42 protein-coding genes (2 of these 42 running past the window's edge) are annotated in these 57,671 nt (G+C 37.9%); 8 read left to right on the plus strand and 34 right to left on the minus strand.

The genetic code is table 11. The features are described 5' to 3' along the window. A protein-coding gene (locus ACSSV9_RS00790; protein WP_437345332.1) for a putative Ig domain-containing protein crosses the window boundary here: on the minus strand, positions 1 to 187 show its start. It extends 1,421 nt beyond the left edge of the window; 187 of the gene's 1,608 nt are visible here — the first part of the coding sequence; the start codon lies at positions 185 to 187; its stop codon lies off the left edge, out of view. Positions 188 to 385: 198 nt separating this feature from the next. On the opposite strand from ACSSV9_RS00790, the gene ACSSV9_RS00795 reads away from it, so the two are divergent. Then, positions 386 to 526: a hypothetical protein gene (locus ACSSV9_RS00795; protein WP_437345333.1), complete on the plus strand. Its 141-nt coding sequence runs from the start codon at positions 386 to 388 to the stop codon at positions 524 to 526. Positions 527 to 1,144: 618 nt separating this feature from the next. Here ACSSV9_RS00795 and ACSSV9_RS00800 read toward each other — a convergent pair. From ACSSV9_RS00800 to ACSSV9_RS00870, 15 genes are all read right to left on the minus strand, one after another. Continuing rightward, positions 1,145 to 3,421, minus strand: a complete 2,277-nt coding sequence (locus ACSSV9_RS00800) for a cohesin domain-containing protein (protein ID WP_437345334.1) — start codon at positions 3,419 to 3,421, stop codon at positions 1,145 to 1,147. Between the two features lie 1,000 nt (positions 3,422 to 4,421). Then, complete coding sequence (locus tag ACSSV9_RS00805; protein ID WP_437345335.1) at positions 4,422 to 6,134, minus strand: putative Ig domain-containing protein; 1,713 nt, start codon at positions 6,132 to 6,134, stop codon at positions 4,422 to 4,424. Positions 6,135 to 6,237: 103 nt separating this feature from the next. Continuing rightward, positions 6,238 to 12,417 carry a FlgD immunoglobulin-like domain containing protein gene (locus tag ACSSV9_RS00810; RefSeq protein ID WP_437345336.1) on the minus strand — a complete coding sequence of 2,060 codons (6,180 nt, stop codon included), beginning with the start codon at positions 12,415 to 12,417 and terminating at the stop codon, positions 6,238 to 6,240. A gap of 1,210 nt (positions 12,418 to 13,627) precedes the next feature. Next, positions 13,628 to 14,413, minus strand: coding sequence for a ribose 5-phosphate isomerase A (gene rpiA, locus ACSSV9_RS00815; RefSeq protein WP_437345337.1), 786 nt, complete (start codon positions 14,411 to 14,413; stop codon positions 13,628 to 13,630). 312 nt (positions 14,414 to 14,725) lie between these two features. Then, entirely contained in the window at positions 14,726 to 15,103 is a 378-nt protein-coding gene (locus ACSSV9_RS00820) for a GxxExxY protein (RefSeq protein ID WP_437345785.1), read from the minus strand. A 148-nt stretch (positions 15,104 to 15,251) separates the two neighbouring features. Further along, on the minus strand, positions 15,252 to 16,289 hold the full coding sequence (locus tag ACSSV9_RS00825) for an MlaD family protein (RefSeq protein WP_437345338.1): 1,038 nt from the start codon (positions 16,287 to 16,289) through the stop codon (positions 15,252 to 15,254). Positions 16,290 to 16,299: 10 nt separating this feature from the next. Next, positions 16,300 to 17,037 carry an ABC transporter ATP-binding protein gene (locus ACSSV9_RS00830; protein ID WP_437345339.1) on the minus strand — a complete coding sequence of 246 codons (738 nt, stop codon included), beginning with the start codon at positions 17,035 to 17,037 and terminating at the stop codon, positions 16,300 to 16,302. Beyond that, on the minus strand, positions 17,034 to 17,843 hold the full coding sequence (locus ACSSV9_RS00835) for an MlaE family ABC transporter permease (protein ID WP_437345340.1): 810 nt from the start codon (positions 17,841 to 17,843) through the stop codon (positions 17,034 to 17,036). Before ACSSV9_RS00835 ends, ACSSV9_RS00830 begins: the two co-directional genes overlap by 4 nt. Before the next feature lie 566 nt (positions 17,844 to 18,409). Next, positions 18,410 to 18,697 carry a GIY-YIG nuclease family protein gene (locus ACSSV9_RS00840; RefSeq protein WP_437345341.1) on the minus strand — a complete coding sequence of 96 codons (288 nt, stop codon included), beginning with the start codon at positions 18,695 to 18,697 and terminating at the stop codon, positions 18,410 to 18,412. 290 nt (positions 18,698 to 18,987) lie between these two features. After that, entirely contained in the window at positions 18,988 to 19,608 is a 621-nt protein-coding gene (gene rnhB, locus ACSSV9_RS00845; protein WP_437345342.1) for a ribonuclease HII, read from the minus strand. Beyond that, positions 19,598 to 21,295 (minus strand): BamA/OMP85 family outer membrane protein, encoded by a 1,698-nt coding sequence (locus ACSSV9_RS00850; RefSeq protein ID WP_437345343.1) that lies wholly within the window; start codon positions 21,293 to 21,295, stop codon positions 19,598 to 19,600. The genes rnhB and ACSSV9_RS00850 overlap by 11 nt, the downstream gene beginning before the upstream one ends. Continuing rightward, complete coding sequence (locus tag ACSSV9_RS00855) at positions 21,276 to 22,244, minus strand: 1-phosphofructokinase family hexose kinase (RefSeq protein WP_437345344.1); 969 nt, start codon at positions 22,242 to 22,244, stop codon at positions 21,276 to 21,278. The genes ACSSV9_RS00850 and ACSSV9_RS00855 overlap by 20 nt, the downstream gene beginning before the upstream one ends. A 447-nt stretch (positions 22,245 to 22,691) precedes the next feature. Beyond that, entirely contained in the window at positions 22,692 to 22,829 is a 138-nt protein-coding gene (locus ACSSV9_RS00860; protein WP_437345345.1) for a hypothetical protein, read from the minus strand. Positions 22,830 to 23,608: 779 nt separating this feature from the next. Next, positions 23,609 to 24,919: a TrpB-like pyridoxal phosphate-dependent enzyme gene (locus tag ACSSV9_RS00865; protein ID WP_437345346.1), complete on the minus strand. Its 1,311-nt coding sequence runs from the start codon at positions 24,917 to 24,919 to the stop codon at positions 23,609 to 23,611. A gap of 244 nt (positions 24,920 to 25,163) precedes the next feature. After that, positions 25,164 to 27,104, minus strand: coding sequence for a chemotaxis protein CheW (locus ACSSV9_RS00870; protein ID WP_437345347.1), 1,941 nt, complete (start codon positions 27,102 to 27,104; stop codon positions 25,164 to 25,166). A 225-nt stretch (positions 27,105 to 27,329) separates the two neighbouring features. Here ACSSV9_RS00870 and ACSSV9_RS00875 point away from each other — a divergent pair, with 225 nt between their 5' ends. Together ACSSV9_RS00875 and ACSSV9_RS00880 are read left to right on the plus strand one after the other, a co-directional pair. Further along, entirely contained in the window at positions 27,330 to 29,618 is a 2,289-nt protein-coding gene (locus tag ACSSV9_RS00875) for a glycosyltransferase family 4 protein (RefSeq protein WP_437345348.1), read from the plus strand. A gap of 15 nt (positions 29,619 to 29,633) precedes the next feature. Beyond that, entirely contained in the window at positions 29,634 to 30,602 is a 969-nt protein-coding gene (locus ACSSV9_RS00880; RefSeq protein ID WP_437345349.1) for a glycoside hydrolase family 130 protein, read from the plus strand. Between the two features lie 107 nt (positions 30,603 to 30,709). On the opposite strand, the gene ACSSV9_RS00885 is transcribed toward ACSSV9_RS00880, so the two are convergent. Together ACSSV9_RS00885 and ACSSV9_RS00890 are read right to left on the minus strand one after the other, a co-directional pair. Next, the gene (locus ACSSV9_RS00885; protein WP_437345350.1) at positions 30,710 to 31,129 is read right to left on the minus strand and encodes an archease; all 420 of its coding nucleotides are present in this window, start codon (positions 31,127 to 31,129) and stop codon (positions 30,710 to 30,712) included. A gap of 1 nt (position 31,130) precedes the next feature. Further along, positions 31,131 to 31,586, minus strand: a complete 456-nt coding sequence (locus ACSSV9_RS00890; protein WP_437345351.1) for a hypothetical protein — start codon at positions 31,584 to 31,586, stop codon at positions 31,131 to 31,133. A 122-nt stretch (positions 31,587 to 31,708) separates the two neighbouring features. On the opposite strand from ACSSV9_RS00890, the gene ACSSV9_RS00895 reads away from it, so the two are divergent. Continuing rightward, positions 31,709 to 33,217 (plus strand): NTP transferase domain-containing protein, encoded by a 1,509-nt coding sequence (locus ACSSV9_RS00895; RefSeq protein WP_437345352.1) that lies wholly within the window; start codon positions 31,709 to 31,711, stop codon positions 33,215 to 33,217. Positions 33,218 to 33,256: 39 nt separating this feature from the next. Here the strand turns inward: ACSSV9_RS00895 and rpsT are convergent, their stop codons facing one another. Then, the gene (gene rpsT, locus ACSSV9_RS00900; protein ID WP_437345353.1) at positions 33,257 to 33,523 is read right to left on the minus strand and encodes a 30S ribosomal protein S20; all 267 of its coding nucleotides are present in this window, start codon (positions 33,521 to 33,523) and stop codon (positions 33,257 to 33,259) included. A 133-nt stretch (positions 33,524 to 33,656) separates the two neighbouring features. Between rpsT and queE the strand changes: the two genes are divergently transcribed. Together queE and ACSSV9_RS00910 are read left to right on the plus strand one after the other, a co-directional pair. Then, positions 33,657 to 34,295, plus strand: a complete 639-nt coding sequence (gene queE / locus ACSSV9_RS00905) for a 7-carboxy-7-deazaguanine synthase QueE (RefSeq protein WP_437345354.1) — start codon at positions 33,657 to 33,659, stop codon at positions 34,293 to 34,295. Further along, positions 34,295 to 34,711: a 6-pyruvoyl trahydropterin synthase family protein gene (locus ACSSV9_RS00910; RefSeq protein WP_437345355.1), complete on the plus strand. Its 417-nt coding sequence runs from the start codon at positions 34,295 to 34,297 to the stop codon at positions 34,709 to 34,711. Before queE ends, ACSSV9_RS00910 begins: the two co-directional genes overlap by 1 nt. Here the strand turns inward: ACSSV9_RS00910 and ACSSV9_RS00915 are convergent. The 5 genes from ACSSV9_RS00915 to ACSSV9_RS00935 are packed head-to-tail and all read right to left on the minus strand — an operon-like array spanning position 34,697 to position 39,262. Continuing rightward, on the minus strand, positions 34,697 to 35,440 hold the full coding sequence (locus tag ACSSV9_RS00915; RefSeq protein ID WP_437345786.1) for an SIR2 family NAD-dependent protein deacylase: 744 nt from the start codon (positions 35,438 to 35,440) through the stop codon (positions 34,697 to 34,699). The two genes, ACSSV9_RS00910 and ACSSV9_RS00915, sit on opposite strands and share 15 nt — an antisense overlap. 16 nt (positions 35,441 to 35,456) lie before the next feature. Continuing rightward, positions 35,457 to 36,230: a tetratricopeptide repeat protein gene (locus tag ACSSV9_RS00920; RefSeq protein ID WP_437345356.1), complete on the minus strand. Its 774-nt coding sequence runs from the start codon at positions 36,228 to 36,230 to the stop codon at positions 35,457 to 35,459. A 15-nt stretch (positions 36,231 to 36,245) separates the two neighbouring features. Continuing rightward, the gene (locus ACSSV9_RS00925; RefSeq protein ID WP_437345357.1) at positions 36,246 to 37,250 is read right to left on the minus strand and encodes a 3'-5' exoribonuclease YhaM family protein; all 1,005 of its coding nucleotides are present in this window, start codon (positions 37,248 to 37,250) and stop codon (positions 36,246 to 36,248) included. A 5-nt stretch (positions 37,251 to 37,255) separates the two neighbouring features. Beyond that, on the minus strand, positions 37,256 to 37,768 hold the full coding sequence (locus ACSSV9_RS00930) for a UpxY family transcription antiterminator (RefSeq protein ID WP_437345358.1): 513 nt from the start codon (positions 37,766 to 37,768) through the stop codon (positions 37,256 to 37,258). A gap of 9 nt (positions 37,769 to 37,777) precedes the next feature. After that, positions 37,778 to 39,262, minus strand: a complete 1,485-nt coding sequence (locus tag ACSSV9_RS00935; protein WP_437345359.1) for a hybrid sensor histidine kinase/response regulator — start codon at positions 39,260 to 39,262, stop codon at positions 37,778 to 37,780. A gap of 81 nt (positions 39,263 to 39,343) precedes the next feature. Between ACSSV9_RS00935 and ACSSV9_RS00940 the strand changes: the two genes are divergently transcribed. Both ACSSV9_RS00940 and ACSSV9_RS00945 read left to right on the plus strand, forming a co-directional pair. Next, entirely contained in the window at positions 39,344 to 41,641 is a 2,298-nt protein-coding gene (locus ACSSV9_RS00940; protein ID WP_437345360.1) for a TonB-dependent receptor, read from the plus strand. A 61-nt stretch (positions 41,642 to 41,702) separates the two neighbouring features. After that, on the plus strand, positions 41,703 to 43,574 hold the full coding sequence (locus tag ACSSV9_RS00945) for a pectate lyase family protein (protein WP_437345361.1): 1,872 nt from the start codon (positions 41,703 to 41,705) through the stop codon (positions 43,572 to 43,574). Between the two features lie 25 nt (positions 43,575 to 43,599). Here ACSSV9_RS00945 and ACSSV9_RS00950 read toward each other — a convergent pair whose 3' ends face one another. The 10 genes from ACSSV9_RS00950 to ACSSV9_RS00995 all read right to left on the minus strand — a co-directional run. Next, positions 43,600 to 44,253 (minus strand): hypothetical protein, encoded by a 654-nt coding sequence (locus tag ACSSV9_RS00950; protein ID WP_437345362.1) that lies wholly within the window; start codon positions 44,251 to 44,253, stop codon positions 43,600 to 43,602. A gap of 89 nt (positions 44,254 to 44,342) precedes the next feature. Beyond that, the gene (locus tag ACSSV9_RS00955) at positions 44,343 to 45,458 is read right to left on the minus strand and encodes a DUF6544 family protein (RefSeq protein ID WP_437345363.1); all 1,116 of its coding nucleotides are present in this window, start codon (positions 45,456 to 45,458) and stop codon (positions 44,343 to 44,345) included. 157 nt (positions 45,459 to 45,615) lie between these two features. Then, positions 45,616 to 47,454 carry a glycoside hydrolase family 2 protein gene (locus ACSSV9_RS00960; RefSeq protein ID WP_437345364.1) on the minus strand — a complete coding sequence of 613 codons (1,839 nt, stop codon included), beginning with the start codon at positions 47,452 to 47,454 and terminating at the stop codon, positions 45,616 to 45,618. A 255-nt stretch (positions 47,455 to 47,709) separates the two neighbouring features. Further along, positions 47,710 to 50,487: a DUF8487 domain-containing protein gene (locus ACSSV9_RS00965; RefSeq protein ID WP_437345365.1), complete on the minus strand. Its 2,778-nt coding sequence runs from the start codon at positions 50,485 to 50,487 to the stop codon at positions 47,710 to 47,712. 40 nt (positions 50,488 to 50,527) lie between these two features. Further along, positions 50,528 to 51,751, minus strand: coding sequence for a dicarboxylate/amino acid:cation symporter (locus ACSSV9_RS00970; RefSeq protein ID WP_437345366.1), 1,224 nt, complete (start codon positions 51,749 to 51,751; stop codon positions 50,528 to 50,530). Between the two features lie 551 nt (positions 51,752 to 52,302). Next, positions 52,303 to 52,593: a GIY-YIG nuclease family protein gene (locus ACSSV9_RS00975; protein ID WP_437345367.1), complete on the minus strand. Its 291-nt coding sequence runs from the start codon at positions 52,591 to 52,593 to the stop codon at positions 52,303 to 52,305. Between the two features lie 353 nt (positions 52,594 to 52,946). Further along, positions 52,947 to 53,687, minus strand: a complete 741-nt coding sequence (locus ACSSV9_RS00980) for a DUF5131 family protein (RefSeq protein ID WP_437345368.1) — start codon at positions 53,685 to 53,687, stop codon at positions 52,947 to 52,949. Positions 53,688 to 53,798: 111 nt separating this feature from the next. Beyond that, on the minus strand, positions 53,799 to 54,581 hold the full coding sequence (gene tcmP, locus ACSSV9_RS00985) for a three-Cys-motif partner protein TcmP (RefSeq protein WP_437345369.1): 783 nt from the start codon (positions 54,579 to 54,581) through the stop codon (positions 53,799 to 53,801). 366 nt (positions 54,582 to 54,947) lie between these two features. Then, positions 54,948 to 56,597: an ATP-binding protein gene (locus tag ACSSV9_RS00990; protein ID WP_437345370.1), complete on the minus strand. Its 1,650-nt coding sequence runs from the start codon at positions 56,595 to 56,597 to the stop codon at positions 54,948 to 54,950. Positions 56,598 to 57,442: 845 nt separating this feature from the next. After that, positions 57,443 to 57,671: the 3' end of a hypothetical protein gene (locus tag ACSSV9_RS00995; protein ID WP_437345371.1), read on the minus strand. 926 nt of this gene lie beyond the right edge of the window; only the last 229 of its 1,155 coding nucleotides appear in the window; its start codon lies off the right edge, out of view — the gene reads right to left on this strand; the stop codon is at positions 57,443 to 57,445.

Raw genomic sequence — 57,671 nt, forward strand, 5'->3', positions numbered from 1 at the left:
TATTATAATTGATTTGGAATTGAAACGATGTTACGTCCTGTCCCGTTAAATCACTCACTGTAATGGGAAAAAGTACCTCCGTCCCAGGTGAACCAACTGCATTTGGCAATGATATTGTTACCTGAGCCAAAGAAAATGAAGAGAATGCAAAAATTACTATTAATGAAACTAACATATTCTTTTTCATTATGGAGCCCTTCATAATTGTTTTTAATCGAGCTAAATATAAAGTAAAATTTAAGTTTTATCAAAAAGATTTTATACACATTTTGACTTTAAGCACATTAGTCTTCATAGATAGCCCGATTAAATCAAGTTACTCTCTGCCCCTCATTACTTATGCAGTTATTGTTTTCTTACTGACTTATCTTTGCGAGTAAACGGAGTGAGCGAAGCAAACTATATTTACGATAGTCTTTCGTCTTTGCGAGTGAGCGAAGCGAACGAAGCAAACTCTAAAGAATCCGAAAAATTCTATTTTTCAAAAGCGGTTGCTTCGACAAGCTCAGCAACCGCAGATTTCTAAGCTCGTTGAGTAGAACGAAGTTCGTATCGAAACGAGCACAGAGGCGATTGCTTCGTCGCTCCAAAGTCAGGACTTGCAATGATATAATGAGTCACCTGTCTTTGCGAGCGAGTGAAACGAGCGAAGCAAACTCTAAAGAATCCGAAAAATTCTATTTTTCAAAAGCGGTTGCTTCGACAAGCTCAGCAACCGCAGATTTCTACGCTCGTTGAGTAGAACGAAGTTCGTATCGAAACGAGCACAGAGGCGATTGCTTCGTCGCTCCAAAGTCAGGACTTGCAATGATATAATGAGTCACCTGTCTTTGCGAGCGAGTGAAACGAGCGAAGCAAACTCTAAAGAATCCGAAAAATTCTATTTTTCAAAAGCGGTTGCTTCGACAAGCTCAGCAACCACATATTTTCAAGCTCGTCGAGTAGAACGAAGTGCGTATCGAGACGAGCATCCTAGCGATTTTTTCGACAGGCTCAGCAACCATACATGATTTTAAACAGATTTTGAAGTAAATCCCAACGCTTTTTATAAAATAAAAAAGCCCCTTATTCAGGGGCTTTAATAAACTTCCAATCCTTTTATCTATTCCCTAATACCTAATCCCTTATCCCTAAATTCTAATTTCTACTTCACTAAAATCATTTTCTTAATTGAAACATAATCGCCTGCTTCGAGTTTGTAAATATAAATTCCAGCATTCAAATCAGTTGCGTCGAAAGAAACTCTGTGATAACCTGCTGTCTGGTTTTTATTAACAAGCGTCGTTATTTCCTGACCCAGTACATTATAAACAGTTAAACGCACATGAGCTTCTTTTGGCAATCCATATTTAATAACTGTTGTTGGGTTAAAAGGATTGGGGAAATTCTGTAGTAACTTAAATTCTGTCGGAACTCCTTCTTCTTCAACTCCTGTTACAACATCGCTTACTTTAATAACTTTATTTGATACAGCTGTCAATTTGCCGTCTGAAACTTCAATCATAAGCACATACGATTTACCTGCTTGATCTGGAGTTGGAGTCCAGCTAAAATTTCCATCAATCGAAATGGCACCTGGACCACTAATTTTTTTAAATGTTACAGGATCACCATCGGGATCTTCTGCCTCATATTGAAATTGATATTCAACAGGGACATTATGAACCGGGATCAATTCATTGTCTGGAATTTCAGCAGTAAATACAGGTGCGCGATTAATATTTACAACTGTTACAACAGCATCAACTGCTGCCAACAAGCCACCCTGGTCTGTCACTTTGAATTTAATTGTATAAGTGCCTGCTTGCTCATAAGAAGGTTTCCATGTAAAGAGACCCGTTTCAGCATTAACTCCTGCACCTGCAGGTAAATTTTCTGCCGAATAAGTCAAAATATCTTCAGAATTTTGATCGCTACCAACCAATTGTATTGTAAGCGTTTCATTTTCATTTACTTCATAAGGTCCTGCTGGATCCAAACTTAAAGTAGGTGCAACATTGGCTTCTGCAACTGCAACCATAGCCGGGTCTGCTATAACCATTGGTTTACCTGTATTAAATTTAAAGGCAGTAAATTCAATATTTGTAACTCCTTCAGAAACTGCCTTCCCGGTTAAATACAAAAGAGTACCGCTGCCTGTTAAATTGTTACCACTTGCAAAAGCAAAGTTAACGCTACCAGATGTGGTGGCGTTTATTGATGCGCTACCTCCTTCGCTTAGAGTTCCAGCTAATTCATAACCTGTAATATTAATTATTGATGGGTCATAAGTTGCAGTAAAATCGTAAGATAATATACCTTGTTCAGATGTTAGTTCAGTAACCAATACAGGGATCATAATTTCGTCGCCAGCTACTGCGCTAACAGAACCACCCTGAACTAAAATTGAAGCAGCTTTTGCCATACCATCTTGAACAATTGCAGCAGGCGTACCGCCGTTTATTATAAAGGAGTTTCCGGTACTCAGCGTTGAAGTGCCCGCATTCTTAAATTTAAAATTCAATTTTAATAAATCGTCCGATCCACTTAATGCAGGATAACCAGCCCAGGCAACAATAAGTTTACCGTTGGCAGTATCCGGATTGACTTCCAGTACTCCTACACCTTCTAATAATGTTCCTGAAGCATCGGCGCTCGAAATCGTAACCACATTTTTGTCATAATTCAACATAAACTGAATTGCTGTAATGTTCTTTCCTGTTAAATTATCAACAGTAATTGCAGCTACTTTTTCTGAACCAGGAGTTCCCGATACAACAGGTAATGAAACATTAACAGGAGCTCCTGTGCTTGTTTCGTCAATTGAAGTTCCTATTATTCTTACATCTTGTACATAAAGATATTTTGATGTTGATGGCGAGCTGTCGTACCAGGGATAAATCCTTACAAAAAGCGTGTCCCCATATTTGACAAGTTTATTTAACTTATATTCATAAAGTGCAACTGCGTTTTTTACGAGATACAATGTAGTATCGTTTAACTGCACTGGGTTATTAAATGCAGAAGAAACATCGATAACAATATTTGCTCTAATGTGGTCTGTGCCGCCACCGCCAAGATAAAGTGAAAGTGTGTCGGCCTGAAAATAATAGCCGTCTTCGGGTGTTACTGCAAATTGAACATATCGTCCAGAATTGGGACCAGTTTCATTACCCCAAGATATTGCATTGCTACCATCATGAGGCCACCATCTTTGATTGTTTCCTAAAGGTCCTGCAGATGTTCCTGAATAGCTTCTTACTCTGAATATTGGTGTTCCAGTTTCAGGAAATGCAATTATATGACCAACTAACTCTGACACTTTTTGACTGTCGGGCTCAATACATTTCCATCTTGCATATGCATGATCCTGCGCACTTATTTTACTAGTAACTCCTGAAAAAATTAAAATCATAAAAATTATCTGTACGATTTTTTTCATGGTACCTCCAAAAAATAATTAATATTTATTTCAAACTTTTGCCCTACTTTATCGTTTAATTAATTATTGTTACAAAATTTTTATCAAATTTACCTAAGTATTTTGTGTAATGCAATCTATTTTTTTCATACGAAAATGTTTTTTTATTTTATTTATTTCTTATAACTAATAAGACAATATTCTTTACGAGTGAGCAAAGCGAACGAATCAAACTCAAACAAATGCTTCTTAAGATTACTTCGTCATTCCCCCAGTAAAGGCGTGGCGATTCCTCGTAATAACATTTACTGACCTGTCTTTGCGAGCGAACGGAGTGAGCGAAGCAAACTATATTTACGATAGTCTATCGTCTTTGCGAGCGAGTAAAACGAGCGAAGCAAACTCTGAAGAATCCTAAAAATTCACATTCACGTAAACGGTTGCTTCGACAGGCTCAGCAACCGCAGATTTTCAAGCTCGTCGAGTAATACTAAGTGCGTATCGAGACGAGCATTGGCGGTCGCTTCGATAGGTTCTTCTTTCGAAGAACACTCAACGACCGCAGGATACATTCGCTCGTTGAGTAGAACGAAGTTTGTATCGAAACGAGCGTCAATGCGATTGCTTAATTCCTCAAACGTCGGATTCGCAATGACAGAATGAGCCATCAAGTCTTTACGAGCGAACGGAGTGAGCGAAGCAAACTATAGTTACAATAGTCTATCGTCTTTGCGAGTGAGTGAAACGAGCGAAGCAAACTCTAAATAATCTTAAAAATTAATCTTCACTAAAACGGTTGCTTCGGCAAGCTCAGCAACCGCAAATTTCTAAGCTCGTCGAGTAGCACGAAGTGCGTATCGAGACGAGCATCCTAGCGATTTTTTCGACAAACTCAGCAACTATACATGATTAAAGCCGACTTTGAAGTAAATCCCAACGTCTTTTATTAAATAAAAAAGCCCCTTATTCAGGGGCTTTAATAAACTTCTCATCCTTATATCTATTTCCTAATCACTAATTCCTACTTCATCAAAATCATCTTTTTAACTGATGTAAAGTCACCTGCCTCGAGTTTATAGATATACATTCCTGTATTTAGATTCGAAGCATCAAAATTAACAGTATGGTATCCAGCCGATTTCAATCCATTTACGAGAACAGCAATTTCCTGGCCAAGCACATTGTAGACAGTCAACTTAACATGTGCTTCTTTTGGCACAGCATATTTTATTGTTGTTGTTGGGTTAAATGGATTTGGGAAATTCTGTAAGAGTTTAAAATCTCTTGGAATACCATCTTCTTCTATTCCAGTTACAGTGTCGCTAACCTTAATAGTTTTTGTTGAGACTGCTGTTAAATTACCATCAGATGCTTCAACCATCAAAACATAGGATTTTCCAGCTTGTGAAGGCGTTGGAGCCCACGAATATTCTCCATTAGCAGAAATTTCTCCAGGACCGCTTACAATTCTAAATTGAACAGCGTCGCCATCTGGATCTTCTGCTTTGTAAATAAATTCATAAGCAACCGGAACATTATGAACTGGAATTATTTCATTATCCGGAATTTCAGCTGTAAAGACTGGAGCTCTGTTAACATTGTTAACTGTAACCGAAACAGACGTAGTAGCAGTTAAACCAGCCTTATCTTTTACAGAAAATGAAAGGGTATAATTTCCAGCCTGTTCGTAATTAACATTCCAAGTAAAGACTCCAGTTGTAGCATTTACTGAAGCTCCTGATGGAAGACTTGTGCCAGAATATGTCAATACATCGCCAGTATTGGCATCGGCGCCTACTAACTGGAATGAAAGTGTTTGGCCTTCGTTAACTGTAAATGGTCCAGCTGGATTTACTGTAAGTGTTGGTGCCACATTTGCTTCTGCAACAGCTACAACTGCTGGGTCGGCAACTACAGGGATGTTACCTGTATTGAATTTGAACGAAGTAAATTCAACTTCTGTTGTCCCTTCTGCAACTGCTGTACCAACAAGGTAAACCAGCGTTCCACTACCGGTTAATTTATTACCACTTGCAAAGGCAAATGTAACAGTTCCATTTCCAGCATTAATAGAAGCACTACCACCTTCGCTCATTGTACCGGCGAGTTCGAAACCTGTAATATTAATTACATTTTTATCGAATGTTGCAGTAAAGTCATATGATAATACATTTTGTGCATCAGTTATTTCAGTAGTAAGCACCGGTATCTTAATTTGATCGCCGGCTGTTGCAGTAACAGAACCACCTTGAATCAGGACAGCAGCAGTTTTTGCCTGACCTGCTACAACACTAACCGCAGGAGTTCCGGCATTAAATTTAAATGTGCCGCCAAAATCAAGTGTAGTTGTGCCTGCATTTCTAAATTTGAATACTAAGTTAAGTAAAGTTCCCTGACCTTCTAAAGCAGAACCATTTGCAAATGCCACGGTTAACTTTCCGTTTGCTGTGTCGGCATTAACTTGAATTGAGCCAATACCTTCTACCAATGTATTAGCTTGATCTACACCGGTTATATAAACAACATCTTTATCGTATGAAAGAGTAAACTCAAAAGAAAGAATACCTAATCCGGTTAAATTGCCAACTGTAATTGCGCCATTTTTTACAACACCGGTCGAACCACCGACATTCGGTAGAGTTACAGTAACCTGTGCAAACGTACTCGTTCCTAACATAAGCATTGCTGCTAGAATAGTCAGAAACTTTACAACGCTTATTTTGAAACTTCTCATTTATTACCTCATTTTATTTTCAACATTATTTTAACACACAAAACAAACTTTCATTTTAATATTAGAGGAGTGGTTTTAGCCACTCCTCTTTTTGAAAGCGCAATTACTTCAAGAGATTCATCTTCATGGTAGAAGTGTACTTGCCGGCAGTAATTCTATAGATATAGATACCGGAAGATACTTTGCTACCGAAGTCGTTTGTACCATCCCATCTTACTGTATAATAACCAGCTTCCTGTTCTTGATCAACCAGAGTTTTAACTACCTGTCCGAGCATGTTGTAGATAACCAGACTTACTTTTGCATCCTGCGGGATACCGTATTTGATGTTAGTAGTCGGGTTGAATGGGTTCGGATAGTTCTGGCTTACAGTAAATTCTGTTGGTATTTCCTTAACTTTAACAGACATCTGTCCGCCAATCTGGTCGTTCAGTTTTGCTGAAGCTGTAAGATTAACTGCTGATTCTTTGTCTTTGAGTGCAACGCCAATAAGAGCAACATCGCCGTCTGTTAATGGGGTTGTACCTGCAAGAGCTAACTTGAGAACACCATTTTCAAAGTTGGAGAACATTACCCAGCCTTCTGGCAGTCTCGGTGTTACATTCTTGAACTCAACTTGATTGCCAAGTTCAATTTCTGCAGATACTGAAAGGATACCTTGAGCCTTCATCAATGTAACTGGTATTGAAAGCACGCCTTCTTCATTTACAGCTTTACCAAATTCAACTGTACCCATTGCTGCGCTAACTTTTGCAGTTGGGAATTCACCATTAACAACATAGTAGAGTATCCAGGCTGCATCATATGCACCGATGACACCGTCATTGTTAACATCTGCAGCGTACATACCCTGAGCATCTAATGTATCGAGTCCAACAACGTATTTCAAAATAACAGATGCATCGTCAGAAGCTATATTACCGTCGCCACCAACATCACCTTTTTCAACTGGATAATCAACTGTTACCATAGCGGTAGTTGTGTCGCTTGCAGTACCATCTGTAGCAACTACCGAAACTGTAAAGGTCTTACTTGCATCGGCAAAGACTGGTGAGAATGTAAGGGTACCAAGTGTAGAAGAAATTGTTGCTGTACCGCTAAATGCAGGAGTTATTGGCAGCAAGGTATATGTAACCGGGTCGCCGTCAACATCAACTGCATTATAAGTGAACGATAAGGTTTCACTGCTTTTGATTGTTGTATCAGCAAGAACTACAGCACCACTTTCTGTAAATTTAGGACCACGGTTAACATTTGCAACCGTAACTGCAACAGTATCATATGTTGTCAGTGTACCGTCAGTAGCAGAAAGAATAATAGTATGGCTTCCTGCATCTGTATAACCGGTAATCCATGTTAGTGATTTAGCTGATGCATTGTAGACTGCTGCAGCAGGTTTCTGAACTATAGCTGCGCTTGGTGTTTGTCCAATGTCAGGATCCGTTACTGTCCAAGTAACACTTACAGTATCACCTTCATTGACTGCAATGTTATTAGAAGATGCAACAATCTTTGGAGCTTTATTTAATTGGCTGTAAGTAAATATTGCACCTACTGTTGAGATAGCACCAGTTGCATTTCTTACTATAACTACTGGAGTTGTTCCATCTGTGTAGTTATCATAGCTTGTTCCACCCTGTGCAATCCACTGGTTATTAACATTGCCATCAAATCTTCTAACAAATCTTATATTTTGAATACCATCAGTCTGAAATTCAGTATATCCTTCTGCTCTTGCTTCTATATCATAAGTAACGGATGGTTGCAAAGTTAAATCAGATTTTACTAACCAGTAAAAATCAGGATAATTTGTAATAGTTAAGTTACCACTAGTTATCGGGAAGCCGTTAGTACCCTTAGGACTAACTTCTGCTTCTGAAACTGTTAAAGTAAAGTTAGAAGTGGGTATACTTGTAAATTGGAAAGCCAACGGCTTATAATATGGTGTAGAAGACGGAGCAGTACCAACAGGGAATTCTACTCTTGTAAGAGCTATTGCTGGAGTGCCACCATGAACAGTACCGGTAGCATCAATTAATTTCTTAACATTACCAACGACGTGGCTTGCATTTGTTCCCGTTACACCACTTCTATCGAATCCTTGAGTTGGTTGTGAACCATTGTCGTCATGTCTCAAGATAACATTCTTGCTACCTGTTACCAGTACACCGTTCTGGAAATAGAGAACAGAAGCTGTGAAATCCAGGTCACCACCACTAAATGTTAAAGTAGCTTCGTTACTGCTCTTGTTCATTCTGAATTTAATGTTACCCGGCACAGCCCATGTTCCATTAAGTGCTAAAGTTGTGTTATTTGCACCTGTAAAGTTAAGGAATGCGGCAGTAGTAGCAGTAAATATACCACCGTTAGATGTTTGGGTAACATTTCCACCTATATTAACATCTTTACCATTTATATCGAAATTACCGCCGTCAAATGTTAAATCACCATTCAACGTAATCTTGTTGTCGAGCGTCACATTTGATTTAAATGTAACATTACCTGCATACGGAGCATACGAACCGCTTGTAACTGCTCCTAATTCACGAGTTGAGGTTGCAGTAGCACCGTTGTATATCAGAGCCATCGAACCTGCTTTAACAAGGTCTTTATCGAGGGCTACTGTGCCATTGATTTTAAGTTCTAATGTAGAACCATCGGCCATAGTAACAGTTTTATTATTAGTAACCGCATCAAGTTTGTCATTAAGGCTTAATGTCCCAGCAACTGTTACATTTGCGTTTAATATTACTTCGAAGCCGTCAGCATTGTTAGCGGTTGCATCACTGCTTGCTATAGTTAAATTTCTTACTGTTGCAGGCAATTCTTTACCTGTCACTATATCTGCTCCACCTGTATATGTAGTATATTTAACATCTGTATTTGCTCCAAAAGCAGGTAATTTAGCCAATGTTGCAGCATTTGCCTGTCTTTCTATTAATATACCGTCACCTAAAGTAAGGTCGTTATCATTGGTAGTTGTAAGAGCTGCCTTGAGGACTAAATTCTTATTGACAGTAAATTTATTTGCTCCAGTATTTACAGCGATATTTACTGTTAAATTATCAATTGAGAATCCAGAAGAAGGAATTGTTACACCAGCATTCGACCAGGTAAGCATACCTGTGGTCTGGGTAATAGCACCAGCAGTAAATGTGAATGTACCGTTTACTACAAGATGATTAATACCCATTGCTAAAGTACCTGCAGTATTTGTAAATGCAGTGCTTACCGTTAATGTTTTTGCAGTAGAATTATCGGAGTTTACCTGTACTGTACCAGTACTATTAATTGTTAACGTAGGAATTGTATAATTTTGTTTTAGCAATACATTTGCTGCGTTACCTTTAAGTTCCAAAGCACCGGTGGTGAATGCACCTGCGTCAGATTCAACAGTTACACTATTACCGGTTACGGTTAACGTTCCTGTTTGAGCAAATGTTGCAGCATTGTCGATTAAAAGAGAATTTGATACTGTCATACCAGCATTAATAGTAACACCGTTTGCAGTACCAACAGAGCTTAAATTCGGAACTGTAAATGAAGCACCGGGGGTCAAGTCAATTGCTGCAGCAGTTGAATTAAGTTCGAGAGTACCATTTGTGAATGTACCAGTACCTGTTCTATTATAATCAGGTGAGGCAGCAGAACCTAATTGAATATATTTAAATCCACCGGCATTAATATTACCTGCAACCTGAGTAGTCGCTCCCGTAACCTGGACATTAGAGCCCAAAGTAAGTGTTCCAGCTGTTAATGTAACTGTTCCACCAATAACTGTGCTTGCACCTCCGCGTGTGAGCGTCAATGTACCATTTGTAAGAGTTAGGTTACCACTAAATGTGGATGTTGTACCTCCAGCAATTGTAACGCTTGCTGTAGGACCTACAGTAGCATTACCGACTACAAGATTTCCACTCAACGTAGAGTTAGTTGAATTCATTGTTACAGTGGCTACAGCACCAGTTTTTGTACTAGTTCCTTGTAAAGTTAAATTAGCAATCGATTTGAGATCGCTGGATGTAAATGTTGCACTATTTGCAGCAGGTTCAAAAGTAAGATTGTTAACTGTAGCTGCATCACCTGATGCCGTTGAGCCATTAACTGAGGAACCATTTCCTGTTACTTCCAGAGTACCACCGCTAACAGTACCTTTTACAGAGTGTGTCTTGCCATCACCTGCCAAAGTATATGTATTAGCACCCTGTGCAAGTGTAGTACCGCTATTAACAGTCAGTGTACCATTAATGGTAGAAGCACCATTGTGACCTGTAACAGTTTTTCCACTAGCTACAGCTATTGTAACGTCGTTAATCTTGGTTGGTGTGCCTGACCATTCCGGACCCGCAGTATAATCGTCAGCACCAAAGTAATACAGATTAACATTTGTTGAATATGTTAAAGTGCCACCACCCGTATTAGTTAAAGCAGCACTGTTTGCTGTTGTTGTATTTATTTTAACTGTCGGATTAGCAACCAAAGCATTATTAAATGTAACCGTATGACCTGCAGCAGCTATATCAAAATCACCTTGATTTATATATAAAATACCTGAAATAGTTACTGAGGAACCTGTAGCAACTTTATTAGCTGCATTTGACAGATTAACCAGTATATTTCCAAATGTACCAGTACCCTGCACCGTTCCGCTTGCACCAATAAAAGCAACATAGCCTACACCTGTAGTAGAATATGCATTACCGCTATTATCAAATACACTTGCACCAGTCAAATTAAGATTGTAGTTACCTACATCTAACGTTCCGTTGGTAATAGTAAGGTTACCTGCTACTGCGATAGAAGCAGCTAAAGAAACAACAGTGCTAGCGCCTTTATTTACCGTTAAATTATTCAACACAAGCGAAGCACCGGGGTTAAATGACTGGGTTAAATTTCCCGCAAACACTAATGTACCAGTTGCAGCTACGTTATTAGGTGTATTATCTGTTCTATTAAATTGACTGCCATAAATTGTTAATGTATTACCATTATCAGTCAAAGCACCAGCGACATTTGAAGCCAAAGTTAACGAGCCATAAACAGAAGTATTAGCGCCTAATGTGAGCTTACCACCTGATGCAATCGTAACATTTGGTAGTTCACCTCCACCATTAGCAGTTACAGTACCACTTATATTTAACATACCGGAGCCAACTGTAGATGCGGCGGAGGAAATAATATTTCCAGCATTAGTTAGAGTTGTGGTACCCGAAAGCGTTAATTGGTATCCATTCAGCTTAATAACTGAAGCTGCGTTATTATTGCTAACTGTTGCATTAGAGAATGTTGCTGAAGTAAGAAGATTTATTGTACCGCCAGCATTGTTGTTAATCGGACCCGAATAAGTTCCAGCACCTACTTCAATTGTACCTGTTGAGCCGTTTGTAAGTCCGAAATCAAATCCTGTCGTACCGACACCACCCGTTAAAACAATTTTCCCAGTAGAAACATTATTGATTGTCCTAATAGGCGTAGGAGCACCACTTGTAACTTCCGCGCCAAGCAATTGAACTGCAAATGTTACAGTACCAGCACCATTATTTACAATAGCATCAGTACCAGTTGCATCACTTGTAAACGAAACCGTACCATTAAATGTAGGCGATCCCTGAGTAACAATTATTTGTCCTGAAGAAAGGGCTAAATTTCCATTAACTGTTAATGTAGTAGCTGCAGCGCCTAAGTTAACTGTCAAAGTACCTGTTCCCAAATTCGAAGGCAATTCTGGCCCTGCAACTGTATTAGAAGTAGAAGTATAAGTAACATTTACGTTTGTAGTTGTCGGTGTTTCAGTAATTGCACCAGCTGACCTTGTAATCGTACCACCGCTGCCTATGATAACATTAGCACCAGTTATATTCAAGGTACCGCTCGTAAGAACTAGAGCATTAGCACCTGTTCCAAGATTAAATTTCTGGCTTCCGTCTGCAGTAGTACCAAGATAAACATTTTTACCTGAGCCAGGATTAATTGTCATACCATTGGTAATTGTAACAGTATTTAATGCGTTAAATGTTTGAGCAACAAAATGAACTGCTTTTGTTACATTAACATTTGCTTCATTATAAGTATCTGCATCAATTCGTATAAAGTCCCCGTCGGCAGCTACACTTAACGCTTTCGCAATGGTTTGATACGGGGTTGTTGAAGAACCATTCCCCGTAATGTCATTACCATTTGTATTACTTACGTAGTATGTATTTTGAGCAAATGCCGTAGTGGCGGCAAACGTAAGCAACACAAGTAGGAGACCTAATTTGTTAATGATGTTTCTAAAATTCATTTTTTTCTCCCTAATTGGTTGAGAAATATTTAACAATAAAAGAATGACTTGATTAAAAGATTGTTTTTGCACGCAAACAAACTTTGTTCAGAAGGATAACCTTCGAATTGAAACTCGCGCCCTAAGTAGGTATTGGTTTTCTCATCAGCATTTACCTCCTTGCTTTGTTTGTTAATAATTTTGTTTGTTGTTTTGTTCATATTCTATTTCTTTGCTTAAGAAAATCAAATTTAGTTTTATACAGCGCTTTTAAAATCAAAACACCAAAGAGCCTAATCTTTCCCTTCCGTAAAAGATTTACTCTTTGTTTTACAATAAGTTATCAAAACTTATATAGAGTTTTGGTTTAAAATATCAGAATCCCTCGTACTTGTCAACTCTTTTTTAAATAATTTTTCATTATCGGGGTATAAGATATAAATTTGTATCAGTCTTGTCAATTAAAAAATGTTCTTTGTTCGTGGTTCAAGGTTCAATGTTCTTGGTTCAATGTTCGTAGTTCAAGGTTCTTGGTTCAAGGTTGTAATAGAGTTTAAGATGGTTTCTGAGCTTGTCGAAGCAAACACTCCGGGCTCGTCTCGATACGCACTACGTACTACTTCGACGAGCGGCTGCATCCTGCGGTCGTTGAGTTTTCTTCGATAGAAGAACATATCGAAACGACCGCCCGAGCTCGTCTCGATACGCACTTCGTGCTACTCGACGAGCTTGAAAATTTGCGGTTGCTGAGCTTGCCGAAGCAAACACTCCGGGCTCGTCTCGATACGCACTACGTACTACTTCGACGAGCGGCTGCATCCTGCGGTCGTTGAGTTTTCTTCGATAGAAGAACATATCGAAACGACCGCCTGAGCTCGTTTCGATACGAACTTCGTTCTACTCAACGAGCTTAGAAGTCTGCGGTTGCTGAGCTTGTCGAAGCAAACACTCCGAGCTCGTTTCGATACGCACTTCGTGCTACTCGACGAGCTTGAAAATTTGCGGTTGCTGAGCTTGTCGAAGCAACCGCTTTTGTAAAAGAGGATTTTTAAGATTCTTCAGAGGTTGCTTCGTTCGCTTCGCTCACTCGCAAGGACATGGTCTCACTCACAAAGACGTTGACAAATCTAAAAAACCAAAACTCATTCGGGAATAATTAATAATTATTCCACCTGACAATATTTAAAGAACTTCCACTTTTCATTAGCGATTTCGACACTTTGCTCGATCGCTAAGAGGCAGTGAGAATTTCTACACCATTATCTGAAGAACAGTAAACTGAATCTACAAGTTTATTCAAAAAAATTCCGTGCTCTACGACACCAGCTCTTTCGTTCAACAACGAGCTTAATTCTGCGGGATTGTCAATCTTTCCAAAGTACGCATCAACAATAAAATTTCCTTCGTCAGTAATAAAGAGTTCGCCAGCTTCCGTTTTTCTAATTTTTGTAGTGGCGCCGAGCGACTCAAGAAATTTAATTTCACTTTCCAGAGCAAATTGTAAAACTTCTACTGGCACAAAAAAGTTCGTCCCTAATTTTTCTGATATTTTTGTTTTATCTACAACTATTAATAATCTTTTTGTATTCTGAGCAATCACTTTTTCCCGCAGCAAAGCACCACCACCACCTTTAATTAAATTCAATTCGCTGTCGACTTCATCTGCACCGTCAATTGTTATGTCAATTATGTTTGCCAATTTTTCGGGGTTGGTTCTTTGTTCTTTGTTCGTTGTTCGTGGTTCGTGGTTCGTGGTTCGTTGTTCGTGGTTCGTGTTTTTTTTAAATAGTTGGTTTAAGGACAGTAACGGAATTCCGAGTTCGGTGGCTAAGTCTTCCGTTCTTTTTGAAGTTGGGATACCGTAAATATTTTTCAAATTACCGTCCTTAATTTTTTCAGCGATTTTCATTATGGCAAATTTAGCTGTCGACCCCGTGCCCAAACCTACAATCATGTTGTCTTTAATCTCGTCAACTGCCTTTTCTGCTGCAATTTGCTTCAGCTTACTATAATCCATGACTTTATTCCTAAAAAATTTCGTGCCAATGTGAATTAATTTGATTCCTTTAAAATATTCAATTTTTTTCACAAAATAGGTGCGAAATATTTTCGGGGTTTAAAAATTTTTTGCGGTTTTTTCAATGCAAGGAGGGAGGGGAATATTGAAACCGCCAAGAACGCTAAGTGTTCTCTGCGTTTCTTTGCGATCTTTGCGGTTTAAAAAAATTAGTAGCTCAGCCTTATATCTTCTTCCTTTGAAGTAGAAGGCAATATTGAAACCGCAAAGAGCGCTAAGAGCGCTAAGTGAGTTTTGCGGTTAAAAAATATTTTACAGATTATTAACCACTCTCCTAATTCCGTCCTTTAACATTTTCACATTAAAATTAATCAAATAGCCAAGCTTACAGTTGCTCAACTTCAAGTAAGTTAATATCTGCGCCAGATGGACATCGTTTAAACTTTCCACAGATTTTATTTCAATTATAACTTTTTTATTAACCAGCAAATCAATTCGGTAACCGATATCGAGTTTAACATCTTTATAAACAACCGGCAATTCTTTTTGTGATTCAACATACAAACCTGAATTAATTAATTCATACTTAAGAGTAGCCTCGTAAGTCGATTCTAAAAGTCCAGGCCCGAGTGTTCGATGTACAGACAATGCACAGTCAACGATAATTTTTCCTATTTCATTTTCCGTCAACATTTATTTCTCTGCGGCTTTGGCGGTTATGCATATATTTATTGAAACCGCTAAGAACGCAAAGAGCGCAAAGTGTTCTCTGCGCCTCTTTGCGGCCTTTGCGGTTTAAAAAAATCTCTCTCTGTACGTTAGCAATGTAATAAGTTATTCACTCTTTAGCATCGAGTTTCTTTTCTAGTTCGAGTAATTCTTTTATCTTCATATCAAGAAGTTGATTCTGTCTTTTCAGTTCCTCAATTCTCTTTTCAATTTCTTTTTCATATTCAACCTTATTCCAGTACCCTCTCTCCTCGAAGTAGCCTTTGAAAAGCCAGTTATGTTTGAGTGCTTCCATATTTTCGTAGAGACTCGAAGTAGCCATGCGTGCTTCGTCTGAAGTGCGTGTTAGATTCGAAATAACCTGCTTAAGCGAATCCGCCATTTTTTGATCGCTTACCAGCACACCCAGTACTCCCTCGCCTCGATCAACTTTGTCGACGACTCTTTTTACATCGTAGATTGCCGAGTCGACATTAGAAATAATTGATTTTATACTTCCGGTCATTTCAACAATAATATCTGAAACATCTGTTAATCGTTTAGTAACTTGAGTTAAGCTCCTGTCGGCATTTTTTGTAATGCTTACAGCCGATTCATAAAGTCGGTCGTCGTTGACAATTTTTCCAATTGTTCCTTCGCCTTTATTAACTTTGGCAACTATTTCTGCCAGATCTTTCGTAAGGTCTTTCAAGTATGAAATTGTCGATTCCGTTTGTTCCATTATTACAGAAAGATTGAGAGGATTCTTAGATTTAATTATGCCGCCGTTTTTGATGACGGGTTGGTCGGCAGAGCCAGGCGAAATGGTAACAATCTTTTTACCGACGAGTCCTTCAGTTTCAATTGAAGCTTCGCTATCGAGTCGGATGAAATGAACCAGGTCGTTGTCTATTCTCATAACGACTTCAACGTTTCCATCTTTTCCGCCTACTAAAGAGATATTGCTCACACTCCCGATATCGTAGCCGCTCAGGCGCACCGGAGCGCCGGGTTTTAGTCCTTCTATCTGATCGAAATATGTTCTGATTTCGATTGTGCTTGTAAACAAATTTTCTCGATTCCCTATTAAAAAAATTGATATTACCAGAAGAACTGTACCGATAAAAATAAATAGCCCCAGGCGTGCTCCTTCCAGATTTTTTAACATTACTACCTCACTAAGCTTTAATTAATTCGTGACTAAAAAAGTTTTTCAGGAACGGGTCGTTCGATTTAATAAGTTCATCGATTGTTCCTTCGTAAGCAATCTTAGCATCTTTCAGAAAGATTGCTCTATCGGCAATAATTTCTGCGCAAATCAAATCGTGAGTAACAATAACAGAAGTCATATTTAATTTTTTTTGAAGGTTTAGAATCAACTCGCTGATTTCCTTTGTGGTAATTGGGTCGAGTCCGGTAGTTGGTTCGTCGTAGAGCATCAAGCGCGGCTCTGTAATAATCGAGCGAGCAAGTCCAATTCTTTTTTTCATTCCACCCGATAATTCAGATGGCATTTTATTGATTGCGTGCTCTAACGACACAAGTTCCAGCGTATATTCCACTTTGTCGTTAATTTCCTTATCAGTAAGATTCGGAAAATTTCTTTTGAGAGGAAATGCCAGGTTTTCCCTTACGGTCATTGAATCATAAAGAGCTGCACTTTGAAATAAGAAACCGATATTTTTTCGTACTTCATTCAACTGCTTCAAATTAAGAGCTACTATATTTTTCCCATCAACCAAGATATTGCCGCTATCGGGAGATAATAAACCGACAATGCATTTAAGCAACACGCTTTTGCCCTGTCCGCTTCTTCCGAAGACGACAAGGTTTTCACCTTTCGAAACATAAAGTGAAATGTTGTCGAGTACAACCAGTTGTCCGAATCTTTTACTAAGATTTTCTATTTCGATCACCCGAGCGTTGGCCATAACCATAAAGTAATTTTTACTAAAATCATATCAAAAATTAAAATCAGAAGAGAAGCAAGAACAACTGAAGTAGTCGAAGCTCTTCCGACTCCTTCGGTGCCTCCTTCGGTTGTATATCCTTTGTATGCGCCGACAATTCCAACTATGTAACCAAATACAAATGTTTTTGCAATTCCAGGGACAAAGTCACCGAATTCAATTGACCTTATAACCGAGTCGATATAGTATCTGAAATTAATACTTTCTGTAATTAGGATAGCAAGGTAGCCGCCAAAAATAGCGATAACGACCACATAAATTGTAAGTACTGGTAATATCATTGTAGTTGCAATTACACGAGTTACTATCAAGTATTTAAACGGGTTAACGCCTGTAACTTCCATTGCGTCGATTTGTTCAGTAACGCGCATCGAGCCGAGTTCTGCACCGATACCAGAACTGACACGACCGGCAAAAATGAGCGCAGTTATAACAGGTCCCAACTCCCTGACTACGGAGAGAGCAACCATTCCAGGCAGAAAATCTGATGCACCGAATCGTGCCATAACAGGTTGGCTCTGCATTGCAAGAACCAGGCCGATGATAAATCCAGTGACGCTTACAATGCCGAAAGTTTTGACACCCAGCTCGTCCATATGCTTTTTAATTTCTGGAATTTCATAAGGAGGCAGAAATGCTTGTTTGAAGAATTCGATGTTGAAAATTGTAAGTCCTGTAATGGTAGCAAAAAAATTATAGAGATTATCTCTAAAATTTAATTTTCTGCCATATCGATGTTTGGGTAGTTTCATTGTTTATTTATTCTAAATAGCACTTCCAAAATAGTAAAACTATTTTATAGTTAAAAAGGGATTGGTGTGCGGGGGTTATGGTGTTCGTGGTGCGGGAGGTGGGGAGTTTTTTGTTTTATGGTAATATGCTTCTGTTGTAAGTCCTTACGTACGAGTATATCAACATTGTCTTTGCGAGTGAGTAAAGCGAACGAAGCAAACTCTGAATAATCTTAAAAGTTCACTTTTACGAAAGCGGTTGCTTCGACAAGCTCAGCAACCGCTGCGTGTGCTTAATTGCTCTTTATTAAAACTACATGAGATTGCTTCGTCCCGCCTTCGGCGGGACACGCAATGACAGTCTCAGGATTGTCTTATCGAATGATTCCCAAAAGTCTTTGCGAGCGAGTGAAACGAACGAAACAAACTCAAACAAAAGCTTTCTTAGATTACTTCGTCATCCCCCCCGCCTATGGCGGGGTGATTCCTCGTAATGACATTTACTGACTTGTTTTTGCAAAAAAACGGAGTGAGCGAAGCAAACTCTCGTACATAGTTTTTTCAATTTAACAATGCTAATCCTGACGTTAAATTAATTCGTTATATAAGTCGCGCCAGGAGGGATTCATATTATTTATAAGCTCGAGCTTTTTTCTTCGTGAGCCTGCTTTTATTTGCTTTTCTCTTCTAATTGCATTATAAGGTGAATCATGAATTTCGTACCAAACCAGTTTTGTGCAATTATATCTTTTCGTAAATCCTTTTATTAGTTTGCATTTGTGCTCATAAACCCTTCTTATGAGATTATTTGTCATACCGGTATAAAGTACTGTATTATTTTTATTAGTCATAATATAAACGTAATACTTCTTCATTAGAGAGACTCTAATGCTATATGAATGTAAAATTATTTATTAAAAAGTACAATTGAAAAATATTTTGTATTGACAAATGAGAAATTACAATTGATCCTGGCTTTGCTAAAGAGCCTCTCCACTTTGTCTTTGCGAGCGAGTGAAACGAGCGAAGCAAACTCAAACAAATGCTTCTTCAGATTACTTCGTCATCCCCCCGCCTATGGCGGGGTGATTCCTCGTAATGACATTTACTGACTTGTTTTTGCAAAAAAACGGAGTGAGCGAAGCAAACTCTTAAAAAATGAATGTCATTCGGAATTATCAAAAATATTTTTTAAGAAGGTTTTTCTATGGATTGGAGTTATCCCATATCGCTTAATTGCATCGTAATGCTCTTTCGTAGGATAGCCTTTATTTTTGTACCATCCATATTCAGGATAATAGAAAGCATAATTCTTCATAATTTCGTCACGAGTTACCTTTGCCAGAATCGAAGCCGAAGCAATTGCAAATGATTTTGTATCTCCTTTGACAATTGTGCGGCATTCAAATTCAGTGTCGAATTTTTTATTACCATCGACTAATATCAAGTGAGGTTTCACGCTCAATTTATTCGTTGCGCATTGCATAGCTTTCAAAGTTGCATTCAATATATTTATCCGATCAATTTCTTTTTGATCGACAATTCCCACTCCATACGACAGTGCATTTTTAATAATCCACTCAAAAAGTAGTTGTCGTTTTTTTTCACTTAGTTTCTTTGAATCATTAATTTCGTCATTCCAAACCCATGAATTAAAAATAACAGCAGCAGCAACAACTGGCCCGGCTAAGGGTCCTCGACCCGCTTCGTCCACTCCAGCAATGAATTCACCATCATTTTTCAAGAAAGAATTATCAAACTCTTTCAGGTTCATATTAAAACTCATTAATTATTCCGAAATGAATTTTCCCCTCTCGATAAGAATCGCCTTTGCCAAGAGCAAAACTGACACTCATTATACCGAATGCAGTTTCGAAATTAATTCCCATTCCATAACCAAATTTATAATCCGAAATATCATCGCGCTTGAAATATCCAGTATCAAAAAAGAGAAACGCATAAGTTTTTTGGGTCAGAATATATCTGTATTCAATATTCGACCAGAGAATTCTTTTGCCGGCAAATTGATTTTCAATGTAACCGCGTAATGTATTTGAACCACCGAGCAAATACATATCGCTTACTTCGATATTATCGCCTCGAATTTCGCGTGCATGAAAAGCAAAGGCAAGCACCTGCAATCGAAATATTTCAAGATAATAACTGAAATCTACTTCGAATTGTTGCAAACTGTAGTTTCGTTTTTCAGGTAGATATTCCGCCGGTCCGTTTATTTTTTTTGAGTTGAGTTTATAAGTATTGTTAAACAAAATTCCACTCAGTGGAGAATAAACATTCTTTCTTGTGTCGATACTTAAATTAACACCGGTAATCAATGAAGTAGAATTATAAACCGTAAAACTTTTCATCTTGCGTTCAGTAGGAATAGTTGAACGATGCGCAACCGAGATTGAGCCCGTTACATCTTCGGAAGCAATAAATATTAGTTCGGCAGAAAGATTTCTTTGTACGTAAGTTGAATCCTGAATTCTCTGAAACAATCCCGAACTTAAATTCAAAGGGAAACCCAAAAGCCATGGTTCAAGATAGTTGACTTCGAGCTCCTGCGAATTACGATTTTCATTTTGCCAGCGGAAAGAAAGATTTCTTCCGGTACCAAAAATATTTCCGAGTCCAACATTTACCAGTCCCGTCACATAACCTTTTCCTGATGCGCCTGCAGGTACATATCCGATTATTCCGTCGAACTGGTTCGTCTGTTTTTCTTTTACTTTTATTCTCAGTACACCTTCATTTTTATTATTAATAAAATATTCAGGCTTTTCCACAGTATCGAAATATTTTAACCTCATCAATCGCTCTGGAATTTTATTTATTTTATCACGCGTAAAAATTTCGCCAGCAGATATTCCTGCGTTTCTCAGTATGACATATTTCTTTGTTTTATTATTACCCTCTATTTCTATCTTTTCAATTTTCGCTAAAATACCTTTATCTATATTTAGATAAATATCCGCAAAGTGTTTATTCTGGTTTTCGAAGAAATAAATGGAAGCGATCTCAATTTTAGCAAATGGATAGCCTTGTCTTTCATAGTAATCCAGCAGACGATCGACATATTCCTCGAATTGCAACACAGAAAATATTTTTCCTTGAAGTTCGTTAATTACGTCGGTAATAAAAGTTGAATCCCAATCTCGAGCATCCACAAAAATTTTATTTATAAATGTTGGATTTCCTTCGTCGATTTCTATCTGGGTTTTATCATTTTCGTATTTCTTGATTATTACATCCGTGTGATAATAGCCGTAGTATGAATACAATTTTTCTATTGCGGCTTTAATCGAGTTGTTTTTGGCTCTTTGAATTACAGAGTCAAGAAGACTTTGTAATGTTTCCGAATTAAATAGTTTATTTCCTTTAAACAAAATTTTATTTGTTGGTTGAGAAAAAGTATTAATGCTTAAGAGAAGCAAAAGATAAAAAACAAATTTAATATCTCGGCGTGTCATCGATAATTTTCATTTTCTTTCCAATCGGCTCTACCTTAACTAGTTCAATTAGATCCGAATATTCTTCGACGGAAACAGCACTGGTCTCTAGTTTGGAAGCATTCGCCGATGCAGTTGCCGTTGCAATGCGAATAAATTCATCGAAGACCATTGATTTTTCCAGTCCATATGCAATACCTGCTACAAAAGAATCACCGCTTCCAGTTGCATCATAAACATCTATCTCTGGAGGAAAAATTTTATAATGAAAATCAAATTTGGCAGCGTAATATGGTTGGCCTCCGTCGGTTATAAAAATTAACTTTATTCCTTTCGAATAAAGATGTTTCATATAGCTGCGGATCTCCTCTTCACTTGAAAGCGAGATGCCGAGCGATTTTTCAATTTCATTCTTATTATTGTGAATTGCTGTTGGTACTGCGTTAAGACAATCTTCGAGATGAGGGCCGTAAGTATCGAGGATTGAAATCTTATCGTATTTATGGGCTAATTCTATCCCATATGGAAAAATTGAATTTGCATTTGCCGATGGAGAACTGCCTGAGAAAACTACAATCGAACAATTTTTTATCATTTTATCGAGTTTCGATTTGAATTCTTCTACTTCACTGGATGTTACTTCGTTGTTTAAACCAAAAAATGTAGTCACTCGCTTATTTTTTTCTTCGATTATAAGTTCAGCAGCTCTTGTCTCGGATTTGATTGATTGAGCTGTGAAATTTATTTTTTCTTCTGTCAATACGGAACGAAGTATCTTACCGTTATTGCCACCCAAGAAAGTAAGTGCCATGTTTTGAATTCCGAAATAATTCAACTGACGGCTAACGTTTATTCCTTTTCCACCAGCTGCATAGGCTTCATTTTTACATCGATAAGATTTTCCCAGTTCAACTTCTTCGAAGAATTTTCTTCTTTCAAGTAAAGGATTTATTGTTACGGTTAGAATCATAATTTTTCATTTTTTTCGATATGCTAAGATATCGATAATTCATCAAAGATTCTCATTATTAAGGGTTTGGGGGATTTTTGTAATGGGGTTTGGGTGTTCGTGGTGCGGGAGTTTTGGTGTTCGTTGTGCGGGAGTTGGGGAGTTCTTTTGCTGGAATTTATGCTTTTGTTATAAGTCTATGTGAACGTGCATATCAGTCTTGTCTTTGCGAGCGGATGGAGCGAGCGAAGTAAACTCTGAATAACCTTAAAAGTTTACTTTTACGTAAGCGGTTGCTTCGACAAGCTCAGCAACCGCTGCGTGAGTCAAATTGCACTTTATTAACATGAGATTGCTTCGTCCCGCCTTCAGCGGGACTCGCAATGACAGTTTCAGGTCTGTCTTGTCGAATGATTCCCAAAAGTCTTTGCGAGCGAGTGAAACGAGCGAAGCAAACTCTGAAAAATTCTAAAAATTCTCTTTTACTATGTCGGTTGCTTCGACAGGCTCAGCAACCGCAGATTTATAAGCTCGTTGAGTAGAGCGAAGTTCGTATCGAAACGAGCTCAGGCGGTCGTTTCGATATGCTCTTCTATCGAAGAACACTCAACGACCGCAGGATGCAGCGCTCGTCGAGTAGCACGTAGTGCGTATCGAGACGAGCTTGGGCGGTTGCTTCGGCAGGCTCAGCAACCGCTGCGTGAGTCAAATTGCACTTTATTAAAACTACATGAGATTGCTTCGTCCCGCCTTCGGCGGGACTCGCAATGACAGTTTCAGGTCTGTCTTGTCGAATGATTCCCAAAAGTCTTTGCGAGCGAGTGAAACGAGCGAAGCAAACTCTGAAAAATTCTAAAAATTCTCTTTTACTATGTCGGTTGCTTCGACAGGCTCAGCAACCGCAGATTTCTAAACTCGTTGAGTAGAACGAAGTTCGTATCGAAACGAGCTCAGGCGGTCGTTTCGATATGTTCTTCTATTGAAGAACACTCAACGACCGCAGGATGCAGCTGCTCGTCGAGTAACACGAAGTGCATATCGTAACGAGTTCGTAGCGGTTGCTTCGACAAGCTCAGCAACCGCTGCGTGAGTCAAATTGCACTTTATTAAAACTACATGAGATTGCTTCGTCCGCCTTCAGCGGGATTCGCAATGACAGAATGAGTCATCCAGTCTTTGCGAGCGAACGGAGTGAGCGAAGCAAACTCAAACAAATGCTTCTTTAGATTACTTTGTCATCCCCCCGCCTATGGCGGGGGGACTCCTCGTAATGACATTTACTGAATTGTCTTTGTGAGACAATGATGTAAACTATTTAAATCCCTCGTCTTTGCAAATTAACAATTCAACTAATTCGTTTTGCGTTCATAAACGAAATTAATTCCTCAGGCACCGTTCAATTTATTTTCCAGATACAGCTCGTATGCGCCGAGATCAAGAAATCCATGACCAGATAAATTGAACAATATTGTTTTAGCCTCGCCTGTTTCTTTACATCTTAACGCCTGTTCAACAACTTCTTTGACGGCATGAGAACTTTCGGGAGCCGGTACAATTCCTTCTGTTTGTGCAAAGATTTGTGCAGCTTTGAACACTTCGAGCTGTTCGTAAGCAGAAGCTGAAATAATTCCTTGATTATAAAGTAGGGAAATCGAAGGTGCCATGCCGTGATATCTAAGTCCGCCTGCATGAATTTTAGGTGGTATAAAATCATGACCCAGAGTATACATTTTCAACAAAGGTGTCATTCCCGCTTCGTCACCGAAGTCGTACTCGTACTTGCCTTTCGTTAAAGATGGGCACGATGCAGGTTCAACTGCAATAACTTCGAGATTCTTTTTAGCACCACTGAGTTTATCCTTAACAAACGGGAATGCTATACCGGCAAAGTTACTACCACCACCGGCACATCCAATAACGATATCGGGATAGTCGTCAACCATTTCCATTTGTAATTTGGCTTCTTCACCGATAATGGTTTGATGCAACAAAACATGATTCAATACGCTGCCCAGACTGTAATTAGTATCGTCACGCTGCACTGCAACTTCAATTGCTTCGCTTATTGCAATACCAAGCGATCCTGGTGAATCAGGGTCGGCTTCGAGCACTTTTCTACCGGCGTTTGTTAAATTTGTCGGACTTGCATGAACAGTAGCACCGAACAATTTCATGAATGTTCTTCGATACGGCTTTTGGTTATAACTAACTTTCACCATAAAGACCTCACATTCCAGTCCAAAGTGTTTACAAGCCATCGAAAGAGCGCTGCCCCATTGTCCAGCACCAGTTTCAGTTACCAGCTTTTTAATACCTGCTTTCTTATTGTAATAAGCCTGCGCATAAGAAGTATTTGTTTTATGACTGCCAGTCGGATTTGCACCTTCATACTTAAAGTAAATCTTTGCAGGCGTGTCAAGTACTTTTTCGAGATTTGCCGCACGAATTAAAGGCGTAGGTCTACTAATTCGATATAAATCTCTCACTTCATCGGGAATTTCGATATACCTTTCGGTAGATACTTCCTGCATAATTAAGTCCATTGGGAAAATAGCCGATAAATCCTCCGGTCCGGCAGGTTGTTTTGTAACAGGATTTAAAGGTGGATCCATTGGCACTGGTAAATCTGCAAGAATATTGTAATAATGGGTGGGCATTTTCGATTGCTCGAGAAAAACAATTTTGTTGTCCGACATTTTTTAACCTCCGTTTAATTTAGTGTAGAATAAAAATCCATATAACAAAAAAGCCGTGAACGGTTCTACCATCCACGGCTTTAATGACATAAAAATATTTAAAGTCCTAGGACGGCAGAGAAGAATATCTCCACCACCACCAGAACAAATTAACAAAAGCGATATTTAAATTTAGTTTCATTTGACTGCAAAGATAAATTTTAACCGATCAATAGTCAATAAAAAATAAAGCGTGTGAACTTCTTCATCCTGCCTTCTGATATTTCTCTGGCTTTAGGATTATTCCCATGTTGAGAAGTATAAAGATTGCTGACTCAGTTTTAGCCAGCGCCATTATATACTCGTCGCTGTTGCCATTGCCAAAGTCGGGAGCATTTTCGATTTCTGAAGCTTTTACATCGTAGACCGCCTCTACTTCGTCGACTATCAAACCGACTCTTATCAATAAGCCATCGACTTCATCTTCGACAATTATAATTCGTGTTTTATCGTCGTATTCTTTTTCAGGCATGTTAAGTTTTAATCTCAAATCGATTACAGGAACTATATTTCCTCTTAAATTAATTACGCCTTTTACATAAGACGATGTATTTGGGACAGGAGTAATCGGGAAAAGGCGAATTATTTCGATAATTTTCAGAATCTCAATACCGTAATGTTCATTTCCAAGTGTGAAACGGAGATATTTACCTTCCATATTAAGTACCGCTTTGGTTTTACTATCTCTTTGGCCTGAATTGCCCTTAACGAGGAGGGCTTTTGCTTTCGATGCCAGGTCGATTTCGCTTACATAACTTCTTGCCGCTGCCTTGTCGCTACCGTTGCATACTTGATCGGCAAACCGTTTATCGACAAATTTATTCAAGTCGATAATCGACCCGATTCCCATTTTATCGTGCATGTAATGTTGAATAAAATCGAGGTCCTGAACAACCGGATATAAATTATTTGTTTTGATCCCTTTCGGCTCGGTCAGTACATTTTTGAGAATGGGCACTTTCAAGCCGAGTTCTTTTTTCGGATCCAGGAATTCAACCGCAATTTCTGCTGCCGTCGAAGGTTTTTGTTCGATAAACTTGCCGCTGTAGACGAGCATTTCAGTAAACTCTTTCACAGCTTCCGGATAATTATTGATCAATTCTTCCTGAAATGTAACCACGCAGCAGGGGTGATTTTCCCACAGTTCGCTCGATAGAAATTGAAGTTCGGCAATTCCAGAAGCAATGGCTTTTGTACCGAGCGGCTCGGCAACTAAATAACCACTTGCATCGGGATTGCCTGCCAGAAATTCGGGCATCTTAATGGGTGCCACTACTTCGAATTCCACATCAACACCTTTTTGTCCCGTCACGCCCGGATTCAGTCCAATATTCTTGAAGAAAATATGCCCCAGCATATTATGAATCGACATAGTATGAGGAATATAGAAAGACTTTCCACGAAAGAAATCCGCACCGTGACTTTCCTCTTCTCCCGTCTTATTCCTTACACAGCAACTTCCGTTTTTATGTGCGAATAATACTAATTTTAATGGCACACCGTAATTATATAGATCCATTGCAAGCGGCGCCAGTATGAAGGCAACATCAGCAGAACCTTCTTCGAGCGCTTTTGCAACTGCATTCCACGAGGGCATACATTCTGTTTCCAGCTCAAAATGCTTTGGATTTAATTCCCCCTTCTTAATTAAATGCTTCATTACCCCGAGTGTGAGATGGTCTGTAATCTGAATATGGATTGCTTTAATTCTCACCTTTCCATTGCTTGTCAGGCGGGACTCTTTCTTTTTATTTTTATCTTCGGTTTTTATTCCGAAGGCTTCGTTTATCTTTTCCTGAAGTTCATCCTTATTAAAAGGTTTAGAGATAAAACTGCTAACTCCAGCTTCGTTGGCTTTTTCGACCTCTTTTTTTTCGCCTCTTCCTGTAGCCATCAAAAATGGGATTTTTGAAGTAGATTGGTTTTCTCTAACCCACTTCAGCAATTCAAAACCATCCATCTGTGGCATATTCCAGTCGCTTATAATCAAGTCGACTTCCGGATTATCCTTGAGATACTCAACGGCATGGACACCGTTTTCTGCTTCTACAATATTTACATATCCGAGTGAATTTAATGTTTTGATTTCCATTTGCCGCATAACGCCGGCATCTTCGACAAGGAGGATTCTGATATTTTTATCCATAGACTACCCTAAATTGAGAATTTTCCGCATTTAACTCTTATAACTAATTCAATCTGCTTTTATTATCGGATGGCTGGCAATTTTTTTTAATCGATTGATCTCAGCAGTCATTTAAATTTTATCAGAGATTTTTCAGGAACCTAAAATTATACTCAATTTTAAAAAAAACCGACATTTCATTTTTATTTACCGACAGGAATTATTTCACAAACGAAGGGGTACTCTATGTTAGGACAGCATAATATCAACAAAATTGCATTTGTCGGTAATTATCTCCCCCGACAATGCGGCATTGCCACTTTTACTTATGACCTGTACAATTCTATTTCTGAACAACACCTTTATGCTGGTAGATTTGTGGTAGCTATTAGTGATCGAGATAAGAAATTTGATTATCCACCTGAAGTTCGCTTTGAAATAATTAAACAGGACATCGATACCTACAGGAAGGCAGCAGACTTTTTAAATTACAACAATGTTGATGTCGTTTCTGTCCAGCATGAATTTGGTATTTTTGGAGGCAACGCCGGCAGTCATGTTCTTGCATTGATTCGCGATCTTAAGATGCCGGTTGTAACCACTCTTCATACAATACTTTCAGAACCAAGTGTCGAACAGCGGCGTGTAATGGAAGAGTTGATTGCTTATTCCTCTCGTCTCGTTACTATGACAGAAAAGGGTAAAAAGTTTTTAGAAGAAATTTATAATGTGCCTGTAGATAAAATTGATTTGATTCCACACGGTATACCCGACATGCCATTTGTAGACCCGAATTTCTATAAAGATCGTTTTGGAGTTGAAGGTAAATACGTACTTCTGACATTTGGACTTCTTTCGCCTGGCAAAGGTATCGAATACGTCCTGAAAGCATTGCCTAAAGTAATTTCGAAATTTCCCAATCTCGTTTATATTATTCTCGGTGCAACTCATCCAAACATTATAAAAGAACAGGGTGAATCGTATAGAATGAGTCTTGAAAGATTGGCTTACGACCTGGGTATAAAAAATCATGTTATTTTCTATAATCGTTTTGTCGACGCCGAAGAACTTAAAGAATTTATTGGTGCCGCCGACATTTATATTACACCTTACTTAAATAAAAATCAGATTACTTCCGGTACTTTATCCTATTCTTTTGGCTGCGGCAAAGCTGTAATCTCAACTCCATACTGGCATGCGGAGGAATTGCTGGCAGACAATCGCGGTATACTTGTACCTTTTGCTGATGACGAAGCAATTGCCAGTGAAATAATTAAATTACTCGAGGACGAACCACTTCGGCATTCGATTCGCAAAAGGGCTTATATGCTGGGTCGCGAAATGGTATGGAGCAATATCGCACATTATTATTTGAATTCTTTCCAGAAAGCAAGAAGACAAAGGGCAATAAAATCGAACGGATATTTCCCCGTAAAAACCTTGAGTGAAAAACGAATGGAATTGCCCTCATTTAATTTTAATCATCTAATAAATCTATCTGACAGTACAGGAATTTTTCAGCATGCTTATTATACGTTCCCGCGCTTTGAAGATGGATATTGCCTCGATGACAATTCGCGCGCATATTTATTGACAGTTCTACTCGATGAACTCGGCATAGCTGACGAACAGATTTATAGACTTGCTTCAAGTTATGCTTCTTTCATCAATTTCGCTTACAACCCGGATAAAAAACGCTTTCGAAATTTTATGGACTTCAGTCGCAAATGGCTTGAAGAAATAGGTTCTGACGACGCACAGGGAAGAACCATCTGGGCTTTGGGCGCAAGTGTTGGTAGATCCACTAAAAATTATTTCAAGGTTTGGGCGCACCAATTATTTAACGAATCGATCAATTCAATTACAGAGCTTACTTCGCCGCGAGCATGGGCTTTTGCTCTACTTGGAATCAACGATTATTTGAATAAAATGAGCGGCGATAGACTGGTTTTAAATATTCGTGAAATACTGGTAGATAAACTCGTCACTCTCTATAAAAACTGCGCCGACGAAAACTGGAAATGGTTTGAAAATATACTCGCTTATGACAATGCACGACTATCACAAGCTTTAATATTGAGTGGACATGCAATGAACAATTCCGAGACGAAAAATATCGGTCTTGAATCTCTAAGGTGGCTGATGGAAATTCAAACCAGGGAGAAAGGATATTTAAGACCGATTGGCTCAGAAGGCTGGTACACAAAGAATGGCAAGAAAGCCAATTTTGATCAGCAGCCTGTTTCAGCTTACGATGCAGTTTCGGCTTGTGCCGATGCGTATCGTATAACCGGTGATGAATACTGGTACAATATGGCAAAAACAAGTTTTGAATGGTTTCTCGGAAGGAATGACCTGGGTTTGCCACTATATGACCCAAATTCCGGCGGATGCTACGACGCCCTTCATGTAGATCGTATTAATCTTAATCAAGGTGCTGAATCTACATTGTCGTTTCTTTTATCTCTTACGGAAATTTACAGAATTGAAAACATGATAAAAACATTTGAAAGCATTAATTCTTTTCATAAATAAAAAAGGGAGCTCGTTATGAGAAAGTCCAGAAAAGAATTATTTAAACGTTTTCCCGATAACCCAATTATTACAGTTAATGATTTGCCGTATGAAGCAAATTCAGTTTTTAATTGTGGTGTTACAAAAGCAGGCGACGAAATTATTCTTTTAATGCGAGTTGAAGACAGAAGGGGAATTTCGCATTTGACTGTAGCCCGCAGTAAAGATGGGATATCGAACTGGAAAATTGATGATAAACCGTCAATTGCACCTGAACCCGAAAAATTTCCAGAAGAAATATGGGGCATCGAAGACCCACGAATAACATACATCGACGAATTGAAAAAATACGCCATTACATACACAGCATATTCAAATGGGGGACCGTTAGTTTCGCTGGCAATGACGGAAGATTTCAAAACCTTTGAAAAATACGGTGCAATTCTTCCGCCCGAAGATAAAGACGCCGCTTTATTTCCCATAAAATTCAACAACAGATGGATTATGATTCATCGCCCCATAATTTCAACACCTCAGTCGGCTGCGCATATGTGGATATCGTATTCTCCCGATTTAATTCACTGGGGCGAGCATCGAATATTAATCAAAGCCCGTGAAGGCGCCTGGTGGGATGCAAATAAAATTGGACTTTCGCCCCCGCCACTTTTGATCCCCGAAGGATGGCTGGTTATGTATCACGGCGTAAAGAAAAATGCCAGCGGGTCACTTTATAGATTAGGCCTTTTATTACTCGATAAAGATAATCCCACAAAAGTTCTTAAACGAAGCGACGAATGGATTTTTGGTCCGCTTGAACCATACGAAACTAAAGGAGATGTGGACAATGTTGTGTTTCCCTGCGGATGGTATTCCGATGGAAAGACTCTCTATATCTATTACGGCGCTGCAGACACTTCAATTGCCCTTGCTACTGCCGATATGAACGAAGTGCGCGAATACGTTTCAAAACTTCCTGAAGCTGAATCGCCAAAGAGGTGGGGATAATTACCCCCCCCTCCTTAATTTCTTCTTTTAATTCTGAATTTTCTTTTCAAATTTTTCGATCGATATCTTTTGGTGAAAGCCTATCATTTATCCGTGTAAACAAATTTTTAGATGTCGAAAACTATAATCGTTCTAAAAATGTCTCCCGCTTTTTCGATTTTAAGATTATGAAAAGTTACGGCTTTAATTTCAATTTTAATCCGTTCAGGTTCAATCGGTCCACCTTTCAGAGAAGCTATCAGTTTAATTCCACTATCTTCTTCGATTATATCCAGAAACGGAATATCCCGACAAAACCATTTTTTTGTAAAGAGAAAATAATTCAGTTCACTTAAGAATTCGACGAGTAAAACTTCATTGGATTGTGCAGAAAGTCGAATTTCTTTTTCCTGATCGGTCGATACTCCATACGATTCAACTACAGTTTCTTTCCATACTTCGTAAGCTGTCAGGAAAATTTCTGTAATAGAATTTCCCGAAACTTCCGCAGCTATATCAGCCGTATGTTCAATAAATTTATACGGCATATCAATTCAGATAGTAACGTCCGCCGATAGCCAGATCGAGTCCCAAACTCGTAGATGGGAAAAGATTAAATACGGGTACAAATTCGAAGAAAAGATCGATTGGAATTTTATCGCTCTGGAATACCAATCCTGCCACTCCTCTTGCGCCGAATGAATTATCAGCCCCATCGACAAATCTCATTCTCAATCCAAAACCGTAATAGAAAGGAATTGAGTATCTCGACTCGAAAACGTCGTTAATATGATACAAATAATCTGCATGGAGCGAAACGGCTGTTTTTTCTCTGGCGAATGAATAAGCAATTCCTCCGTCAACTGCAGTCGACTGGGTAAGCCAGTATTTTCCATTTATCCCTGTCGGTTCCCCAATCATAATTCCAATTCCAAATCCCTCTTTCTGTGCATGAGAATTAGATATCATGAAACAGAGAAGCAGAATTGCCAGTAATTTTTTCATATAAACCCCACTGATGATTTGCAAAATTTAATACAAAAATAGTAAAAGAAATTAATTCCTTCGATAGTTTTTACTATTTTCATTAATCGAAAATTACAAAATTAACCAGTCAGAGGTTTTAGATGTCCGTCAATAATAATTTCAAGGAATTAACAGATGAATATTCGGATTCATTTGACAATACAAAAAAAGAAACAGCAATTATACTTGCTGCAGGGCATGGAAAAAGAATCAAATCGAAAGTCTCCAAAATGTTACATAAAATATGGGAAGTTCCTACAGTAGAGCGGGTTTACAATGCCTGTCAGCGCGGACTTCAAAATGCTAACACAATTCTTGTAGTCGGCATAAAAGCTGACGACGTAATTAAAACAATAGGGAAAAAAGAATCTTTAATTTATGCATATCAGGAACAGCAGCTGGGCACAGGCCACGCTGTCCAAATTGCGCTTGAAAAAATCGATGCCACTCAATACAATGGAAATGTTTTTATCTTTCCCGGCGACATGGGATTAATCGACGCTGAGACTGTTGAATTTTTCAGGAATAAATTCCTCGAATCCTCATCGGATATGATGGTATTAACTGGAATCTACGAAGGAGACATTGAGAAAAATTATTACGGCAGAATTGTGCGCGTTAAAGATAAAGATGCCGACGGCAATTCTTCTGTTAACGATAGAGGCAATGTTATTGAAATAATCGAATATAAAGATATTCTGAACTTAAGCGACACGGAACCTTATTTCACTTATTACAAAGGGAAAAAATATTCATTTACAAAACAAGAGCTCCTCGAAATAAGGGAATTCAATAGTGGTGTGTTCGCTTTTCGATTCAAACCGCTCTCGGAATTAATAAATAAAATATCGAGCGACAACGCCCAGAAAGAGATCTACCTGACAGACCTGATATCATTATTTAACCGGAATGGATACAGAGTTTCTGCCGTAACTCCAGAATCTCAGTATGTTCTTATGGGCTTCAACAATAAATCTGTTTTACGTGAGATGGACAATATTGCAAGAGAGCTGGCTTACAATAAACTGAAAGACATCGTAATGATTCACGACCCTGAAGACTTTTTTATCGACGATGCGGTTATCGATTATATACTCGAAATGGACAGGCAAGGAGAACCTCTCGATATTGAAATAGGAAAAGGTGCATATATTGGTAAAGGTGTAAAACCGAATTACAATGTTAAGTTCAACAAAAATTGTTTTTTGCTCGGCTCGATTGAACTCGGTAGGAATATTATTATTCACGATGGAGCGCATTTATCCTGTTTTGAAAATCAAAAGATAACAATCGGGGACAACACACAAATATTCTGGAACGACGTTATAAAAGGTCGGGTTAAAATCGGGAACAATTGTGCAATCGAATCTGGCGTTCGAATTACAGGCAGCGACGATTCTCCTGTCGTTATCGGGAACGATGTTACGATAAAAGGAACTACTTATATTTTTGGCACTGAAATCGGGGAGAATTTACTGATAGAACATTCCGTCTTAATAAACAAAACTGTAAAGAATCCCAATACCGATGGCTCGCTCTTTAAAGTGCGATTTTATATTCCAGAGGCGGAGGGGGTTAATGCGATTGAAGATAAAAAAGCCCACCTGTAGTGGAGGGCTTTAATCTGAAAATTCAAATTAAATAAGATTTTATTCGGCTTTGGCAGTCAATTTGTTAACAAATTTTGTCAAAGCGGCCTTTTTACGCGCAGCATTGTTTTTATGAATTCTTCCTCTGGCAGATTCTTTGTCGAGAGTCGAAACAGCTTCTTTCAAATTCTTTTCAGCTACTTCTACATTCTCGGAAGAATAGACTTTCTTAATCAACGTTTTTACTTTAGAAAGCGCGGCTTTATTCCTTTTTGTTCTTTTTTCTGTCTGACGTATTCTCTTAATTGCCGACTTATGATGAGCCATTAATCTGATTTCCTGATTTTATTAAAAAAAACGTTCGTAAATATATTTTCTTTTTCATTCTAAATCAACTCCAGAGTCCAGCTTTAATCTGACACGGGATATTATTATTTTGAGCAGTTAAAAAAAAAAGATTATGCTGAAGGTAAACGAAATATATTTTTCGATACAGGGCGAAAGCTCGCGGGCTGGAATTCCCTGCGTTTTTGTGCGTCTTACTTATTGTAATTTAAGATGTACATACTGCGATACCGAGTATGCTTTTTATGAAGGCGTTGAAATGAGTATCGAAGAAATTATCGAAAAAGTGAGTCAGTACAGCTGCAAATTAGTGGAAATCACAGGCGGGGAACCCCTCGTTCAGAAAGAATCACTCGATCTAATGAAAATATTATGCGATAAAGGTTACGAAGTAATGCTCGAAACCAGTGGCAGCTTACCCATCGACAAAGTAGACAGACGTGTTATGATTATCATGGATTTAAAATGCCCTTCGAGTAAAATGGAAAAGAAAAACCGTTATGAAAATATCAAATACCTCAAACCTGGCGACGAAGTTAAATTTGTCATCGGCGATCGAGAAGATTATGAATGGAGTCTGAAAAAAATTAAAGAATTTGAACTCGACCAGAAATGCGGCATTCTCTTTTCGGTCGTATTTGGAAAACTGGAGCCGGTCACGCTGGTAAACTGGATTCTGGAGGACAAGCTTAATGTCCGTTTTCAGCTTCAAATGCATAAATATATCTGGAAACCAGAAACTAAAGGTGTATAATGAAAATAGCAAAAGAATTCAAATGGGAAATGGGTCATCGTCTTCCTTTTCATAAAGGGAAATGCAGAAATCTACACGGTCACACATATCGCTGCATGGTTGAAATTGACGGCACAACGGATCAAAACGGCATGGTACTCGACTACTATGAATTAAAAAGAATAATCGACCCGATAATTGAAGAAATGGATCATTCTTTTATGGTCTGTTCAAAAGACACTGAATTAATGAATCTTTTAAGGTCTCTCGATAGCAAAACCGTGATTGTCGATTTTGATTCGACTGCCGAAAATATTTGTATTTATTTATTAGACAGAATAAAAAAAGCCGGACTTCCAGAGAATATTAATAAAGTGAAAGTCCGTGTGCTTGAAACCGAAAACAGTTATGCTGAAGAAGAATTAAGTTTGAGGTGATTTAATTTCGCTAACTGCTTCGACAATCAGCGGCAAAACAGTGCCTGCTTTTTCGAAAATCGAATAGTTCACCACGCTACTGATTTCTGTGGGTTCAATATTAATCTCAACAAGATATGAACCCGATTCTCTGGCGGTAAATGGTATATAAGCTGCAGGATAGACGACTGCGGAGGTACCCACAACAAAACAGATATCGCTCAAAGCTGCCGCCTCTTCGCCGCCTTTAAATTGATCCTGAGGTAGCATTTCGCCGAACCAGACAACATCTGGACGAATTAACCCACCGCATTTTTCGCACTTCGGAATACCACCCCGAAATTCTAATTCAGGCGAATTGTAAAAAGTCCTGCATTCGATACAGTAATTACGTTCGATATTTCCATGTAGTTCGAATATCTTCGATGAACCTGCTCTTCTGTGAAGATTATCGATATTTTGAGTAACTACAGTTACGTCGTAGTATTTTTCCAGCTGAGCAATAGCCAGATGAGCCGGATTCGGCTTTGTGCTGGATATAATTTCTTGACGGTGTTTGTACCAATCCCAAACTAATTTTGGATTTCTCAGAAAAGCGTCGAAGTTTGCCAGTTCTTCGGGTTTCATCTTATTCCAGATACCGTCCTGTCCGCGAAAAGTAGCGATGCCGCTTTCGGCAGAAATTCCAGCACCTGTAAAAAAAACTAACTTTTCGGCACTCCTTAGTTTCTCAATAAATTCTTCTTTCAATTCCTCGCGTTTCATATCATTTGTTTTTGATTTTGTTTAACAATTCTCTGGCTTCCTGCTTTCTGATAGCATCGTCTTCGTCTTCAATTGGACTTTCGAGAGCTTTATTTAACACTTTCCGAGCAGTTTCATAGTCATCTTCACGAATTAATGAGTGCGCATAATCGACATAAAACATTACGAAATTCGGTTTAAGTTCGATCGCCTTTTTATATTCTTTAATGGCAATTTCATTATCTGCCCAGCCGAGTCCGAGAACTGATCGGGCGGGTTTCCATTTTTCACTGGTTTTGGCATGCGTACGAGCCAGTACATAATGGGCAATTGCTTGAATGTCGTTGCCGCCGTTGCCCAATTGAATTGCTTTTTCGAGGTCAGCTTTGACGGAATTTACTACTGAGGCTACCGAAAATACTCCTTTATAAAGGGCAATTCTACCATTGGCAATAGCTCTTCTCAAGTAATTAACTGATTTATTAGGAGCAGCTTTAACAGCTTTCTCGGCATATTCGAGAGCTTTCTGAAACATTTTAAGTTGTTCGTCCTTTTGTTCATCTGTACTCGATGGCATGTGTTCCCCGATGTCCACATAAGCACGACTGATGCGCCAGAGTATTTCATAATTACCTGGCTCCAGCTTCTCGGCTCTATTGTAGAGCTCAAGTGCTTTTTGATTGTCAAACGATTTGTAATAAGAATCGCCTTTCGAAATCAGTTCATCGACAGTTTGAGCCATCTGGGCATAGAGAGGTAATAATAATAGAAGTAAAACGACATTTAGCTTTTTCATAACAACCCCGCCTTTTTATGGATGGTTACCTTCCTCGTTAATTTTGCCCTCGTCTGTTTCGTTTTTTTGGAGACCATCGGGAATATAGAGATTAGTTTCTGCCAGGTAAATATATTTAGTCCATTTTTTATCGCTCTCGCTTTCGGCAAGAATTGCATGCTTGTATGCATTAGCTTTTGCACTCAGTTCGTCAGACTGGTAGAGAACAATAGCTTCGAGTGTTTTGGGAACAACAGGCGATGCAAATTCGAGTTTGCCCTGATGACTCAAAATCAAATGGAGTATTTGATTCTTCAATTCTTCAGGGAAACCTTCAATTTTATCGATTGCTTTTTCCACCTCGATTGCTGCAATTGTTATATGCCCAAGCAGACTACCTTTATCCGTATATCCGAAAGCTTTTCGATAATCCAGCTCTTCTGTCTTGCCAATATCATGCAACAAAGCACCCGTAATCAAAAGGTCGCGATTTATTTCGGGATGAAAAGTTGCCATCAGATCACAAATTTTTACTATTTCAAGTGTATGTTCAAGCAGACCATGTAGATATGCATGATGCCACGATTTACCTGCCGGTGTCATTAAAAATCGTTCTTTGAGCTGGCCGTCGAAAATCGAATCAATTAATTTCTTCAAAAATTCATTTTGAATTGAGTCTGTCACGCGGTTAAATTCGTCGAGCATTTCATCGAGCGGCCTCTTAGATGCGGGCAAAAAATCTTCGAGCTGAACTTCGTCGGTTTCATTTGCAACCCTCAATCTCGTAATTTTTATTTGTTGTTCGCCGTTGTATTCTGAAATTGTACCCTGAATTTTAATAATTCTCCCCGGCTCAAGTTCATTTTTGATTTCGTCGAAATTTTCCCACATCACCGCTGGAAAAGTCATCGTTTTATCTTTGAGTTCCAGCGATAAATACGGTTGACCATTTTTCTTGGTTTTAAGTTCGACCTTCGAAATCAACAAAAAAGCAATAAATTCTTCATTGGGACTTACTTCGTTTATCCTTTTAATTTCCATAACTGTTACACCTGTTTAACCACGCAGTTTGCAGGAAGCTTTAAGAGTATTGAGCGTTTGAGAAGATCGACACTAACAGAAAGCCACTTTTCGTTGTTGTATTGAGTTACCTGCCCAATAATTCCTGTAAAAGGTCCTTCGATTATTTTAACTTTTGTGCCGATCTCAATTTTGTTGGACACAAAGACTTGTGGTTTTTCCTGCAGTAAAATTTTGATGTTATCGATTTGCCATTCAGGAATAATCGACGGCTTACCTTCGCTGCAAATTGTTCTGACGATAGAAGGTTGATGCAGCGCAATAAGTCGTTCTTTTTCATCGGCTTTAATAAAAATATAACTACGGAAGAGTGGTTCTTTAATAACCTTTTTACGGTCACTCCATTTACGAACAACTTCAATTACGGGAAGGTAATGCTCGATAAAGAGTTCATGAAGTTGTTGCTGGGCTTTAAATTCGTGCCTCGGTTTTGTATAGAGCGCAAACCAGTTTCGTTTGTGCGCGTCTCTTTCAATCATTTTATACCCTCATAAAAATAAAGAATCTTTAATTGTATTTTTAAACTCTTCTGGTTCAAGCGGTTTTATAAGAACCTTAAATACTCCCTGGCGTGTATATTTCCTGGCATTTTCATCGTCTTGTCCATTCATCATAATAATAAATGGAATATTTTTGTGTGCATCGTGTTTATAAACGGCTTCCACCAGTTGAAACCCTTTCATCAAAGGCATTTCGTGATTTGCAATAATAACGGCAGGAATTTCTTCCTTTAAAAACTTAATAACGTCGTAGCCATTTTTGACAAGTTTGATTTCGAATTGCGGAAGATTTTCATTAATCAACTTTGTAATGCAACTGATATCATCTGGATTGTTTTCAACAAGTAAAATTATATATTTGGCTTCGGGCACTGTAAAATGGAATTCGCTTCCTTTTCCTTCTTCAGAATAGAGCCAGACTTTTCCGTTGTGTTTATCGATTATTTCTTTCATGAGAGTAAGTCCAAGACCGCTCCCTTTTTCACCTTCGGTTCCGGCCAAAACAAATTTCTGATCGATACGGAACAATTTTGTCTGATTCTCTTCCGAGATGCCAAGTCCTTCGTCCTTAACAACAATTTCGATAATACCTTCTTTAAAACGCTGCGCCGTAATTTGAACTTCTTTACCTTTGTGAGAATATTTAATTGCATTACTAACCAGAATAACTACAGCCTGCGAGATTAACCGCTCGTCGGCGAACATATACAAACTGGGAGGTATATCAATATGTATTGAAATGTTCTTGCGTACGGCTTCGCCAGTAAGCGTTGCTATTGCGTTTGCAATTGTAGTTCTCACATTTAATCTCGAAGCTTCCACTTTTACTCTTCCGGTTTGAAGTCGCGACCAGTCGAGCAGGCAATTAATTAAATTCAATTCGCTCTTAGAAGCTTCGTAGATGTAACGAATATATTCGTTTCTTTCTTCTTCAGATAAATCCCTCTCGTTCAGAAGAATTTCAGAAAATCCCAGCAGGGTTGTAAATGGTGATTTCAAGTCGTGCGATATAATCGATATAAATTTGTCCTTATTCTCATTTATTTCTTTTAATCTCCTGTTTTCCGACAGTAGTTCTACTTCCTGCTTTTTAATTTCAGTAAGGTTGAACACGATAGAATCACGCCTGACTATATTGCCCTCGTTATCTCTTACCGAGCTGACAATTTCTTTCAGATAAAGTGTCGTACTGTTTTTGCTGAGGCAATGGTATTCGATTTCAAGTTTGTTCAATGAAGAATCGCCATCAAACTCGAGGAACCGATTTCTCAGGTACTCTGAATCTTCTTCGGCAACAAGTGATAGATGCCCTTCTTTCATTCTTTTCAATTCTTCAACTGTATAGCCTAAAATCAAATTTACGTTATCCGAATAAAATTCAATTTCGCCCTCTTTCCAGATGCAGATAAAAAAATCACGCGAATTTTTACTAATGTAATTGAGTGTCTCTATGTCCAGAGTGTCGCCTGTCATAAAAGTAATGCTTAATTTTGAAGCAAATATAAAAAATAATTGCAATTACTTCATTAAGTAACGGAACCTATTTTAATTTGAATGCGTTTATCAAAAAAAAAATTTAACGAAGTTATGAAAAATCTAATAATTATTTTATTCGTATTATCGTGTGGAATATTTGCACAAAACGGAAAAATTACCGGACGGGTTGTTGATAGAGACACAAAAGAACCTTTACCTGGAGTAAATATTGTATTAATCGGTACAAATAAAGGAGCTGCCAGCGATGCTGATGGTAATTTTGAGATAGGAAATCTCGAACCTGGCAGATATCAAATAAAAGCTTCTTTCATAGGCTATGAACCTATAACTAAGTCCGAAATAATCGTAACAAATGTCCGTCCTGCAGAATTATTGATTGAATTGAAACAAAAGGTAATCGAGATAGAAAGCGTTACAGTAAGCTCAGGTTACTTCAATTCAGATCCGTACGAATTAAATAGCACTGCAAATTTCAGTTACGAAGAAATTCGTCGGGCGCCGGGTGGTTTTGAAGATGTAATTCGAGCACTTTCTGTACTACCTGGAATTGCACAAGCAAGTCCGGGACGCAACGACCTGATAGTACGCGGTGGAGCTCCATCGGAAAATTTATATCTTGTAAACGGATATCCTGTTCAAAACATAAATCATTTCGGAAGTCAGGGCGCCACAGGTGGTCCTTTAAGTTATGTTAATCTTGATTTCGTCAGAGAAACAAACTTTTCGACAGGAGGCTTTTCTGTAGCATATGGCGACAAAATTTCATCTGTTTTGAGAATCGATTTAAGAGAGGGACGTACTGACCGTCTCGGTGGTAAAGCTACGATCTCTGCCACTCAGTTCGGACTCGACTTCGAAGGTCCTGTATCGGGAAATTCCAGTTTTATAATATCAGCCAGAAGAAGTTATCTCGACTTCATTTTCGACGCTGCGGGATTTAATTTTGTACCGGAGTACTATGACGCACTCGCTAAATACGACCATAAGATCGACAGCAAAAACTCGCTCAGTTTTTTGTTCTTAGGTGCTTTCGACAAAGTTAAATACAACAACAATAACTCCGACGATCTCTACGAAAACTCTCGTATACTCGGTTCGAATCAGAATGAGTATTTAACAGGGCTGTCTTACCGTCACATTTACGACAGAGGTTTTTACGATATATCTCTGAGCAGAAATTTTTTTGAGATCAACGCTTCTCAAAAGGATACGAACTTAACCCCAATTTTTCTAAACAACTCTATTGAAGGCGAAAACACGCTTAAGTTCGATGCTGTTTACAAATTGAACAATCGGTCTGAAATTAATCTCGGAGTTATATTAAAGTCGGTTAAATTCAAAACGGATATTTTTTTCCCGCAATTTGTAACTTCATACGGCGACACATTAAATGTGGGCGAACTGAAATTAAATGAACGTTATAGTAAGTACGCTGGTTACGTACAATATTCTACTACGGCGGGGATGTTTTTATTTAATGTCGGATTGAGAGCAGATTATTACAGCTTTTTAACCTCACGATTTTATCTTGCACCCCGCGTCTCTGTTTCTTACATGCTCGACCCAAGTCAGGCAATATCAATATCCGGTGGAGTTTACTATCAAAGCCCTTCGTATATATGGCTGGCAGGTTCAGAAGAAAACAAGAGCTTACGTGCAATCAGAGCAAACCAGTTGATTGCCGGTTACGAATTAAAATTAAGAGATGACATGCGATTAAAAGCAGAAGCATATTATAAATATTATAACGACTACCCGGTCAGTAAACTGCGACCTTATTTGATACTTACAAACACAGGAGCTGGCTTTGGTGGTAGTACCGATAATTTTTCTTCATTTGCTTTAGAAACGCTTGTCAGTTCAGGAAAAGGATTTGCAAGAGGCATCGAAGTCTCTATACAGAAGAAATCTTCCGATATTCCTCACTATGGTATATTAAGCGTAACGTGGAACGAATCTATTTTTACTGCACTCGATGGAGTTGAAAGACCCGGCAAATACGACCAGAAATGGATAATAAATCTAAGTGGTGGATATATCTTTAACTCAACTTTAGAAGGCTCGTTGAAATTCCGATTTGCCACTGGAAATCCTTATACGCCTTTTGAACCAGACGGCAAACAGTTAGTTGAAAAATATAATTCACTCAGATTCAAACCTTTTCACTCTCTCGATATAAGAGTCGACAAAAGATGGTATTTCGAAAACTTTGCATTAATTACTTATATCGACATTCAAAATATCTATAACAACAAAAGTTCAAATGAAATTAGCTGGGACGATAGAAAAAAGGAAGTCGATGTACAATCTTCTATTGGAATTTTACCCTCGATCGGTATCAGTCTTGAATTTTAAGTACTTGTTATAGTGATTTCTGCGAATTAAATTTAATCGTCCAATTAAATTTAATTCAGCAATGAAAAAGTTAATCCCGATATTTTTATTTCTAAGTTTTCAGTTGATATTTTCTCAGGAAACAATAATTCAGGAAAATGAAATCGGTTTTTGTTCAGTAGATGGTAAAATCGACAGTAGCGTTTCGGGTTATACAGGAGAAGGCTATGCAGATACGGACTTTGGCATTGGTAAAAGCATCAGCTGGCAAATTTATGTTTCGGAGAATAAAGAATATTCTTTCATCTGGCGTTATGCAGTTGGTGGCACCGACGATCGGAATGCTCGACTTGTAATCGATGGCAACGTAATTATTGATACAGTCTACTTCCCCACCACGGTCGACTGGAAAAACTGGCGGGAATCTGATACTCTAAAAGTTTTTCTCCTAAGCGGAAGTCACAAAATTCGAATTGAAGCATTAGCCGAAAAAGGGCTTGGCAATTACGATTATTTTAAGATCTTAGGTGGTGAAATTTTACCAGACAACTGTACGCCATCTTACACAGTAAACATAAATACAAATAACTTAGAGTGGGGAACTGTTTCGTATACACCCGTAAAAGACTATTACGATGCCGGTACAGAAATTACACTCACGGCACATCCAAACCCGGGCTATTTTCTCGATTGCTGGATGGGAACTCACACATCTAATGACTCGATATTTACATTTAAAATTGAGCAGAATGTCGAAGTTACTGCACGTTTCCTGCCTTCGGGAATTCAACAGGACACTAACTTAATCGGCTATGCCGGTATTCTGGACGACAGAGGAACCACGTTTACGTTAATCGGCGGGGCACTCGGGGATACAGTAACAGCTCGTTCGCTCGACGACCTGAAAAAATATCTTGGAAGCCCACAACCTTATTATGTCCAATTTGAAGGTATGCTCGAAGGAGAAGATGTTGTCACTGTTACTTCCGATAAAACATTAATTGGTACTGGAGTGGTAAATTATCTGAAAGGGATTGAACTTTCAATCAACAACGCGCGGAATGTTATTGTGAAGAATATTACAATTTCGCATGTAAAACCTCAGGATGCGCTGGAAATAAACGGGAAATCGCAAAATATATGGATTGACCATTGCGAATTTTTCTCCGATAGAAATCACGGTATCGATTATTACGATGGATTGCTCGACATTAAAAACGAATCTTCATTTATTACCGTCTCCTGGTCACACTTTCACGACCATTATAAAACCATACTTATTAGTTCGGGAGATGAACAATATGCCGACACAGTTATACGCGTGACCTTCCACCACAATTTATTTGATAATTGCGAGTCGAGACTTCCAAGTATTCGATTCGGTAGAGCTCATATTTTCAATAATTATTATAAGAATTGTAATACTGCAATCAATACAAGAATGGGTGCCTGGGTTAGAGTAGAAAACAATTATTTTGAAAATGTCGGCAAAGCAGTTATGTCCGATTACAGTGTAGAAAAAGGCTATGCATTACTTTTTAACAATTACCTCGTAAATTCAAGTATCCTTGCAGTCGATGGTTGCAACTATGAAGTACCATATAATTATACACCTGACGACCCCGAAATATTACCAGCTATAATTCAGAATTCTGTTATCACTGATATCGTTATGGAAAATCCATCTAATTTTGATATTGAATGTTATCCCAATCCATTTAATCCCTCAACGACAATAAAGTATTACCTGCCAGAAAATTCGTTTGTCGAATTAAAAGTTTATGATTTACTTGGTAGAGAGTTGAAAACGTTAATTAGCGAGCACCAAATCAAAGGGAATCACACCTATAGATTGTCGATGAACGAATTTGGTAAATCAGCTTCGTCACTTTATTTATGCAGACTTAATGCCGGCAAGTATTCAAAGACAATAAAACTCCTTTTGCTGAAATGATAGTTCGTTTAGCTTTTTCTACGCATTAATATTCGATGTAGTATGCAAGCAATCCAACAATAATTAATATAAGCCCAGTAAACAATTTATCGTGGTGTTCGAGGAATTCCCATTTAAGTTTATTCATTCCTTTTCCAACCAGATAAACGAGTAGCATCATAAAGAAGACAGTTACAAAAAAGTAGACTACCGATACGATAGCAATCCCGCTCCAGCCCATCCTTCCGGCACTTAAATAATATATTTCAATTTCAAGGCACGGCGAAAAGAACATGGCAATCATTAAAGTAAGCACAATTGATCTTTTATTCTTTTTCTTATCGATTATATGATCGATATCAATGTGATGATGTTTGTGAGGATGTTTGATAAATTTATGGCGATATTCGAGTGATAAGTAAATTAGTCCGAGAAATATCAACACAGCAGGAGCAAAAAAATGTGTAATCAGATGATACGATTCCGAAAGCTTGTATCCAACAATTCCCACAACAATACCGATGATTACAGTACTTAAAGTGTGGGAGAAACCCGTTACTGCAGTAATTTTAAGAGTTTCCTTCTGTGACCATTTTTCAGCTTTTCCTATTGTTACCAGTGGCAACCAGTGGCTCGGAATCAAAGCATGAGCCAGACTCAACAACAGACTTCCCAGAAAAATTTGTATGTAAGGATTCATCAATCACTATTTTTTTTGAACGTAATAATACACAATTAAATATTAACTCCGTCGGATTAGATGCAATGGACAGAATAAATATTCAAAAACTATTTTTCGGATGAGAATGATTTCACATTATAATCGACATTTTTAACATACATCTTAGCATAAATAAATTTTCCATCGGGTTCATGCCAGACAGCCTCGCCGTAGGACGCAAGTTTTACATCCCCAAAATTGCGATAATTTTTGACAGGAGTACTCCATTTGTAATTCCTGTATGTTTTACCATCACTCGATTCGTATCTGTCGCTGGATTCGAAATTAACGAGTTCACCTTTTGCATTGAAATAGAGTCGGGCTTTTATTTTACTACCAGCATTTTCAAAAACCGCATCTACAGTAAGCGAATCAATGGGAAACCATTTAATTTTTCTATCGATTAAAGCGCCCGGTGCAAGAAGGCAAAGGTCGTTGAACATAGTTACGGTTTCGCTTTTATTCATAATATCACCTTTTGCTTCGGCAACATTAAAAAATGACGCAAGCCTGATCCTCATAATAGCATTTGAATCGATATAAGTATGCAGGCCTTCGAAAGGAATGCCATAAAGTGAAGACCGAATTAAATAAATACGTGCCGGACTATCAATAAAATTGTATTGTACAGAAGTGTATTTAAGAAATTTCGAATCGGGTGAAGTTTTTATTTCCCCTTCGGTTACGGCTTTGAAATTGTAAACGCGCGGTTTTCCAACTACGCCCGTATATAACAAATATTTCTTTACAGGCAAAGGCAAATGTTCAATGTTGGAAGAAGTCACAATCAACTTTTGTCCGCTTGAAGAAATTCTTTTGAGTGCTTCTGTCTTGAATTCGGCTTTAAAACCGACTGGCAAACTATCTGCAGCAATCACAATTACTGGAACAATCAAAATAAGATTGACTAACGTGCCGTATTTTGCATCCCGCCAGTACTTGAAAATTAGAAACTGCGAAATTGCAATGCCCGCTGAACACACCACCCACCATAAATAAAAATCTTGCGAATATAATATCGCTGCAGACAGAAACAGAATTGTTGCTATTAACCATAACAATCCGTCCCGCTTCGAAATGTGACTCTTTAACTGCTCAACTTTTGCAAGATTAAAGGCTTTTATAAAACCGAATAGATGAATTATACCGTGGAAACTCAATATTATCAATACAAATGTGCGCATGTGATTTTTGTTCGTTGTTCTTAGTTCTTTGTTCGTTGTTCTTTGTTCTTTGTTCGTAGTTCGTTGTTCGTTGTTCTTTGTTCTTTGTTCTTTGTTCGTTGTTCGTTGTTCGTTGTTCGTTGTTCTTTGTTCTTTGTTCGTTGTTCTTGGTTTTTGGTTATTGGTTTTGAATTTTGTCGTAAAAGTTTTTCAGTATGAAAAAAGCTTTCTTTTTAATACCGGAGCTGGAAACCAGACCTTTTCTGTTCCAGAAATTCTGGTAAACTGGATGTTGTCTTCTCGGCGAGCGAAAATCCACAAGAATCCATGGAGTCATTCCTTTTATTTGTTTTTGTTTACTGATCATTTCAATTTGTTTTTTGTAGAAATAGGCTTGATGTTCTTCCGACCAGACAGTAAGGTTATCAGCGTTGTAACCCTGCAATGCGCCCGCACCTGTTTCGCTTATTAATACGGGTTTATCGTAACCGAATACCCAATTAATTTTGCTGCACTTGTCGGGTTTGCCGTCGTACCATCCAATATATTCATTGAACGACAACACGTCGAGATATTTTCCAAGTGGATCGTCAACAACGTAAGTAAATGGTTCGTTATCTCGACGATGAACTTCGAGCGCGGCAGATATCAATCTACTGCCGTCGAGTTCTCTGGCTCTTTCTGCAAGTTTACTCATAAATCGAATTCGCTCTTCAGTTACGGGCGTTTCGTTACCCATCGACCAGATGATTACATTTGCGCGGTTTCTATCCCTGACGATCATCTCTTCGAGCTGGCTCATTGCATTCTGGAAAGTAGATTCGTTTTCCCATTGAATTGTCCAGTAGACCGGAATTTCTTCCCATACGAGGAGTCCTAACTTTTCAGCTGTTCTAACCATATACTCGTTATGAGGATAGTGAGCCAGGCGTACGTAATTACAATTGAGCTCCTTTGCCCAGTTGAGCAGCATCAGGGCTTCGGCTTCGCTATATGCCCTGCCAGTTTTTAACGGATTCTCTTCGTGTATACATATGCCTCGTAAAAATATCGACTTGCCGTTCAACAATATGTCAGTACCTTTAACGGCAATTGTACGGAATCCAATTTTATCTTTCAGCGTATCAGTTTCCGTCTCGATTTTCACATCATAAATAAATGGATTTTCGGGACTCCATAAATTCAGGTTTTTTACGCGTATCTTAAATTCAGCATATCCATTTTCATCGGTTTTGAATTTATGCTTAACACTTGCCTCTGCGATTGTGATAATTCCGTTTTGCTCAAATTTGCTTCCGTCGAGTTGTACAAAACCTTCAATCAGTTCGGGATCGCTATTATTCAATTGCAATTTGAAATCACGAATAAACGTATCGTTGGTTTCTATCAGATAAACGTCACGAGTTATTCCTCCGTAGTTCCACCAGTCGGTATTGACTGTTGGCACTCCGTCCATTCTCCTTTTATTATCAACTTTTACAACGACAAAATTACTGCCTTCATTTAACAGTTCGGTCACTTCAAAATTAAACGGGGTAAAACCACCGATATGAACGCCGAGTTTTTTGCCGTTTAAATAAACGTGCGCTTCATAATTGACAGCACAAAAGTAGAGAAAATATCGTTTGCCAGCTTTTTTCTTTATTTGAAAATCTCTTTTGAACCAGACCGTTCCTTCATAAAGTTTAAGTTCGTTTACCTGAGAATTCCAGTCGCCGGGGATTGTCATCGCAGGAGCTAAATCGAAATCATATTCGACCCGATCAGTTTTATCGACTGGTTTTCTGTTCGAATAAAATCCGCCTGTACGATCGCCTATTTCATCGTACGGCTGACGCCTGTAATTATAAAAGCCGTTTTCATACGGGTCGATAATATAATTCCATCTTCCATTCAGTGAAGTCAATTCTCTGTTGATTACATTCGTAATTAGATCGGTTTTGCAGGTATTTTTATTCTGTGAATGCATCGAAGAAAATAAAAGGAAAACAAGCAGAAGGGTTGCAAAGCGCTTCATCTAATCCTCTTTTCTTTTTATGTAAAAATGACGAATGTTAATATAACCAATTTATCTTTTAATTAAGTTAATATGAGTCGGATTGACCCTCGTTCTTTTCAAGGAATAGAAGACAATAGCAATTGATTGATTAATCATTTTTATCTTAAAGAAGAAGTCAATGAATAATTGACTTATCTTCTGTCCTCGAGTGAATTTATAACAAATCAACAATATAAAACAACGCAGAAAGTATGTTGCTCCAGATAATATTTTTCAGAATAATTCTTTCAATTGTCTTTCATCAATACGATACGATGGATTGAACTTATCCGACTGCATATAATTCAGAATCGATTTGTAAAGATTGTACGCTTCGGGATAATCTTTAATTTTATTTAGATTCGACATGCACACAAGCAATGAACCATTGCCAACTTTAAATTCGAAAATAAGTCCAAGCCTGTAGTTCCGTTCGAGGTTATCAATCATACTAACAATTGGTTTATAATCCGTAAGTTTATTCAAAATCAAAGGACGAGAGGCTTTTATTATCGAGAACCACTGCCAGTTGGTGTGAAAATCTGTCGGGAAGTTATTGAATAATGGATGATCTGGATCGGTAAGAATTCCGAGAGTGCCAGGGGATACAGGTCGTTTGTTCATTTCGCTAATTTGTTTAAACATGCCGTAATTCCAGAAATCGGGGATGAATAAACCTTCAACGCTTTTTTCTTTGATCAATTTATGATCTGGAAAGAGAAGTACTTTTTTTCCTCTTCGAAGTTCTGCACTAATTTTATCGTCGATCCTATCAGTAACTATAATATCTTTTAAATTTAGTTCGACTTTATCTGATGGATAAACCCACAGGGGATATTCATTTTTGTAATGACCGTAATTCAATTTCAGATTCAGTTTTACTGGTGTTTCTGAAAATAATTTTGTTTTGATTTTTCCAGCGTCTGAAAGTTTACCCGGAGTTGTTTTGTAATTTTTTACTTTGCCCGATGCAATGACTTCTTTTCCATTTGTCAATTCCCACTCAACATTTTCGATAATTTCCTTATTCGAATAGTTTGCAATTTTTATATTTGCCAGGAAACTTTCATTCGATCGCCAGCAATATTTCGGGAATTCAGCCAGCAGCACAACATCGTTACAGGATTGTTTCCAGTTATCGATTGACACCACATTTTTGCTTTCCATAAATGCATCAAGGATTCCAACAAGAGCAGTTCCCTGTCCAGGAAAATCCTGTAAATCGAGCAACTGGAAACCCGCAAGATCTTTAGTTCTCAATGCAGCTTCAATTTCTGCTTTGTAACAGATAGCTGACCATGCACCCGAGGCTTTTTGAAAATCTTTATCCATGCCCGCCAATCCATTTTGAATCATTCTCTTGCGGAAAACTTCTAAATTCCACGGCTTTAACACACCTGTATATTTTATTATCTCATTGTAATCAGGATAAATTTGATACTGCCCAACTTCGTGACTTATTACAGGAATACTGATTTGACTTACGGGATAGTCAAAATTAATTTGTGTTGATGGATAAAAACTATTGAGAATTCCGCCGTCTTTAGAATCGGCAAATGCCTGTGATAGTCGTAAGTGTGTAAGAGTAGTATCATGCAAATAAGGAGTCCTGGCGCCGATATAATAGTCGGAAATTTCATCTGGTGCTCGATATCCTATATTGTTATTTGCTCCCGTTGTGTAGAGCAAGCTGGAGTTAATAGATTTTAATTCAGAAATAATCATTGCAATGCGGTCGTGACCCGCCCAGATTTCATTACCGGCTCCTAACATAACAAAAGATGGGTGATTGGCGTAACTTCTGAGTATTCCGATCCCTTCAGCTTTAAGTTTTGATGCAATCGAATCCGACTCGAGCCCTCCCCAGAATGGAAGTTCAGCTTGAAGATAAATTCCGATGCGGTCGGCTGCTTCGAATGCCGCTTCAGGCGGGCAGTAGCTGTGAAATCTGTAATGATTGATACCGTAGGCTTTTGCAATCTTGAATACTCTCATCCAGCTTTCGACATCTGTCGGAGTAAAACCTGTCAACGGAAATACAGCCGCTTCATGTTTTCCCCTCAAAAATGTTTTCCGTCCATTTATCGAAAATTGTTTTCTTTCAGCCCTAAATTCACGCATGCCAAACTTCACAGTTTTACTATCGATTATTTTTTTACTCTTAATCAAAACAGTCAATTCATAAAGCGGCTGATTATATTCATCCCATAATAATGGAGCATCTTCAAAAATATATTCAAGGCGAATTACTGAATCTGCAGGCATTTTATATTCAACTGATTTTTGTCCATCTTTAACTCCATTATTAACTATAGCAACATTCAATTCAATATCGACTGTTGATAGTTTTAAACCATTTTCGAGTCCAATAATAACCTCTGCTTTGTTTTTATTAATTTCAGGTTGAACGCGTAATTCCTTTATAAAAGTTTTTTCACATGATTCGATATAAATTTTACCGATAATTCCATTCCAGTTGGTTTGAGTATCGTCACTGTAGATATGGACATTTCCGTAAGGAGTCAATTTCAGATCGTTATCAATTCTCAAAGTGATGAAATGAGTTCCAGGTGTAAGAACATTCGAGATGTCGTAATGCTGAGGTGACTGCAGCAGGAATGAATTACCGATGTATTTATCGTCAATCCAGAGCATAGAAGGTTTGGTTCTTTCGAGCATCAGTTCAATATGTTTGCCTTTGAAATTTTCAGGTACAATAATTTTTTTGCGATACCAGGCGGCACCTTCATATTTGAATTCCCTGTTCAGGTGTAGAGTTGTCGTATCAGTATTAAGAAAGCCTTTTTTATTCGAGTCTGTTGTACCGGGAAGCGAAATGGAATCGATCAAATTTCTGTCGTACCATTTTTTTTCAATGCCAGCATTTTCAGGGTCGAGCTGGAATTGCCATACTCCCGATAGATCGATTTCGTCTCTAACGAATATTTTTTCATTGCTACATGATAAAAGAAGAAAAACAAAACTAATTGCCATATAGAACTTCTTTTTCATTTCAGTGCCTTGCGTTAATAAAAAAATAAAAATGAAACAACTAACTATCAGAACGAACTAATATCTCTTTACGGCTCAAATTATTTACAACCACGGCGCCGCACGAGTCGCTCCATACATTTACAGTCGTACGCACCATATCGAGTAACCTATCGACAGCAAGAACCAATCCGACCCCTTCAAGCGGAAGACCAACAGCTTTAAGAATAACTGTAATCATAACAAATCCCGCCATTGGAATTGCAGCCGCACCAATCGAAGCCAGTATGGTTGTCACTAAGACAATTGCTAACTGAACAAAAGTCAGTTCAATACCGTAAGCCTGTGCGATAAAAATAACCGCAACGGCTTCGTAAAGCGCCGTGCCGTCCATATTGACTGTAGCTCCGATGGGCAGCACAAAATTGGCTACTTTAGGTTCGACTTTATCGTTATTGATTACGCAGTCCATTGTAATTGGCAGAGTTGCCATTGACGAACTTGTAAAAAATGCAGTTTCAATAGCGAGTAGCATATTCTTAAAATGGAGCCATGGATTCATATTACCGAAGAGCGAGAGGATAAGCGGTAGAGTAATAATCGAGTGAATAAGGAGTCCACTTAAAACCGTAAAGAAATATTTCATCAATCCAATAATTGCATCGAATCCAGTTTCGGCAACAATACCTGCAACGATACCAAATACACCAATGGGAGCCAGCCAGACAATCCAGCGTACCATTTCCATCATAACATTGAATCCGCCCTGGAAAAAATCGTTGAAAAACGTACGGTATTTATCCTCGAATTGCATAATAACTAAAGCAAATAATATCATAAAAAAGATCACCTGTATTACATTTCCTTCAGCCATAGCTTTGAATGGATTTGTAGGTATTATATTGATCAGAATATCGATAATGCTTCCCTCAGTAGCAGGTATATTATCCACTTCAGCAGAAACCAGATTGGTTATATTTGAGCCGGGTTTTACAAGTAAAACCAGAATTTGACCGGTCAAGATAGCAAGAGCAGTAGTAATCAAATAATATGAAAAAGTTTTAATACCGAGCCTCTTTAATTCCTTTCCTGATTCGATATTCAGAATTCCACTGGCAATTGAAAAGATAATGATTGGCATGACAATCATTTTTAAGGTATTGATAAAAATTGTCGCCATTGGATTGGCAAGAGGTAATATGCTTTCCTTAAATATATAACCGAACAAAATACCGAAAGCAAAACCTATAAAAATCCAGAAAGTAAGGGACTTTAAAAACTTCATAAATACCCCGATATTTTTAATAAATACAATTGATAAAGAAGCGAACTATCGATTATAGTCCACATCGAAAAATTGTAATAATAATATAATAAAAAGAGATTGACGGGCATATTTAAAAGCAGCAACAAGTTGGGACAGGAGTGGTTAATTTCTTTTTACTACAGAGGATATAAAATAAGGCAGATATGATTTCTTTAGCTTCTACAATTTTTTTCTTGAAATCGAATAAATTGAACAACACATGGAAGATCTTCTAATGACGGTTGCTTCGATACGTTCTTCTATCGAAGAATTACACTGCAACCGAGGACGTAATCGCTCGTCGAGTAACGAAGTGTACCGAGACGAGCATTAGCGGTCGTTTCGATACATTTCATTACTCAACGACCGCGGGGTGTTCCGCTCGTTGAGCGATGCATTGAGTTTATCGAAATGTAGCACGAAGTGCGTATCGAAACGAGCGCTGGCGGTTGCTTCGATACGCTTCGCTACTCAGCAACCGCGGGATGATTTCCGCTCGTCGAGTAACGAAGTGTACCGAGACGAGCGATTTATTTCTTTTTTCCATGCTTTTTTGCAAGCACAGATAAATCCTCAAAACGACCTTCTATAAGAGCTTCTTTCTTCTTCCTGCTCCATCCCTGAATTTGTTTTTCTCTGTAATATGCCTCATCTATTCGTTCGTACTCTTCGTAATACACCAACTCTACAGGAAGTCTCTTCTTTGTGTAATTTGCTCCTTCACCATTTTGGTGCTGCCATAGTCTGCGTTCCAAATCATTTGTACTGCCTGTGTAATATGACCCATCGGAACAACGAAGGATGTATACATATCCTTTCATGGCTACAATCCTCATTGTTATGGCGGTTGCTTCGACAAGCTCAGCAACCGAAATATCTTCCGCTCGTTGAGTAGCACGAAGTGCGTATCGAAACGAGCGCTGGCGGTTGCTTCGATACGTTCTTCTATCGAAGAACTACTCAGCAACCGAGGACGTAATCGCTCGTTGAGCGAAGCATTGAGTTTATCGAAATGTAGAACGAAGTGCGTACCGAAACGAGCGTCAATTCATCCTATGCGTTTCCTCTGGAATCGGTGATTATTTTCTTTTTTTATCACTAAAACAGAGATATTTATTTAGTAATAATTTTTTACTAATCATTAAGATGCCCATGTAACTATACGCAAGACTATCTATCTCTGGGTCACACTCAATGGATATTCATTCCATACTTTCCCTTTGAATAACCTACCATTGGCTTTCTTGCTTCGTTTTACTTCATCTGCGCCCCAACTACCCCATTGCTTAAAGAAAAATGCAACACCCTGTTCTTTACATTGTTCAAATAATTCGTTCACCCATGCTGATTTAATTGCCCTGGCTTTTTTTCCAGATTCGCCACCCACAATTGCCCAATGAATATCTTTTAAATTTACTTTACCTACGGAACCAATAAGCGGTTCAAATGAAATAAATCTGATTGAAGCTTTTACTTCTCTTAGTGTATCTATCCTTTTTTTATAAGTTGCATTTTCAACACTTACCCCAAGCCAAACATTGTTGGGAACATTTCGATTTGAAAAATATTCCAGCATTAGTGTATCTCGCTTAGTAAGTATTTGATAAATGTGTTGTGGTGTTTTTTTTATTACTTCAAATATCATATCAAGATATTCAAATGGCATTTGTTCGTGGAATAAATCACTCATTGAATTAACAAAAAATTTTGTTGGCTTTTTAATCTTTAGCGGTTCTTCCAGACGATGCGGTAATATCTTAAAAGTAAATCCATCTTTGTAATCTTCAACGCCCATTGCCTTTAATCGTCTGGAAAAAATTTCTGCATAGCAGAATTTACAACCAGCAGAAATTTTATCACACCCAATGCTTGGATTCCAGACTTTTTCAGTCCATTCGATCTTTGTTGTTTTCATTTATTTCTCTTCTTAATTATTTGCTTTGCAATATTTAATGCTGTTTCATTGTTTGATGCAAAAACAAAATGATAAATAGGTAAATTCCGCGTGTTATTCAATATCAAAGGTTTATCCGTAACGAATCTCCAAATCTTTTTTCAAATTTTCTATATAAAGTTCAGCAATTTTATGAATAGAGTCATTTGTTTTTTTAATCTTTTCTTCATCACCAAATAAAGTTTCAACGGTCTCTACATCATAAAATCTATCTCGGATTTCATCTTCTGTTAGCCCAAAGTAGGACTGTAGTTTCTTTGAAAATATCAACTTCCCTTTTTTATCTAGAAATCTATTTATTATTACACCAGATGGTATTAAAATCCAAAGATCAACTCTTTTATCTTTAAGCTTTTCAATACTCGACCAGTTAATTTGCATACCGAATGGATCTAACAAGACAAGAGCAGCACTCGTTTGATTCAGAATTTCAGAGAGTTTAATCAACTGATTATTTACATCATCGGGAATAAAATAACAATTGTTTAAAATCAAATTCAAGAATGAGAGTTTATTTTTCAATTTTTCAATTGCTCTGAGATCATTATCTACAAGATAGTAATAATCGAATTTTTGACTTATACTGAGTACTCTTTCTGCCGAACCTTTATAAACTGCTAAATCTTCTTTTACAAGGTATTCAGAAAATAACTGTCTTTGTTCTTCTGACATTGAAATTCTTTCTCCACTCCCGGCAAAGCCATCAAAATAAATTGTTATAGGCCAGCCATTGTATTTTCTCTTTTGTGCATTCATTATAGTTAGATAAGCAGACACATAATTTTCAAACGCTTCAAGTTTCTTTTCCGTCCAATTTCCTCCCCAAATTGATTTTGGTTCATTTACTTGATTCATTTCTACCCTCTATTTTATTTAGTACTTCTTCATTCTTTTTATCCTCCATTAAATCGCATAAATTGAACATCACATGGAGGATCTGCTAATGCGGTTGCTTCGACAGGCTCAGCAACCGCGGGTAGTGTTTTCTATAATTTATTATTTCAACTAAGTATTAAAACTTTAAACAGTAATTATTATTTTATCAATAAAAAGATTTTTTTCGAAAATTATCATGACAATGAGCTGAAAGTAAGTGAATTGGATTTTTTATTTTTGTGTCAATAAAAATTGTCATTTTTTTCCCCATACTTCTGTCAATAAAAATCCTTATAAAATAATATGTTACCTTTTTTCCCATTTTATAACCAAAAAAATAAGCATTTATTTCCCCCAATTTTCGTCAATAAAATATCTGCGGAATTTTTTACTTCCTGAAGATTTAATTTCTCCATTTTTAACAAAATTATATAAACAAGTTCTTAAATTTCTAATTGAAATTTCTTTACCAATTCGATTATGTATTTCCTTAATAGTTGAATGAGGATAATTTTTTAAATCCTCAATTATGAGTGCTTTTAAACGATGAGGCTCGATGTTTATTAAATTGGTTTTTTCTAAATCTGTATTTTTAAGTACTACGGGATTTATGAAATATTTCATTCCTTTTGTTTTGCCTATTGTCTTTATAATCTCATATTTAATTAATCTGCCCAACCAGTTCCTAATTTGTTTATCATCTCTACTCTGTATTGCACGAGCAAATTCTGTAGCTATAATACTTTGTTTCTGGGCAATAATACCAAGACAGATAATCTCTTTTTGATTAAGCAGATAAAACTGTTTTATTTTCTCAATTAATGTAATAACCTTTTGATCCTGAATAGCACTAAATATTCTTACTACGACTCTATCATCTTTTTCTTCTACCTCTGGAAGCTTTTTGGCTTCACTTAAAAGAATTTCATATATCTTATCATAACCACTCCCTTCTCTTTCCATCAGATTAAGGTCATAAAAAATTTTTGAAAGATGCTCGTTTCTTCTCACAGATTGATGTAATATATTTTGAGGTGTTACTCCCAAAGGCAATAATCCTGGATTATGAATTTCCAGTCTATCTGGATATAAATTGATAAAAATATCGCCTCTTGTAGTATATGGTTTGTGGACAATAGCATTTGCAAGCAATTCTCTTATTACATTTTCATTATAGTTATAAATAATAGTTCTACCAAATATGCCCTCAGAGATTTCAACCCCTTCTCTCCACTCCTCTATCTTTATCCAAATATCATGGATGAGCTCTTTGGGATTATAAGAAAAATCGTCCCAGACTAATTTTTTTATTTTATTACCATTGATATCGTATTTTATAAATTGTACGACTGGAGCATATAGCAAATTACTTCTTTGATTTTGATTACCCAGCCATAAAATACCTAAATTTGTTAAATATCCATCTTCATTTATAAAATGATAATACAGTAACAATTCTTCTATAGATTTTTGTTTTACAAAATCACTAACACGAAACGATTGTTTTACGTCCTCTACAAAATGTTTAAGTTTATTCTGGTCGCATTGGTGCAATTTTATTTTTTGAACAACCTTTGTTTCCCAGATAAAAGCAGATTTGTCGGTAAAAAGTCGTGAAAGTTCATCAGGCAAGACTGGTTTGCATTGGTCTGATACGCGTATATAATATCTTCCATCTGTTGTGGATGCAATAGTTGACTGGGAAGGTAGAACCTGTATCTTCAACCATTCTCCTCCATTTTCGGATTTTTGAATAGTTACATCAATACCAACATTAACCGTGAGTTCGCTAATTCTTTTCCGAATGTTTTCCGGTAAATCTTGGGGAATTTTTTGATTACTCGGTGGATAATCCTGATTATTTTCAATTCCTATAGCAATAACACCTCCCTTTGCATTTGCAAAAGCGACGCATTCTTTTGCAATCGATAAATAATCAGGATTGATTGACTGAAATAATTTTAGTGATTTTTTTTCGTAGTTAATGTTTTCCATTTCCAGATTGAAATTGCTTGTATAAATATATTGTTTTTTTATGAAAGCAAGTTTATTAAATTTTGGTTGTTTCTTGTTTTGGATGGCGGTTGCTTCGACAGGCTCAGCAACCGCTGCGTGAAATAGATCGCCTTTTTAAACTACAAGAGATTGCTTCGTACCACCAATAGCAGGACTCACAATGACATTATGAGTCAGCTCGTCTCTGCGAGGAATAATCCGCAGGTGAATGACAAAGCAAACTTCAAAATGCTTCTTTAGATTACTTCGTCATCCCCCCGCCACAGGCGGGGTGATTCCTCGTAATGACACTTACTGAATCGTCCTTGCGAGCGAACGAAGTGAGCGAAGCAAACTCTAATGAATCTTAAAAATTCACTTTCACTTAAAAGCGGTTGCTTCGACAAGCTCAGCAACCGAAATATCTTCCGCTCGTTGAGTAGCACGAAGTGCGTATCGAAACGAGCGCTGGCGGTTGCTTCGATACGTTCTTCTATCGAAGAACTACTCAGCAACCGAGGACGTAATCGCTCGTCGAGTAACGAAGTGTACCGGGACGAGCATTAGCGGTCGTTTCGATACATTTCATTACTCAACGACCGCAGGATTTCATCGCTCGTTGAGCGAAGCATTGATTTATCAAAGTGTAGCCGCTTGTAAAAAACGTACCGGGTCGAGCGGGCTTTATGGTGCGGTCGTTTCGACAAGCTCAACGACCGGGGCCTATCCCTCCACAATCTTTATCTACTAATCTGTCAAATCGTACAAATTATACACAATGGGTTTATCTTTCTTTCACACTTGCTTTTATCTATCTAGTGAGTTTCCATTATTAAGCCAATATCTTATGCACCAGTTCCTTTAAAAGACTTAATTAAGCTAATAATCTGACTAATGATTTTTTCATATACCGTAATCGGAATACCATTTTCTACTTTATCATTTATGGTATTGGGACTAAAATATTTTTCTACTAATTTTTCTTTAATTTCTTGTTTTTTCTTTTCATCAAATAATTCAATAAAAGGATTAATAGCAGCCAAATCTAACTCCATCTTTTTATTATAAATTTCT

Origin of the sequence: Melioribacter sulfuriphilus (genome assembly GCF_051488685.1) — a bacterium.
Classification (GTDB): domain Bacteria; phylum Bacteroidota; class Ignavibacteria; order Ignavibacteriales; family Melioribacteraceae; genus Melioribacter.

Excerpts from the sequence above, each read along its gene's own strand:
- ACSSV9_RS00800 (WP_437345334.1), bottom strand. The coding sequence starts at position 3,421 with ATGAAAAAAATCGTACAGATAATTTTTATGATTTTAATTTTTTCAGGA.
- ACSSV9_RS00805 (WP_437345335.1), bottom strand. The coding sequence starts at position 6,134 with ATGAGAAGTTTCAAAATAAGCGTTGTAAAGTTTCTGACTATTCTAGCA.
- ACSSV9_RS00810 (WP_437345336.1), bottom strand. The coding sequence starts at position 12,417 with ATGAATTTTAGAAACATCATTAACAAATTAGGTCTCCTACTTGTGTTG.
- rpiA (WP_437345337.1), bottom strand. The coding sequence starts at position 14,413 with ATGGATTATAGTAAGCTGAAGCAAATTGCAGCAGAAAAGGCAGTTGAC.
- ACSSV9_RS00825 (WP_437345338.1), bottom strand. The coding sequence starts at position 16,289 with ATGTTAAAAAATCTGGAAGGAGCACGCCTGGGGCTATTTATTTTTATC.
- ACSSV9_RS00835 (WP_437345340.1), bottom strand. The coding sequence starts at position 17,843 with ATGAAACTACCCAAACATCGATATGGCAGAAAATTAAATTTTAGAGAT.
- ACSSV9_RS00840 (WP_437345341.1), bottom strand. The coding sequence starts at position 18,697 with ATGAAGAAGTATTACGTTTATATTATGACTAATAAAAATAATACAGTA.
- rnhB (WP_437345342.1), bottom strand. The coding sequence starts at position 19,608 with ATGAGTTTTAATATGAACCTGAAAGAGTTTGATAATTCTTTCTTGAAA.
- ACSSV9_RS00850 (WP_437345343.1), bottom strand. The coding sequence starts at position 21,295 with ATGACACGCCGAGATATTAAATTTGTTTTTTATCTTTTGCTTCTCTTA.
- ACSSV9_RS00855 (WP_437345344.1), bottom strand. The coding sequence starts at position 22,244 with ATGATTCTAACCGTAACAATAAATCCTTTACTTGAAAGAAGAAAATTC.
- ACSSV9_RS00865 (WP_437345346.1), bottom strand. The coding sequence starts at position 24,919 with ATGTCGGACAACAAAATTGTTTTTCTCGAGCAATCGAAAATGCCCACC.
- ACSSV9_RS00870 (WP_437345347.1), bottom strand. The coding sequence starts at position 27,104 with ATGGATAAAAATATCAGAATCCTCCTTGTCGAAGATGCCGGCGTTATG.
- ACSSV9_RS00875 (WP_437345348.1), top strand. The coding sequence starts at position 27,330 with ATGTTAGGACAGCATAATATCAACAAAATTGCATTTGTCGGTAATTAT.
- ACSSV9_RS00880 (WP_437345349.1), top strand. The coding sequence starts at position 29,634 with ATGAGAAAGTCCAGAAAAGAATTATTTAAACGTTTTCCCGATAACCCA.
- ACSSV9_RS00885 (WP_437345350.1), bottom strand. The coding sequence starts at position 31,129 with ATGCCGTATAAATTTATTGAACATACGGCTGATATAGCTGCGGAAGTT.
- ACSSV9_RS00890 (WP_437345351.1), bottom strand. The coding sequence starts at position 31,586 with ATGAAAAAATTACTGGCAATTCTGCTTCTCTGTTTCATGATATCTAAT.
- ACSSV9_RS00895 (WP_437345352.1), top strand. The coding sequence starts at position 31,709 with ATGTCCGTCAATAATAATTTCAAGGAATTAACAGATGAATATTCGGAT.
- rpsT (WP_437345353.1), bottom strand. The coding sequence starts at position 33,523 with ATGGCTCATCATAAGTCGGCAATTAAGAGAATACGTCAGACAGAAAAA.
- queE (WP_437345354.1), top strand. The coding sequence starts at position 33,657 with ATGCTGAAGGTAAACGAAATATATTTTTCGATACAGGGCGAAAGCTCG.
- ACSSV9_RS00910 (WP_437345355.1), top strand. The coding sequence starts at position 34,295 with ATGAAAATAGCAAAAGAATTCAAATGGGAAATGGGTCATCGTCTTCCT.
- ACSSV9_RS00920 (WP_437345356.1), bottom strand. The coding sequence starts at position 36,230 with ATGAAAAAGCTAAATGTCGTTTTACTTCTATTATTATTACCTCTCTAT.
- ACSSV9_RS00925 (WP_437345357.1), bottom strand. The coding sequence starts at position 37,250 with ATGGAAATTAAAAGGATAAACGAAGTAAGTCCCAATGAAGAATTTATT.
- ACSSV9_RS00930 (WP_437345358.1), bottom strand. The coding sequence starts at position 37,768 with ATGATTGAAAGAGACGCGCACAAACGAAACTGGTTTGCGCTCTATACA.
- ACSSV9_RS00935 (WP_437345359.1), bottom strand. The coding sequence starts at position 39,262 with ATGACAGGCGACACTCTGGACATAGAGACACTCAATTACATTAGTAAA.
- ACSSV9_RS00940 (WP_437345360.1), top strand. The coding sequence starts at position 39,344 with ATGCGTTTATCAAAAAAAAAATTTAACGAAGTTATGAAAAATCTAATA.
- ACSSV9_RS00945 (WP_437345361.1), top strand. The coding sequence starts at position 41,703 with ATGAAAAAGTTAATCCCGATATTTTTATTTCTAAGTTTTCAGTTGATA.
- ACSSV9_RS00950 (WP_437345362.1), bottom strand. The coding sequence starts at position 44,253 with ATGAATCCTTACATACAAATTTTTCTGGGAAGTCTGTTGTTGAGTCTG.
- ACSSV9_RS00955 (WP_437345363.1), bottom strand. The coding sequence starts at position 45,458 with ATGCGCACATTTGTATTGATAATATTGAGTTTCCACGGTATAATTCAT.
- ACSSV9_RS00960 (WP_437345364.1), bottom strand. The coding sequence starts at position 47,454 with ATGAAGCGCTTTGCAACCCTTCTGCTTGTTTTCCTTTTATTTTCTTCG.
- ACSSV9_RS00965 (WP_437345365.1), bottom strand. The coding sequence starts at position 50,487 with ATGAAAAAGAAGTTCTATATGGCAATTAGTTTTGTTTTTCTTCTTTTA.
- ACSSV9_RS00970 (WP_437345366.1), bottom strand. The coding sequence starts at position 51,751 with ATGAAGTTTTTAAAGTCCCTTACTTTCTGGATTTTTATAGGTTTTGCT.
- ACSSV9_RS00975 (WP_437345367.1), bottom strand. The coding sequence starts at position 52,593 with ATGAAAGGATATGTATACATCCTTCGTTGTTCCGATGGGTCATATTAC.
- ACSSV9_RS00980 (WP_437345368.1), bottom strand. The coding sequence starts at position 53,687 with ATGAAAACAACAAAGATCGAATGGACTGAAAAAGTCTGGAATCCAAGC.
- tcmP (WP_437345369.1), bottom strand. The coding sequence starts at position 54,581 with ATGAATCAAGTAAATGAACCAAAATCAATTTGGGGAGGAAATTGGACG.
- ACSSV9_RS00990 (WP_437345370.1), bottom strand. The coding sequence starts at position 56,597 with ATGGAAAACATTAACTACGAAAAAAAATCACTAAAATTATTTCAGTCA.